The 57,671-nt window shown below is 40.1% G+C and carries 52 protein-coding genes and 2 tRNA genes (2 of these 54 running past the window's edge); 29 read left to right on the forward strand and 25 right to left on the reverse strand.

Annotated elements, in window-relative coordinates:
* Together HS960_RS21405 and HS960_RS21410 are read right to left on the reverse strand one after the other, a co-directional pair.
* A tRNA-Glu gene (locus HS960_RS21405) sits at positions 1-4 on the reverse strand; it reaches 68 nt to the left of the window's first position.
* A 110-nt stretch (positions 5-114) separates the two neighbouring features.
* Positions 115-756, reverse strand: a complete 642-nt coding sequence (locus HS960_RS21410) for a 4'-phosphopantetheinyl transferase family protein (RefSeq protein ID WP_153844485.1) — start codon at positions 754-756, stop codon at positions 115-117.
* Positions 757-875: 119 nt separating this feature from the next.
* Between HS960_RS21410 and dcd the strand changes: the two genes are divergently transcribed.
* Positions 876-1,412 (forward strand): dCTP deaminase, encoded by a 537-nt coding sequence (gene dcd, locus HS960_RS21415; RefSeq protein WP_046673098.1) that lies wholly within the window; start codon positions 876-878, stop codon positions 1,410-1,412.
* 8 nt (positions 1,413-1,420) lie between these two features.
* On the forward strand, positions 1,421-2,521 hold the full coding sequence (locus HS960_RS21420; RefSeq protein ID WP_153844484.1) for an MBL fold metallo-hydrolase: 1,101 nt from the start codon (positions 1,421-1,423) through the stop codon (positions 2,519-2,521).
* A gap of 4 nt (positions 2,522-2,525) precedes the next feature.
* Here the strand turns inward: HS960_RS21420 and HS960_RS21425 are convergent, their stop codons facing one another.
* Positions 2,526-3,761 carry a glycosyltransferase gene (locus tag HS960_RS21425; protein WP_182330606.1) on the reverse strand — a complete coding sequence of 412 codons (1,236 nt, stop codon included), beginning with the start codon at positions 3,759-3,761 and terminating at the stop codon, positions 2,526-2,528.
* Between the two features lie 125 nt (positions 3,762-3,886).
* Between HS960_RS21425 and HS960_RS21430 the strand changes: the two genes are divergently transcribed.
* From HS960_RS21430 to HS960_RS21455, 6 genes are all read left to right on the forward strand, one after another.
* Positions 3,887-6,481 (forward strand): phosphatidylglycerol lysyltransferase domain-containing protein, encoded by a 2,595-nt coding sequence (locus HS960_RS21430; protein ID WP_153844482.1) that lies wholly within the window; start codon positions 3,887-3,889, stop codon positions 6,479-6,481.
* 21 nt (positions 6,482-6,502) lie between these two features.
* On the forward strand, positions 6,503-7,171 hold the full coding sequence (locus HS960_RS21435) for an AcvB/VirJ family lysyl-phosphatidylglycerol hydrolase (RefSeq protein ID WP_153844481.1): 669 nt from the start codon (positions 6,503-6,505) through the stop codon (positions 7,169-7,171).
* Between the two features lie 174 nt (positions 7,172-7,345).
* Positions 7,346-8,386, forward strand: a complete 1,041-nt coding sequence (locus tag HS960_RS21440; RefSeq protein ID WP_153844480.1) for an Atu2307/SP_0267 family LLM class monooxygenase — start codon at positions 7,346-7,348, stop codon at positions 8,384-8,386.
* 71 nt (positions 8,387-8,457) lie between these two features.
* Positions 8,458-9,039 carry a tRNA-(ms[2]io[6]A)-hydroxylase gene (gene miaE, locus HS960_RS21445; RefSeq protein WP_153844479.1) on the forward strand — a complete coding sequence of 194 codons (582 nt, stop codon included), beginning with the start codon at positions 8,458-8,460 and terminating at the stop codon, positions 9,037-9,039.
* Positions 9,040-9,113: 74 nt separating this feature from the next.
* On the forward strand, positions 9,114-10,214 hold the full coding sequence (gene rlmN / locus HS960_RS21450) for a 23S rRNA (adenine(2503)-C(2))-methyltransferase RlmN (protein WP_220801581.1): 1,101 nt from the start codon (positions 9,114-9,116) through the stop codon (positions 10,212-10,214).
* Between the two features lie 41 nt (positions 10,215-10,255).
* Entirely contained in the window at positions 10,256-10,954 is a 699-nt protein-coding gene (locus tag HS960_RS21455; RefSeq protein WP_153844477.1) for a ComF family protein, read from the forward strand.
* A gap of 190 nt (positions 10,955-11,144) precedes the next feature.
* Here HS960_RS21455 and HS960_RS21460 read toward each other — a convergent pair whose 3' ends face one another.
* Positions 11,145-11,528 (reverse strand): VanZ family protein, encoded by a 384-nt coding sequence (locus HS960_RS21460; protein ID WP_083663417.1) that lies wholly within the window; start codon positions 11,526-11,528, stop codon positions 11,145-11,147.
* A 154-nt stretch (positions 11,529-11,682) separates the two neighbouring features.
* Here HS960_RS21460 and HS960_RS21465 point away from each other — a divergent pair, with 154 nt between their 5' ends.
* From HS960_RS21465 to HS960_RS21475, 3 genes are all read left to right on the forward strand, one after another.
* The gene (locus tag HS960_RS21465) at positions 11,683-12,054 is read left to right on the forward strand and encodes a PadR family transcriptional regulator (protein WP_046673104.1); all 372 of its coding nucleotides are present in this window, start codon (positions 11,683-11,685) and stop codon (positions 12,052-12,054) included.
* The gene (locus HS960_RS21470) at positions 12,047-13,717 is read left to right on the forward strand and encodes a PspC domain-containing protein (RefSeq protein ID WP_153844476.1); all 1,671 of its coding nucleotides are present in this window, start codon (positions 12,047-12,049) and stop codon (positions 13,715-13,717) included. The genes HS960_RS21465 and HS960_RS21470 overlap by 8 nt, the downstream gene beginning before the upstream one ends.
* 138 nt (positions 13,718-13,855) lie before the next feature.
* A complete protein-coding gene (locus tag HS960_RS21475) occupies positions 13,856-16,264 on the forward strand; it encodes a TonB-dependent receptor domain-containing protein (RefSeq protein ID WP_182330607.1) in 2,409 nt (802 codons plus the stop codon).
* 60 nt (positions 16,265-16,324) lie between these two features.
* On the opposite strand, the gene HS960_RS21480 is transcribed toward HS960_RS21475, so the two are convergent.
* A complete protein-coding gene (locus HS960_RS21480; protein ID WP_153844474.1) occupies positions 16,325-17,335 on the reverse strand; it encodes a LacI family DNA-binding transcriptional regulator in 1,011 nt (336 codons plus the stop codon).
* Positions 17,336-17,823: 488 nt separating this feature from the next.
* Here HS960_RS21480 and HS960_RS21485 point away from each other — a divergent pair, with 488 nt between their 5' ends.
* Positions 17,824-18,591: a rhamnogalacturonan acetylesterase gene (locus tag HS960_RS21485; RefSeq protein ID WP_153844473.1), complete on the forward strand. Its 768-nt coding sequence runs from the start codon at positions 17,824-17,826 to the stop codon at positions 18,589-18,591.
* Positions 18,592-18,773: 182 nt separating this feature from the next.
* Here HS960_RS21485 and HS960_RS21490 read toward each other — a convergent pair whose 3' ends face one another.
* The 11 genes from HS960_RS21490 to HS960_RS21540 all read right to left on the reverse strand — a co-directional run bounded on the left by HS960_RS21490 (position 18,774) and on the right by HS960_RS21540 (position 31,724).
* A complete protein-coding gene (locus tag HS960_RS21490) occupies positions 18,774-20,393 on the reverse strand; it encodes an NADP-dependent glyceraldehyde-3-phosphate dehydrogenase (protein WP_153844472.1) in 1,620 nt (539 codons plus the stop codon).
* A 71-nt stretch (positions 20,394-20,464) separates the two neighbouring features.
* Positions 20,465-21,907, reverse strand: a complete 1,443-nt coding sequence (locus tag HS960_RS21495) for an MFS transporter (RefSeq protein ID WP_153844471.1) — start codon at positions 21,905-21,907, stop codon at positions 20,465-20,467.
* A gap of 100 nt (positions 21,908-22,007) precedes the next feature.
* Positions 22,008-22,652, reverse strand: a complete 645-nt coding sequence (locus HS960_RS21500) for a bifunctional 4-hydroxy-2-oxoglutarate aldolase/2-dehydro-3-deoxy-phosphogluconate aldolase (protein ID WP_153844470.1) — start codon at positions 22,650-22,652, stop codon at positions 22,008-22,010.
* On the reverse strand, positions 22,649-23,674 hold the full coding sequence (locus HS960_RS21505; RefSeq protein ID WP_227550070.1) for a sugar kinase: 1,026 nt from the start codon (positions 23,672-23,674) through the stop codon (positions 22,649-22,651). Before HS960_RS21505 ends, HS960_RS21500 begins: the two co-directional genes overlap by 4 nt.
* Positions 23,675-23,679: 5 nt before the next feature.
* A complete protein-coding gene (uxaC, locus tag HS960_RS21510; protein ID WP_153844468.1) occupies positions 23,680-25,080 on the reverse strand; it encodes a glucuronate isomerase in 1,401 nt (466 codons plus the stop codon).
* 14 nt (positions 25,081-25,094) lie between these two features.
* Positions 25,095-26,741 (reverse strand): UxaA family hydrolase, encoded by a 1,647-nt coding sequence (locus HS960_RS21515; RefSeq protein ID WP_159727539.1) that lies wholly within the window; start codon positions 26,739-26,741, stop codon positions 25,095-25,097.
* An 8-nt stretch (positions 26,742-26,749) separates the two neighbouring features.
* Positions 26,750-28,270 carry a tagaturonate reductase gene (locus HS960_RS21520; RefSeq protein WP_182330608.1) on the reverse strand — a complete coding sequence of 507 codons (1,521 nt, stop codon included), beginning with the start codon at positions 28,268-28,270 and terminating at the stop codon, positions 26,750-26,752.
* 12 nt (positions 28,271-28,282) lie between these two features.
* Positions 28,283-28,456 (reverse strand): pectate lyase, encoded by a 174-nt coding sequence (locus tag HS960_RS27185; protein ID WP_159727612.1) that lies wholly within the window; start codon positions 28,454-28,456, stop codon positions 28,283-28,285.
* Between the two features lie 133 nt (positions 28,457-28,589).
* Positions 28,590-30,506: a glycoside hydrolase family 88 protein gene (locus tag HS960_RS21530; protein ID WP_182330609.1), complete on the reverse strand. Its 1,917-nt coding sequence runs from the start codon at positions 30,504-30,506 to the stop codon at positions 28,590-28,592.
* Positions 30,507-30,513: 7 nt separating this feature from the next.
* Positions 30,514-30,975: a glycoside hydrolase family protein gene (locus HS960_RS21535; protein WP_182330610.1), complete on the reverse strand. Its 462-nt coding sequence runs from the start codon at positions 30,973-30,975 to the stop codon at positions 30,514-30,516.
* A gap of 101 nt (positions 30,976-31,076) precedes the next feature.
* Positions 31,077-31,724 (reverse strand): pectinesterase family protein, encoded by a 648-nt coding sequence (locus HS960_RS21540; protein ID WP_182330611.1) that lies wholly within the window; start codon positions 31,722-31,724, stop codon positions 31,077-31,079.
* 315 nt (positions 31,725-32,039) lie between these two features.
* Between HS960_RS21540 and HS960_RS21545 the strand changes: the two genes are divergently transcribed.
* The 3 genes from HS960_RS21545 to HS960_RS21555 all read left to right on the forward strand — a co-directional run bounded on the left by HS960_RS21545 (position 32,040) and on the right by HS960_RS21555 (position 36,216).
* Complete coding sequence (locus tag HS960_RS21545) at positions 32,040-33,341, forward strand: UDP-N-acetylmuramoyl-tripeptide--D-alanyl-D-alanine ligase (RefSeq protein WP_153844462.1); 1,302 nt, start codon at positions 32,040-32,042, stop codon at positions 33,339-33,341.
* A 331-nt stretch (positions 33,342-33,672) separates the two neighbouring features.
* Positions 33,673-34,428, forward strand: coding sequence for a tRNA pseudouridine(38-40) synthase TruA (gene truA / locus HS960_RS21550; protein ID WP_182330612.1), 756 nt, complete (start codon positions 33,673-33,675; stop codon positions 34,426-34,428).
* 24 nt (positions 34,429-34,452) lie between these two features.
* On the forward strand, positions 34,453-36,216 hold the full coding sequence (locus tag HS960_RS21555; protein ID WP_202883709.1) for an ABC transporter ATP-binding protein: 1,764 nt from the start codon (positions 34,453-34,455) through the stop codon (positions 36,214-36,216).
* Here HS960_RS21555 and HS960_RS21560 read toward each other — a convergent pair whose 3' ends face one another.
* Positions 36,217-36,738 (reverse strand): PglD-related sugar-binding protein, encoded by a 522-nt coding sequence (locus tag HS960_RS21560; RefSeq protein ID WP_182330613.1) that lies wholly within the window; start codon positions 36,736-36,738, stop codon positions 36,217-36,219.
* Between the two features lie 193 nt (positions 36,739-36,931).
* Here HS960_RS21560 and HS960_RS21565 point away from each other — a divergent pair, with 193 nt between their 5' ends.
* Both HS960_RS21565 and HS960_RS21570 read left to right on the forward strand, forming a co-directional pair.
* On the forward strand, positions 36,932-37,414 hold the full coding sequence (locus tag HS960_RS21565) for a DUF4293 domain-containing protein (RefSeq protein ID WP_075990265.1): 483 nt from the start codon (positions 36,932-36,934) through the stop codon (positions 37,412-37,414).
* A 65-nt stretch (positions 37,415-37,479) separates the two neighbouring features.
* Positions 37,480-37,944 carry a hypothetical protein gene (locus HS960_RS21570; RefSeq protein ID WP_153844459.1) on the forward strand — a complete coding sequence of 155 codons (465 nt, stop codon included), beginning with the start codon at positions 37,480-37,482 and terminating at the stop codon, positions 37,942-37,944.
* Positions 37,945-38,011: 67 nt separating this feature from the next.
* Here HS960_RS21570 and HS960_RS21575 read toward each other — a convergent pair whose 3' ends face one another.
* A complete protein-coding gene (locus HS960_RS21575; RefSeq protein ID WP_075990263.1) occupies positions 38,012-38,551 on the reverse strand; it encodes a tetratricopeptide repeat protein in 540 nt (179 codons plus the stop codon).
* A gap of 221 nt (positions 38,552-38,772) precedes the next feature.
* Between HS960_RS21575 and ung the strand changes: the two genes are divergently transcribed.
* On the forward strand, positions 38,773-39,447 hold the full coding sequence (gene ung, locus HS960_RS21580; RefSeq protein ID WP_153844458.1) for a uracil-DNA glycosylase: 675 nt from the start codon (positions 38,773-38,775) through the stop codon (positions 39,445-39,447).
* A 126-nt stretch (positions 39,448-39,573) separates the two neighbouring features.
* On the opposite strand, the gene HS960_RS21585 is transcribed toward ung, so the two are convergent.
* Positions 39,574-40,044 carry an Lrp/AsnC family transcriptional regulator gene (locus HS960_RS21585; protein ID WP_046673117.1) on the reverse strand — a complete coding sequence of 157 codons (471 nt, stop codon included), beginning with the start codon at positions 40,042-40,044 and terminating at the stop codon, positions 39,574-39,576.
* Positions 40,045-40,376: 332 nt separating this feature from the next.
* On the opposite strand from HS960_RS21585, the gene sufB reads away from it, so the two are divergent.
* The 3 genes from sufB to sufD all read left to right on the forward strand — a co-directional run bounded on the left by sufB (position 40,377) and on the right by sufD (position 44,016).
* Entirely contained in the window at positions 40,377-41,828 is a 1,452-nt protein-coding gene (sufB, locus tag HS960_RS21590) for a Fe-S cluster assembly protein SufB (protein ID WP_153844457.1), read from the forward strand.
* 62 nt (positions 41,829-41,890) lie between these two features.
* The gene (sufC, locus tag HS960_RS21595) at positions 41,891-42,649 is read left to right on the forward strand and encodes a Fe-S cluster assembly ATPase SufC (protein WP_046673119.1); all 759 of its coding nucleotides are present in this window, start codon (positions 41,891-41,893) and stop codon (positions 42,647-42,649) included.
* 59 nt (positions 42,650-42,708) lie between these two features.
* Positions 42,709-44,016 carry a Fe-S cluster assembly protein SufD gene (gene sufD, locus HS960_RS21600; protein WP_182330614.1) on the forward strand — a complete coding sequence of 436 codons (1,308 nt, stop codon included), beginning with the start codon at positions 42,709-42,711 and terminating at the stop codon, positions 44,014-44,016.
* 334 nt (positions 44,017-44,350) lie between these two features.
* Here sufD and HS960_RS21605 read toward each other — a convergent pair.
* Both HS960_RS21605 and HS960_RS21610 read right to left on the reverse strand, forming a co-directional pair.
* Positions 44,351-44,423, reverse strand: a tRNA-Gly gene (locus tag HS960_RS21605).
* A gap of 59 nt (positions 44,424-44,482) precedes the next feature.
* Positions 44,483-46,027, reverse strand: a complete 1,545-nt coding sequence (locus tag HS960_RS21610) for an NAD(P)/FAD-dependent oxidoreductase (RefSeq protein WP_153844455.1) — start codon at positions 46,025-46,027, stop codon at positions 44,483-44,485.
* Positions 46,028-46,192: 165 nt separating this feature from the next.
* Here HS960_RS21610 and HS960_RS21615 point away from each other — a divergent pair, with 165 nt between their 5' ends.
* The 5 genes from HS960_RS21615 to HS960_RS21635 all read left to right on the forward strand — a co-directional run bounded on the left by HS960_RS21615 (position 46,193) and on the right by HS960_RS21635 (position 50,281).
* On the forward strand, positions 46,193-46,771 hold the full coding sequence (locus tag HS960_RS21615; RefSeq protein WP_046673163.1) for a LemA family protein: 579 nt from the start codon (positions 46,193-46,195) through the stop codon (positions 46,769-46,771).
* A 16-nt stretch (positions 46,772-46,787) separates the two neighbouring features.
* Positions 46,788-47,354 (forward strand): TPM domain-containing protein, encoded by a 567-nt coding sequence (locus HS960_RS21620; RefSeq protein WP_317163029.1) that lies wholly within the window; start codon positions 46,788-46,790, stop codon positions 47,352-47,354.
* A gap of 202 nt (positions 47,355-47,556) precedes the next feature.
* Entirely contained in the window at positions 47,557-48,318 is a 762-nt protein-coding gene (locus HS960_RS21625; RefSeq protein ID WP_182333289.1) for a TPM domain-containing protein, read from the forward strand.
* Between the two features lie 74 nt (positions 48,319-48,392).
* The gene (locus HS960_RS21630) at positions 48,393-49,532 is read left to right on the forward strand and encodes a TlpA disulfide reductase family protein (protein ID WP_159727525.1); all 1,140 of its coding nucleotides are present in this window, start codon (positions 48,393-48,395) and stop codon (positions 49,530-49,532) included.
* A 302-nt stretch (positions 49,533-49,834) separates the two neighbouring features.
* The gene (locus HS960_RS21635) at positions 49,835-50,281 is read left to right on the forward strand and encodes a hypothetical protein (protein ID WP_182330615.1); all 447 of its coding nucleotides are present in this window, start codon (positions 49,835-49,837) and stop codon (positions 50,279-50,281) included.
* 168 nt (positions 50,282-50,449) lie between these two features.
* Here HS960_RS21635 and pfkA read toward each other — a convergent pair whose 3' ends face one another.
* The 4 genes from pfkA to HS960_RS21655 all read right to left on the reverse strand — a co-directional run bounded on the left by pfkA (position 50,450) and on the right by HS960_RS21655 (position 54,789).
* Entirely contained in the window at positions 50,450-51,424 is a 975-nt protein-coding gene (gene pfkA, locus HS960_RS21640; RefSeq protein ID WP_075990255.1) for a 6-phosphofructokinase, read from the reverse strand.
* Positions 51,425-51,620: 196 nt separating this feature from the next.
* Complete coding sequence (locus HS960_RS21645) at positions 51,621-53,327, reverse strand: protein-disulfide reductase DsbD family protein (RefSeq protein WP_182330616.1); 1,707 nt, start codon at positions 53,325-53,327, stop codon at positions 51,621-51,623.
* 86 nt (positions 53,328-53,413) lie between these two features.
* Positions 53,414-53,863 (reverse strand): protein-disulfide reductase DsbD domain-containing protein, encoded by a 450-nt coding sequence (locus tag HS960_RS21650; protein ID WP_182330617.1) that lies wholly within the window; start codon positions 53,861-53,863, stop codon positions 53,414-53,416.
* Between the two features lie 155 nt (positions 53,864-54,018).
* Positions 54,019-54,789, reverse strand: coding sequence for a biotin--[acetyl-CoA-carboxylase] ligase (locus HS960_RS21655; protein WP_220801580.1), 771 nt, complete (start codon positions 54,787-54,789; stop codon positions 54,019-54,021).
* Positions 54,790-54,836: 47 nt separating this feature from the next.
* Between HS960_RS21655 and rsfS the strand changes: the two genes are divergently transcribed.
* The 3 genes in view from rsfS to HS960_RS21670 are tightly spaced (at most 55 nt apart) and all read left to right on the forward strand, a layout consistent with a single transcriptional unit that may run on beyond the window.
* Positions 54,837-55,211 (forward strand): ribosome silencing factor, encoded by a 375-nt coding sequence (gene rsfS, locus HS960_RS21660; RefSeq protein WP_046673130.1) that lies wholly within the window; start codon positions 54,837-54,839, stop codon positions 55,209-55,211.
* 46 nt (positions 55,212-55,257) lie between these two features.
* Entirely contained in the window at positions 55,258-57,339 is a 2,082-nt protein-coding gene (gene ftsH, locus HS960_RS21665) for an ATP-dependent zinc metalloprotease FtsH (RefSeq protein WP_159727519.1), read from the forward strand.
* Positions 57,340-57,394: 55 nt separating this feature from the next.
* Positions 57,395-57,671, forward strand: the 5' end (the start) of a protein-coding gene (locus HS960_RS21670; protein WP_120335174.1) for a LutC/YkgG family protein. Its footprint extends 371 nt past the window's final position; 277 of the gene's 648 nt are visible here — the first part of the coding sequence; it begins with the start codon at positions 57,395-57,397; its stop codon lies off the right edge, out of view.

Below are 57,671 nucleotides of genomic sequence, written 5' to 3' on the forward strand. Positions count from 1 at the left end.
GGCCATATCGTTTTCGATGATGCAAATATAGAAGCTTTTTCAAAAAGCGCAAAAAAAAAGTGCTGTTTGGATGCTAATTCATTGAAATTGAGAAAAATTATTTTTTTAAAGGACCTATTCTACAGCGTAGGCGAGCATATATTCATTAAACTTCTCGTAATATACATCATAAATATGTTTATTTTGATCGCTGTCGAGTTCAAGTTTTAATATGCCTTGTGTTTGGTATTCGAATGGTTGTATGGTCATGTTGTTCAAGAAGGAGACCCCCGCATTGCCTTGAAGTTTATAAATCGCTTCTTTGGCGCACCAGCAAGCATAAAGCTGCTCATATCGGCTCTCATCTTGGGCGATGAATGCAAGCTCCGCAGGTTTTAGGAACTTATGTTGGATGCGCTCTACTTTTGTTTTGATGATTTCCATGTCGATACCAACTTCACCTTTTGTACTGATCATAGCTGCTGCATAATCAAATGAGTGTGAAAGTGATATTTTTTGGGGAAAATTAGCGAGATAAGGCTTGCCATTTGCATCCGAAGGACATTCGATATAACGGGATGTGTTCAATAGGGTTCGCAGGAGAACACGTGTGGCAAGCCAATGTAACCGTCTTTTCCCTTTATTGAAGGACCCTAATTTTGCTTTTTCACGTTCATCCAATTGAAGTTTCGACAGTAAATCGTCGTCCGATTCCTCAATTCGCCAAATTGCAAATTTGGTTTGATTATCAATTTCACGTAGATACACTAGACTCATACCCAAATTTAAAAAACAAATCCCAGATTTTTGTTTGGAAAAATGAAGTAAAATTAGTGGGAGAACTGTATTTTTGAATTTGTATAGCATTGCCTGACGCTTTTGCTATTTTGATACACATGATTTTATCTGATAAAAGAATTCTCGAAGAGATTGAAAATGGCAGTATTGTCATTCAACCATTTGATCGTAAATGTTTGGGAACAAATTCCTACGATGTGCATTTGGGGAAATATTTGGCAACGTATGCAGACCGTGTCCTTGATGCCAAGAAACACAATGAAATTCAGCATTTTGAAATCCCGGAAGAAGGGTTTGTATTGGAACCCAATACCCTTTATTTAGGCGTTACGCAAGAGTATACCGAAACGCATAAGCATGTTCCTTTTTTAGAAGGCAAATCGAGTACTGGTCGCTTAGGGATAGATATCCATGCAACTGCAGGAAAGGGTGATGTCGGTTTCTGTAATACCTGGACCTTGGAAATTTCGGTTGCCCAACCTGTTCGGGTTTACGCGGGAATGCCTATTGGACAATTGATCTATTTTGCTGTAGAAGGCGATATCGAAACATTTTATAATACCAAAGGTAACGCAAAATACAATGGCAAGACCATCCGCCCGGTGGAATCCATGATGTGGAAGAATAATTTCTGATGCGGAATATGGGATGGATTATTTTAGGGGCTCTATTGATTGTTCTCATCAGTGGAGTACTCTATTATTTTGTTCATCCAATGTTTGGTGGAAGTTTCAAAGGAGCTCGGCTTGAACGTATGAAACAGTCACCAAATTTTAAAAATGGTGTTTTTCATAATCTCGAAGTAACGCCATCGTTGAAAGGCGATGTGAATATGGTCTCTTTGCTGTGGGATTTCCTTTTCAACAAAAATCCCCACTTGAAACCGATCAACGTATTGCCTGCTATGGAATGCGATTTAGCACATCTTCCCGCAGATGACGTTCTGATTTGGTTTGGTCACTCCTCCTACCTGTTGAAGTTAGATGGAAAATTAATATTGGTTGATCCGGTGTTCAGCCCCAATGCTTCTCCTATCCCAGGGAGCAATAAAGCATTTAAGATGTCTGTCGACTATGCGACGATGGTTTTTCCGAAAATTGATTATTTGTTTATCTCTCATGATCATTACGATCATCTGGACTATGAGACTGTTGTGAAATTGAGGGATAAAGTCGGTCGGGTGATTTGTGGTCTTGGCGTGGGGGCGCATTTTGAATCTTGGGGATATAAGTCCGATCAGATCATCGAGGGTGACTGGTACGACCAGATAAAACTGGCGCCCGATTTTCAGGTAACCTTCACACCCGCAAGGCACTTTTCGGGACGAAGATTTACACGGAATAATACCTTGTGGACATCCTTTGTGTTAAAAACTTCCCAGTACACTATTTTCTTGGGTGGAGACAGCGGATATGGTAAGCACTTCAAAAAGATAGGTGACCAGTTCGGTCCATTTGATTTAGCAATCTTGGAAAATGGCCAGTATAACGATGCCTGGCATTATATCCATTCCTTACCTGACGAATGGGCTGCTGAAACGAAGGATCTGAAAGCTCAAGCTATTTTGCCCGTTCATTCTTCTAAGTTCGCGTTGGCTATGCACGACTGGAAAGAGCCAATGGAGAAATTTTACGAGACAGCGAACAAAGAACAGATCACTCTCCTTACGCCAAAAATAGGGGAAATGATCCATTTTAATAGATTAGATACAGTATACGCGCCTTGGTGGCGTGAAGTCAACTAAAGATCTATTTATTTTTTTCCTCAATCCATAAAGACATATATTTTGTGCTCTGCATCGTGTGGTGCAACAATATCTGACTAATAAAGTTTTGTTGGCGGTGCCTGTCAATCTGCACTTTTAACAAAGATAGATTCGTCATAAAGTCGGCCTGATATTTTCGTTTTTCATAACGCTCGTTGATAATACGGATACCATGTTCTTGGGCCGTTTTCCAAAGATCTTCGTTTTCGTAGAGCTCGACAGTCTTTCTGCAGAAAGTTTCGGGATCGTCTTCGATAAAACCATTCCAATCCAAATTACCCTTCATGGCTTCTGCTCCAACTGTCGTGGTGACAGATGGCGTGCCTGTCTGCATAGCGTCGATAAACTTTCCTTTCACACCGGCACCAAATTGAATTGGAGCTACCAGTACACGGTAGTTTTCCATGGTAAGACGAGCAGATTCCGCTCGGCCCTTGATCAGGAAATTCTCCTTAGAGTTGTTTAACTGGAGTACTTTTTGGGTTGCATAGGCTCCATAAATGTGCAATTCTACTTTGGGAAGCATCTTCCGTAATTGGGGCCAGATTTGTGTTTTTAGATATTGAACCGTATGCCAGTTCGGCTCATGGATAAAATTTCCGATAAATAGTAAGTTCTTACGCTCTTCAAAGGGCTTCCATTGATTAATTTCAGTAGAACTGATCTCATGTTCAAGGAAAGGGAGGTAATAGAGGATGTCGGGTGAAATTCGAAATTCTTCAATAAGAATCTTCATTTCGGATTCGGAGATAATCAAGGAGAGGTCACTTCGCAGAATTGAGGCAATTTCCCGTTTAGCGGTATCTGTAAATAACTCTTGAAAGGAGAAATCACCTTTATTTTTGACGGACGCCTGCCTCGCCTGGCGTAAAAAATGCAAGTCTTCCGTGTCGAGTACGCGAAGTGCGTTAGGGCATTGCTGGGCAACGCGCCAACCATATTGCTCCTCCACCATAAAGCGATCAAATACAACAATGTCGGGTTGAAGTTGAATGATAAATTTATCAAAGCTATCGCTATTTAGCACGATTGCTTGCTCATGCACACCCAGTGATTGTAAAGGTGCGCTATAAGGTGATTTAGCCGCCGCTGAGGCAAAAGTAATCTGATAAGAGCCATTCAAGAATGTGTCAATTAATTGCATCATGCGAAAGCCCGCTGCTGAAGATGTTGGCTCTGGCCACACAAGTCCGATGAACAAAACCTTTTTCTCTTTCATGCAGGAAAATTACTGATTAATGTGAAAAGAATTTACGAAAAATTAACAATTAGTCATTTTCAAACGATTAGCTTTATTTTAGTGTTTATAATATATTTAAAGGTTATTCATCATTAAACGATCATATGGCCAAAACTATTGCTCAACGGATTCGACATTTTTCACCAAAGACCTATTGGAAGGAACTAATAGCTGTTTTGGTTATCTTATTGGCCTTCGTATTTTTTAGAAATGAGCGGAAAGAGCTTGCGGCAATTATTCCGCAGTTGCGCGCGGCTAACCTAACCTGGGTTTCAGTTGGAGTTGGAATTACCATCGTTTATATTGTGCTTCAGGGATTGATGTATGTGCAGAGTTTTAAAGCGATCGGCCTTTCTATTAATCTGAGAATCGCCATTGATCTTTTCCTGAAGAGAAATTTACTCAGTGTGTTTCTCCCAGCGGGTGGGATTAGTTCTTTGGCATATACAACAACGGAGTTGCGGAAAAGAAATTTAAATACGACGCAAATTCACCAAGCAGGGGCGCTGTATGGCTATGTCGGACTACTGACGGTCTTTATGATTGGTGTACCTGTTATATTGTATACGATCTGGCATAATAAAAATTTTGGTGATGCCTGGATCTCATTGGTGGTTTTGGGACTGCTCCTGGCTGTCGTATTTTGGTTCGTTTGGTCTTTTCGAACACACAAAGGCATCTATCGCTGGGTCGAATTAAAGTTTCCTGCTGTCGCCTCTAATATCGATGAAATATTTTCAGGGGAAGTCAAGCTAAAATATTTGTTGGGTACCATGTTAGCGTCCATGGTCGTCGAATGCTGCGGTATTGCCCATGCCTTTGTAAGTATGTATGCTCTTGGTTTGGACCACTCCTTCGAGGCTGCGGCTATTGCCTATACTGTTTCGGTCGTATTGATGATTGTTTCTCCTTTTCTACGGGGCCTTGGGGCTGTAGAGCTGACCATGCTGTATATTTTTAAAGCATACGGTTATTCGCAGGCCGAGGGCTTAGGAATCACGATTCTCTATCGGGCATTCGAATTTTGGCTTCCATTACTCTTGGGGATCCTTGCCTTTGCATGGCGTGGTAAGCAATTGCTGGCACGTATTGGACCAGCGCTGCTTATTTTCTTCTTAGGCGTGGTAAATCTTGTTTCTGTATTGACGCCTCCTTTGGCGGACCGAATGAAACTGGATCGTTTTTATTTACCGCTAGAAGCAATTCATGCTTCTAAATTTATGGTATTGGTTTTGGGCTTAGGACTATTGGTTACTTCAGCCTACTTGATTAAAGGTTTCCGTATTGCGTTCTGGATCGCCGTGGTGTTTAGTGCTTTGTCGCTGTTTGGCCATGTATTTAAAGCGTTAGATTATGAAGAAGCTTCGGTTGCTTTATTGACCTTGATTTTATTGGCAATGAGCTATAAACAATATCGCATCAAGAGTAATATTCGTTGGGTAAGAATTGGGTTTATCACATTTTTTGTCGCTCTGATAGCGATATGCCTGTTTGATGTGTTGAGTTTTTACTTCATTGATAAGCAACATTTCGGGCTAGACTTTACATGGGGACAATCAATATATCATACGGCACGGAGTTTTCTGTTGTTTGCAGATGATGAATTGATGCCACAAACAGCTTTTGGTCAAGAATTTTTGCGCATCACCCAAGTTTTGGGGCTATTTTGTTGGTTCTTATTGATCTACGCACTTGCACGTCCTCGGCTGATTGATGACGAAGATTCGAGTAGCTCCGAAATGGAGCATGCAGAACAATTACTAATTGAGTTTGGACAGTCTCCGATGGACTTCTTTAAATTGGGAAAAGATAAGAGTTTGTTCTTCTCAGAAGTCTCGGAGGGATTTACCGCTTATCGCCTGGCGAATGAATTTGCTATTGTATTGGATGAACCTGTCTGTGAACAGGGAGATAAGGAAGAGCTGGTTCATGAATTTGATCAATACTGTTACGCGAATGGTTTAAAGGCGATTTATTACCGTGTTGATGAAAATAGCTTGGTTCATTTCTCATCCCTTCGTAAACAGAAGATCACCATTGGACAGGAGGCTGTATTAGAATTGGAAACATTCAAGCTAGAAGGAAAAGACCGTAAGTCATTACGTAATGGACTTAATGCGATTCAAAAAAAGGGTTTTACAACAGAAGTGTTGAAAGCACCGCAGGAAAAAGCAATCATAGACCAGTTAAGCTTGATTTCCAATGAATGGTTGAAAGAATTTGACAAAAAGGAAATGGTTTTTTCGCAAGGGATGTTTGATGAAAATGAGCTTATTATGCAAGATATTATTGTATTGAAAAATGAGCAAAATAATATTGTCGCCTTTCTGAATATTATTCCCGATTATGCTAAAGATGAGTGTACTTATGATATGATCCGAAAGTCGCTTGACGCGCCAGGTGGGAGTATGGATGCATTGATTGTTGAGCTTATTACATATGCTAAAGCTAAAAAGTATGTCTATCTAAATTTGGGAATGGTGCCAATGACGGGCTTGGGAGCGACAGATAGTCCCGCTGAAAAGATTATGAAGTTTGCCTCAACACGATTGGGAAACTTTAAACATTACCATAGTCTGCGTGATTTCAAAGAGAAGTATGCGACATTTTGGGAAAATAAATACCTTATATTTGATAACGATTTTGATCTCTTACAACTTCCTGTTGCACTGGTCAAAGTGATGAAACCGAATGAATAGCTTCATGTAGATCTCATACAGATGAAAAAATTAGCCACTTTATTTATAATTGGTAGCATAGCATTTCATGCTTTTGCTCAACAACGTTTGATTGACATGAAATATTGGAATAATAAAGCTGTACTACCTCTGGTTCTCTATCTGAGTGGAGATGGTGGATTTAATTCATTCTCTAACAAGCTTTGTGAGCTGATTGCTGGAGCAGGATATACTGTCGCAGCTCTTGATTCAAAAAATTATTTCTGGAAGAAGAAAAGCCCGAATGAGATAGCAGGAGATATTTCTAATACCTTGAAGACTTTGCTATCCTCACGGCAGAATATGCGTCTTTTCATCGTTGGGTATTCATTTGGAGCAGATGCGGTCCCTTTTATTATTAACCGCTTGGATCCAGTTGTTAAAAAAAATGTAAAGAGTGTTGTTCTATTGGAACCATCCGTGTCTACAGATCTGGAGATCCATATAGCTGATATTTTAGGCCGTAGTAATACAAAGCGAAGTCTTGATGTCGTCTCTGAAATCAATCGCATGGATGGAGTCAAAACGGGCGTCATTCTTGGTGATGACGAAGCCGATTTTCCTATACAAAAAATTACACTTAAGAATTTTACAAAAAAATACCTCTCCGGGGGCCATCATTTTAGTGGGAATGCAGACCAGGTAGCGAAGAATACGATCGCTCTCTTCTAATTGGGCGGGGTTATTGTCTGCTAGCTTTCCTTTATGGTGGTTATACAGTAGCGATAGGCCTTTTACCTTGTCAAAATCGGTGAAAGCTCTGAAGCTAATCAGATTTCTTGTCCTACATCAATTTAATTAAATGAAGAAGGTCTTAATTTTGATTTAGAATTTAAATAGACAATTATGGAATTAGGAATAGGAATGTTTGGTGACTCGAGGATAGATCCTGTTACAGGTCAGATCCAGGCAGCACAAGATAGAATGAAAGAAATTATTGAAGAGATCAAGCTTATGGATCAAGTAGGATTGGATTTCTTTGGAATCGGGGAGCATCACCGGGCAGATTATGCGGTTGCAGCACCTGAAATTATCTTGGCTGCGGCTTCTACAGTTACCAAAAATATTAAATTGGGTAGTGCAGTTTCGGTATTGAGTTCTGCGGATCCTGTTAAATTATTTCAGGATTTCGCGGCAGTCGATCTTTTATCTGATGGACGTGCTGAGCTGATGGCTGGAAGAGGATCCTTCATTGAATCTTTCCCTTTATTTGGTTATGATCTGAAAGATTATTCCGAATTATTTGAAGAGAAACTTGAGCTTTTGCTACGATTGAACAAGCAAAATCCAATTACTTGGCGTGGAAATTTTAGAGCTCCGCTAATCAATCAAGAAGTCTTCCCACGGCCTAAAAATGGATCACTGCCAATTTGGGTTGCCGTAGGAGGTACAACATCTTCTGTTATCCGTGCAGGAAAACTAGGTTTACCAGTGATGTTTGCTATCATCGGTGGCATGTACGAAAGCTTCGACCACTTATTTGATATGTACCGCCAAGCTTATGAAGACAATGGGCATGATATGGCTAATTTTCAAGTTGGAGTGCACATGCATGCCTTCTTTGGTGACAATAGTACCCAAATAGCAGATTATTATTATCCTGTTTACTCTTCTCAAATGGATCGCATAGGGGCGAGTCGCGGATGGCCTCCATACCAACGTACACAATATGACTTTGGGCGTTCTTCAAGGGGACACCTCATTGTTGGAGATGCTGCCTATGCCGTAGATAAAATTTTGCAAATACAGGAGAAATTCGGATTGACACGTTTCTCTGCACACATGGATGTGGGCGCCCCTGGACATAAAGAGATGCTCCGTTCTATTGAGATTTTTGGCGAAAAAATAGCACCTGAAATTCGAAAGGCTCTTCATAAAGATGCCTAAAGAGCGATTATCATTTTTTTAACGCTGAGATATTCGCTACCTTTGTGGCGTAAATCATTTTAGAGAGTAAGATGCTTGGATTAAAGTTGTTGACAGATCCGCGATGGGCAAACATCGCAGAAGGAAATTTAGAAGAAATTTTGACTGATCATGCCTGGTGTGAGCAAAAGGCTGCTTCAAATGCAATATCATTAATCACAAACAACTCAGAATACGAAGATTTAGTGCATGAACTGACAGCAATTGCTATCGAAGAGATGGAACATTTTAAGATGGTTATTGATATCATCAAAGAACGTGGCTATACCTTGGGTCGTGAAAGAAAAGATGATTATGTTGGCCAATTGATGAAATTCTCTAAAAAAGATGGCAGTAGAAATATGGCTTTTATTGACCGTTTATTATTCGCGGCGATGATCGAAGCCCGAAGCTGCGAACGTTTTAGAGTGCTCTCGCAAAATATTCAAGATAAAGATCTTGCGAAGTTTTACCATGATTTAATGGTATCTGAGGCAAATCATTATACAACATTTTTAAATTTTGCACGCAAATATACCGTAGACGTCGACGTAGAAAAGCGTTGGAAGGAGTGGTTGGATTTTGAAGGGAAGTTAATTCAGTCGTACGGAAGTAAAGAAGCCATTCATGGCTAATTGGATCTCGCTCCTACCTATTTTAAAACACATACATAACAGTTGTCCCGTTCTATTTCTTAGAACGGGATTTTTTGTCACTTATTTATTCTTATCTTTGTACCGTGATTGAAAAAAGTAAAATAATAGATATCAGGAGTTTGTCTTTGGATCAGATCAAAGATCAACTTACAGCGTTGGGGGAGCAGGGCTTTCGTGCGAAGCAGATTTATGAATGGATCTGGGTAAAGTCCTGTGTAGATTTTGATGAGATGAGCAATTTAAGTAAGCCCCTTCGTGAGAAGCTGAAAGCGAATTTTACGATCAATGCAGTTACAGTTAAAGAATCTCAGATCAGCTCAGATAAAACAATTAAGAGTAGTTTTTGGCTGTATGACAATAATATCATTGAGGGGGTATTGATCCCTGCTCCGGAGCGAATGACAGCCTGTGTAAGCTCACAGGTGGGTTGTAGCTTAACCTGTAAGTTCTGTGCAACAGGCTATATGGACCGTAAAAGGAACCTCAATGCCGATGAGATCTATGATCAAGTCGTTCTGATCAGCAAGCAAGCCGAAGAGAATTATGGGCAGCCACTGACAAATATCGTTTATATGGGGATGGGTGAGCCTTTGCTGAACTATGCCAATATGATGAAGTCGGTTGAGCGCATTACGGCTCCCGATGGATTAAATATGGCTGCCAAGCGGATCACTGTTTCCACTGCTGGCATCGCAAAAATGATTAAGAAATTGGGTGATGATCAGGTGCGTTTTAATCTTGCACTTTCTTTGCACGCTGCAAATGATAAAAAGCGGAATGAAATTATGCCTATCAATGAGCAGAACTCACTAAAAGCTCTGGCAGAAGCCCTCAAGTATTTTTATGCAAAGACAAAAAGTCCAATTACATTTGAATATATTGTCTTTAACAATTTCAATGACGAATTGGAGGATGCTAAAGAACTTGCTAAGTTCTGTAAACACGTTCCTTGTAAGGTCAACCTGATTGAATATAATCCTATCGCACTGGCCGATTTCTTGAATGCTGAAGCAGATAAAATCGAGGTATTTGCAAATTATCTAAAAAGTCAAGGTATAATCACGAATGTGAGACGTAGCCGTGGTAAAGATATCGATGCAGCCTGCGGACAATTAGCAATCAAGGATGAGAAAAAGGAGGAATCCGAGGCATAATCTGAAGGATAGTTCCTATCTTTAATAGGGGAATTAACCAGATGAAATCCGAATTAAATAAACTTTTTAGCGATTTTGTATCCATCTTTTTTCCAAGAGAATGTGGCTGTTGTAGCTGTGTGCTAAAATATCAGGAAAAGTTTATTTGTATAGCATGCGATTTCCACTTGCCTTATACTAACTTTCACGAATATTCAGATAACGATACCGCAAGACAGCTTTGGGGGAAAGCTCCAGTGGAAGAGGCCTGTTCTTTTTTGTTAATGCAAAAGGATAGCCGTGTAGAGCACCTCATTTATCAGATTAAATACAATAATCAACCCTTTCTTGCGGAATATTTTGGTTATCTATACGGCTTAAAATTAATAGAAGTAAAGGCCTATCAGGATATCGATTGTATTGTTCCTGTGCCATTACATAAGAGCAAACTCCGAAAAAGAGGTTATAATCAATCCACTTACTTTGGGAGAGGTTTGTCCAGAGCGATGGAAATCCCGTTGCGTGAAGATATTTTGGTAAGAAAGAAAGCGACAATTAGCCAAACAGGTAAGGGGCGACTCGACCGTTACGAAAATGTAAGTGATATTTTCGATTGTCAGGCCACTGGGGTGCCGGCCAATGTACACATTCTATTGGTGGACGATGTGTTAACAACAGGCGCTACGATTGTTTCCGCGGCATTAACACTCTTAGATGCTGTTGACTGTCGGGTATCTATTGCTACTTTAGCAAGGGCCTAAGTCCTATCTGGTCCATAGCGTATGGGTATTTAAAAATAATAAGGAATAAAATTCACAGCCCGGAAGAACGCGTTCAGATAATTTAAAGCGAATTCTTATAATTTAAGTAGCTAATTATATAGACCCAATATATAGATCTGGTAAAGCACTCAATGATAACGAAATCGTCAAAACTAAATCAACCCGGTATTTACGACCTTCGGTTGACATAGTTTAGTAGATAGGCAAAGCCGGCCATCCCTATTCCGATGCTGTCGGCAAATAAATCCCACCAATCACCGCTCCGATAAGTAAAAATATAAAGCTGAAGTAATTCTGTCAGTCCAGCAAATAAAAATCCGAGGATAGATACGATAAAAATCGGAAGCCAGCGGGTTGGTTTACCGCTGAATTGCTGGATAACACCATTGTAAAGCAGCGTACAGAAAACAAAAAACATACCGCAATGAACTAATTTGTCCATACCCGGATAGGCGGGAACTGCGTCAAAATTGTTGCCCGGGAGTGTGCATAAAATAATAACTATTATGGCCCAAATAAAACACCATTTATAGTCTAATAAGATTTTAATCATGGCGTTAAATATCCTAAAATTTCCTGATACAAATAAAAATATTATGAATTTAAAAATTATTCACTTGTAAATCAGTGATTTAATAAAATTGTTTTGTTTTGTATGGTACTATGTATTGCATGGTACCATAAAATACATATATCTTTGTATTGTTATGATAGCTGAAAATACACAAATCCAAATGAGGAAGGGGATACTTGAATATTGTATCCTATCCATAATTTCTCGAGGAGAAATTTATGCCTCCGATATTATCAGCGAACTGAAGAAAGCTCAATTATTGGTTGTGGAAGGAACCTTATATCCGCTTTTAACACGTCTAAAAAACAATGGCCTGTTAAGCTATATATGGAAGGAGTCGACTTCAGGTCCGCCTAGAAAATATTATGAAATTACCCAAGAAGGGTTAGAAGTCCTTTCGCGACTAGATGTTACCTGGAATGAGCTCGTGTTTGCTGTAAACACGTCATTGGTGGGTAGGAACAATGATTCAACTAAACCAGTTAAAGACAATAACGATGAATAAGACAATAATTATCAACATAAATAGTATCGTCTTCCATATTGAAGAGGATGCTTATGAGGTGCTTCGCTCCTACATGATTGATATAAAGAAGCACTTTGGACAATCGGAAGATAGTCGGGAGATTTTAGAGGACATCGAAAATCGTATTTCTGAAATGTTTACCGAAAAGATTCAGGCGGGCAGCAAAGAAGTTCTGAATATGGACGATGTTAATGCTGTTATAGAGCAAATGGGGAGTGTAAGTGATTTTGAATCTGAGGATCAGGATGGTTATGCATCTTTTCAGCGCCAGCCAAATGCAGACGGCTTTAAAGTAGGGAAGAAGCTGATGCGTGACCCTGATGACAAAGTTTTCAGTGGAGTATGTAGTGGACTGGGACATTTTTTTGGCATTGAGGCCAAATGGGTGCGCTTACTCTTTGCTTTATTTGTTGTGATCGGTGGATCGGGTGTATTGGTCTATGTCATCCTGTGGATCGTCATGCCGCTCGCTGTAACTCGTGCAGATAAGATGGAAATGCGTGGGGAAGCACCGAATATTCAAAACTTCAAACGTTCGTTCGATGAAGAAATGAGCGGGGTGAGGGATTCATTTTCGAGGGGAATGGATCGTACAGGCGATAGTGTTGCTAAATTATTGCAGGTCTTTGTGAAAGTCATCGGCGTATTCTTTGTTATTATCGTTGGGTTGACGCTCATCGGGTTGATTATTGGACTTATTTTCTTTGCACTGGCTATTGTGAACGTAATTCCTGACGTCATGGACGATTCTGGTCCTTTTTATCTCATGAATCCGAGTGACGTACCTTTTGCTTTGATAGCGGGTTTCCTGGCCATTTTTATCCCTTTTGCTGGATTGTTCTATTTGCTTCTCCGCGTTCTCTTCGAGAAAAAACCAATGAACAATTATTTGACAACCACCTTATTTTTAGTCTGGTTGGCGTCGATAGGCGCAATTATCTACTACGCTACATCGGTAGCAAAGGAATTCAAAGAGTCTAGTACGATTGTTGAAGAGAAGCCGCTGCAAAAACAAGCTGTTTATTACTTAAATGAAAATGATATTCGGGTAATCCGCTTAAAAAATGGTGTAAAAAGCGGTTTGGGTATAAAAAACGAAAACCTCTCTACTTATCTGAGACGTAATATTCGTATCCGTGTCGAACGTATAGACTCCCTACAGGAACCTTATGTACGTTATGAGTATTCGGCCAAAGGAAATTCCTATAAAGTTGCAACAGACAGAGCAGGTAAAATTAATTATGCGTTGAGACAAGATAGTACGTCATTAACATTTGACAATGCGTTCCAGTTGAATGAAGGTGAACTCTATCGGGATCAAGAAGTCAATATTACCTTGTTTCTCCCAGTAGGCACCAAGTTGATCATTAATGATAATTTGGAAGATAAATTAAGGGATATTTCATTTTACGAATGTCGTGACCGTTATAGTGAAGACCTAAGGGATGTAAAAGACGTCGAGTTTGTGGTCACGTCACTCGGGTTGAAATGTGCCTTACCGGCCAAAAAGTCAGGTGACAGTGACGAAACAGATGCTGAAGGCAATGAAGTAATCGCAGCTGATACGTCTGTTGTCATCCGCAGGGATACCATTATTAATGTCAAAAAAGATGGAGTTACCATAGAGACAAAAAAGAAATAACATAAACCAAGTCTTCCGCCTTTAGGCGGAAGACAAATTATTGAAGCTGTAACCAATCGAAAATCACTACTGAACCTCGTGTGATAAGCCTATTTAGTGCCATCAAAAGTGAAAGCTATTACACCTATTTATAAACGAATGAAAAGATATTTTTACCTCTTACTCTTAAATTTTTTAATTGCTTCCTTTGCCTATGCGCAAGTGAAAGTTACAGGCAATGTACGGGTGGAAAATAATGTGCCTTTGGCTTCTGCAACTGCTTATCTGATGAAGGCAAAGACAACTGTTATTTTGAAAGCAGTTGTTACAGATGAAAATGGAGAATACCAGTTTTCGGATATCCAAACTGGAAGTTATTATGTCGACGTCAAAATGGTTGGGTATACGGCCAATAAGAGCAGCGTTTTTGATATCAGTAAATCAGATTACAAGCTCCCAACGATCCTGCTGAACGCGGACACACGAAAATTGCAGGAGGTCGCCGTAGAGGGTAAGCGGCCGATGGTTGAAAGCAAGCCTGGTAAACTGGTTTTAAATGTCGAAAACTCTCCCTTGGCCGCAGGGAATAATGCCTTAGATATTGTACAGCGGGCCCCTGGAGTGAGTTTAGATAACAATAATAATCTACAGTTGATGGGTCAATCTGGTGTATCAGTGACCATCGATGGTCGGCAGACCTATATGTCGGGTGAACAGTTGGTGAATTTTTTGAAAAGTACGGATGGTAACCAGATTAAGTCCGTTGAAGTTATCACCACCCGGGCAGCAAAAGATGACGCAGAGGGGGCTGTGGGGACTATAAATATTGTCCTCAAGAAAAATCGGCTGGAAGGATTTAACGGAACCTTTAACATGACGGCAGGGCGGGGAGAAAAATTCAGAGGGAATAGCTCCTTATCCTTAAATTATAAAAAGAATAATACGACAGTATTTGGATCCTATGCATATTCGAATGAGAAAAGCCACCGGAAGCTCCTGCTTGATCGTGTTATTCAAAATAAAGGGGAAAAGACCTATTTTAAACAAAGGTCGATATTGGATGAAAAGGAACAGAATCATTCCTATCGCTTCGGTGTTGAGCAAAGGACATCAGCCAGAAATACGTTAACCGTGCAGTTTAATGGTTCGAATAATATCGAATACAATGATAACGATAGTAAGACCAATGTAGGAAAGTCTTTTACAACATTGGATTCGCTTTTGATTTCGACATCGCAATTCAAAGAGTTATTTGATCGGTACTCTGCTAATTTAAACAATGAGTTTAGAATTGATTCTAACGGCAGAAAACTTACCGTTGATCTGGATTGGAGTAAATTCAAAAGCAGCAAACGGGTAGGGTATAATAACCAATATTTTGATGGTCAGATGGATGCGATTACTCCTGAGGAGATCCAACGTAGTAGAATGCCCATCGGAATCGATATCTATGTCGCCAAATTGGATTATGAACAACCGCTGTCTAAGGTTTCCAAGCTTGAGATGGGGGCTAAATATTCTAATGTTACGTCGGATAACGACTTAACCTTTGAAGATTTTTTGAACAATTCCTGGATTAATAATGAAAAACGTACGAATCATTTTGTGTATAAGGAGCAGATTGCCGCTGGATATATAGACTATAATAATACGATAGGAAAATGGGGGCTGAAGGTCGGTGCGAGAGGAGAATATACGTTTTCTGATGGAAACTCATTGACCTTAAATAAGCAGGTGAAGCGGAACTACTTTAAACTTTTTCCGAATGCAAATCTGACATATACCCTCGATGAGAATCATATTCTTTCCTTAGGTTATGCAAGGAAAATCACCCGTCCCAATTACCGACAGTTGAATCCTTTTGATTATTTCATTGATAAACTAACCTTCGAACGTGGCAACCCTTATCTGAATCCGCAATTCTCCAATGAATTCACCCTAAATTATACGTTGATGCAACGTTACAATGTGACATTGGGAATTAACGATGTACGGGATGCGATTGTAGAGAGTATGGGGCAAGATTCAGTACTGAAACAAACTTGGGTTATACGTGAAAATTTAGGTAAAAATTTGACTGCTTATCTGAATCTGAACATCCCTATAACGGTATCCAAGATTTGGAGCATGAATAACAATATTACAGGCATCCATTTTAACTTTGATGGCATGGTGGGTGGTCATCCGCTGAAAAGGAAGTCATTTCTTTTGCAGGCTACATCGATGCACAATTTAAAATTGGCGAAAAGTCTGTCGGCTAATGTCAATTTGAGGTATTTCTCTCCTTTCAAATATAATGTATACGATATGAAGGCCCGCTGGGATATGGAGCTTGGAGCGACAAAGACATTTAAAGATCAACGTAGTTCTTTGAAACTGGCGGTGAGCGATTTGTTTAATACAGGGAATCAGAATCTGAAAACCAATTTCGGCGATTTCGACTCCAGTATCAGGCAATACCAAGATCGTCGTGTGGTTCGATTGACCTATTCGTATAAATTCGGAAATTTAAAAAATAACTATCGTAAGAAAGATACAAGTAACGAGGAGAAGGAAAGAGCGCAATAGCTACGCACCATTATGTCGTTTCAAAAAGTCGTAGGAAAATTTTTTCTTACGGCTTTTTATTTAGTCATTGAAGACTAACTCAGTAGGTAATACACGCGTTTCAAATTCTGTAATCGGATATTTGGCTTCTATTAATTTGATAAGAAGTTCCGTAGCGATTTTCCCCATTTCGAAAGCAGGTTGTCTTATGGCAGTTACTTTAGATGAGAATAGTTCGACAACATTAGAGTTTGTAAATCCAGCGATAGCAATATCGTTACAGGCTTCAAAATTTCTTTTTTTCATGACATGGAGATATCCTGTCGTTAACTTATCGCCAGAAATAAAAATAGCATCAAAACCAATGCGGATAAGCTCTTCAATTGCATTTTCGATTTCTTCCAAATGTAGCCCCCCATATTGGCAGTATTTAACCAGATCTGGATCGAAATCAATATGATTAGCCATCAGTGCCTTTTTGTACCCCATTAGTCGGTCCTTTGTTATGGACAATGATTTAGAATTTGTAAGGTGTGCAATTTTCTTCTTTCCTAGTTTTATGAGGTGCTGGGTTGCATCGTAGGCTCCCTGTTGGTTGTTTACGACAACTTTATAGGTATTAAACTGTTGTGGTATTCTATCAAAAAATACAATTGGAAATCCACGTTCTTTTAATTGGTAGAGATAAGAAATGTCCTCGGTTTCAGAGGATAACGCTATCAATAACCCATCTATGCCTCTGGATGTTAGATACTCAACATTCAGCCTTTCCCTTTCTGAAGACTCATGTGTCTGTGAAATAATGATATGAAAGTTCTTGTCATAGGCAATAGATTCGACACCGTTTATGACTTGGGAGAAAAAATTATTGGCTATTTCACTGACAATGATACCAAGAGAGTGGCTTCGACGTTCCTTTAAACTCCTTGCAATGGGATTAGCGCGATAATTGATCTTTTCTGCATACTCCAACACAATCTTTTTTGTTTCAGGACTTATTTCATAGCTATCTCTTAGTGCTCTGGAGATTGTGGACGTTGATAAGTTAAGTGCTTTAGCAATATCTTTGATTGTATAGTTTTCGAATCTCATAATTGGCAAAATAGAACATAATATTAATCAAAAAAAATTACAAAACCTAATAGGCTCCCCTATGCAAACGTTGCCGGCAACGTTTGCGTAACTTTAGTCCTGATACTTGCACCAACAAGTGAAATATACTTTGTAAACTTGGTTATATGATGATTGGTTAAATTCCTCTGCATTTCCAGCAAGGGTGATTTAATCATTCGAATTGAATACCTAAAAATATGAGTAAAGCCTTAGTAGTATCTACTGCTATTTGTGCTTCTTTATCCACATTAAATGTGCATGTTCAAACCCAAAAAGTCCAAGTAACTGTCGTTGATAGCGATCAAAAGGAATTAATGGGGGAGTGTAACTGTGACAGGAGCAGGAGTGATTTTTAATGCCCCCGTTTGTTCTCCTCTATAAGCAGGGTAGGTTTAATAGGATTTTAAGTAAAATGAATACAACTCGCCTTCTGGATGTTGAAGGCAGGTGTTTTTTAGATATACCCAATGAAGAAAATCGGTACACTTATTTCGGGCTTTGTGATGGTAATTTTTCTCCTCGCTTTACAGCAGGAACAAACCCTCACAATTTATATAATTGGCGACTCAACAGCTGCAAATAAAGATAAGCGCACCTTTCCTGAAACTGGTTGGGGAATGGCTTTTGCAAAGATGTTTAATCAACAAGTGAGGATCGATAATCGCGCATTAAATGGCCGCAGTTCTAAATCCTTTAAACAAGATTCGGGCAAGGACGGGAGTACTATTAATCATTGGGAACCTATTTTTGAAAACCTCCGTCGCGGAGATTATGTTTTTATCCAGTTTGGACATAATGACGAAAAAGTCGATAAACCCAATGTGGGAACTTCGTTGGGAGAGTTTGAACAGAATTTGACTTTCTATATCAATCAGACAAAGGAGAAAGGGGGGATTCCAATTCTTTTGACACCGATAGCGCGACGTAAATTTGAAAATGGCGTTCTCATCAAAACCCATGGGCAGTATCCGGCTGTTATCCGCAAGATTGCTCGAAATATGCAAATACCTTGTATTGACATGGAAGATCAGACAACAGTACTTGTCAGGTCTTACGGAGAAGATGGAAGTAAGAAATTGTTTTTACATGTAGACAGTGGCAATATGAATTATCCACAGGGAAAGAAAGATGATACCCATTTGAATACCTTTGGTGCCAATGAAGTGGCAAGGCTGGTTGCCAAAGGGATTTGTGAATTGCAGTTACCTATTCAAGAAAATCTGATGCTGAAGTAACTTTAGGATGCTATAAAATCAGAAAGAAGCATACACCTAACACAATTTGATTGACAGGGGAAGGGCTGTCGTAAAAAGGATGGAGTTGATCTGAAAATGTACTTGGAAAATTTCTGAAAAAATGGATTTAAAAACAAGCGACACCGAAATGATCGATGTCGCTTGTTCATATCAGCCGTATACTAGAAAATGTATTTCGTGCTTAAGAAATTTGATTCATTTTCACTCACGATTTCGTTTAACAATTTCTTGTTTTCCTCGGTGAACTTTGTGGCCACTAGAGAACGTATGGAGAATGAGCGCAAAGCATCAACTACTGACAACGTTCCTTCAGCACTGTCCTTTCTACCTGTGAAAGGGAAAGTATCCGGACCGCGTTGGCATTGACAATTGATGTTTACACGGCTAACTTGATTGACAAGTGGATCAATAAGCGATGAAACAACAGCTGCGTTATTACTAAAAATACTTACTTGTTGTCCGTGTGAAGATCCGATTAAGTACTCGATAGGTTCTTCAAGGTCGTCAAAAGGAACAACAGGGATAACTGGGCCAAATTGTTCCTCTCTATAAAGTTTCATTTGTGAATTGACAGGGTAAACAATTGCCGGATAGAAGAACGATTCTGCAACTTGACCACCATTTTCATTGACTACTTTTGCACCATATGCTTTTGCATCTTCAATGCATTCAGTTAAATAAGCTGGTTTATTGACTTCTGGAAGCGGAGTCAAAGATACCCCCTTTTCCCAAGGCATTCCATATTTCAATTTTGCGACTTCAGCAGAGAGACGTTTTAGGAACTCCTGTGCTAAGCTGCGATGTACATAGATAATTTTTAATGCTGTACAACGCTGGCCATTGAAAGAGAGTGAACCCAGTACGGTTTCAGAAACCGCGAGGTTCAAATCTGCATCTTTTGTAATAATTGCTGCGTTTTTTGCGTCCAAGCCAAGAATAGCGCGAAGGCGATTCACTTTTGGATGCAATTTTTTAAGTTCATCAGCAACACGGCTTGAACCGATTAACGTCAAGACATTGATCTTTCCCGATTGCATTAGGCTAGGGACAATCTTGTTGCCACGGCCATAGATTGTATTGACAACACCTTTTGGGAAACTCGTTCTGAAAGCTTCTAATAAAGGATAATGTAATAACGTACCATGTTTAGGTGGTTTGAATAACATGGTATTTCCCATGATCAATGCTGGAATCAAAGTCGTGAATGTCTCATTCAATGGATAATTGAATGGGCCCATACAAAGGACGACGCCTAATGGAGATCTTCTGATTTGGGCAACGATACCTTGTTCGATTTGAAAACGCGAAGAATCGCGGTCTATATCTTTCAATGCATCGATCGTTGCATAGATGTATTCCACTGTGCGATCAAACTCTTTTACTGAGTCTGCATAGGATTTGCCAATTTCCCACATAATAAGCTTGACAACAATGTCCTTTTTGGCAATCATCTTTTGCGTGAAATTTTCAACACAAGTAATACGATCGGCAACGCTCATTGTCGGCCATTCTCCACGGCCATTGTCGTATGCTTTTACAGCAGCGTCTAAGGCTTCCATGGACTCTTTTTCAGTACAAACAGGGAAACTACCGATGCGCTTACGTTTCAAGCCATCCTTAGTCTTCACACAAATAGGTGAAAAAACTTCGTTTACTTGACCCGTCCAAGAAATCATTTCTCCATTGGAAAGGAACTCTCTTTGATCGACCTGTTCGTCGAGCGTAAATTCTGCGGGAATGTCTTTCTCCTCGTAGAAGATACCTTCTAAGTTTAAGCTCATTGTTTTAAAAAATGGTTTAGATTGATATTTATAAAGATATTGCTAATGTAATATAAATTTCGCAATATATGTTAATTTTTTATTAAAATAAGTTTAGGAACTAGGGTTTTCATTGTCACCCATGCAATTAAATATGCGATCGCACAGAAAGAGAAGATAATAAAATATCCAGCTTCTTCGCCTTTGAATCCCATAAAAGTCATTTGTGTTTCTTTTGCATAATCAAATAACCATCCTGACGTCTTGTTGATAATAAAGGCTCCAATACCTCCTGCAAGCCCTCCAATCCCTGTAACAGTTGCAATGGAGCGTTTTGGGAATGAGTCTCCAATGGTCGAAAAGATATTGGCGGACCAGGACTGATGTGCGGCTCCGGCGAAACCGATCAGAATGACAGGTATCCAATAGGAGAGATGCCCCAAGGGCTGAGCGAAAAGAACAACCAATGGTACAAAAGCAAATAACAGCATGGCTTTCATGCGGCCTTCATAGGCATTCATACCCTTTTTCTCCACAAAGTAGGTCGGTAGCCATCCACCATAAATAGATAACATAGTAATTGCATAGAGCACAAAAATTGCGAGCTGCCCTTCTGTATCCGATGATTTTATGTCGTAGACGGCAGAAAGATAAGCTGGCATCCAGAACAAGAAAAACCACCAGACTCCGTCGGTCATAAATTTTCCAAAGGCGAATGCCCAGGTTTGCTTATATTTTAAGCATTCAGATATGGTTGTTCTTGGAAGTTTCATATCGACCGTATGTGCGGACTGCTGTTCATGGTCATCTTGATTGATATATGCCAATTCTGCCGCATTGACTTTTGGATTTTCATGTGGCTTTTTATAGAGAAAAATCCAGAAACCCATCCAAACGAAGCCTAATGCACCTATGATGATGAAAGACATTTCCCAACCCCAATGTGCGGCGATTACAGGAATGGTCAAGGGTGCAGCCAGGGCACCAATAGTTGCGCCCGAGTTGAAGATACTTGTTGAGAGCGCCCGGTCTTTTTTTGGAAAATATTCGGCTGTGGCTTTGATCGCGGCAGGAAAATTCCCCGCCTCTCCAACAGCGAGAACAAAGCGGGCAAAGATAAATAGGTTGACACTAACGCTAATGATTAAGCCTGCATTATTCACATGAGAAATTGCCTCTTTTGCGCCTTCGAAACCGACGAACCATTCGCCGGCAACAATTCCTGAGGTCGCTATACCACAGAAAGCATGTAATATGGCACCAATTGACCAGATTCCAATTGCCCATAGAAAACCTTTTTTTGTGTCCATCCAATCCACAAAGCGACCTGCAAATAGCATACTAATGGCGTAAAAGATCGAAAATAGTGCTGTAATATTACCATAGTCTGTATTTGTCCAATGAAACTCAGGACTAATAAAATCTTTCCAGGTCAAGGACAGCACCTGCCGATCCAGGTAATTGATTGTGGTAGCAAAAAATAGTAGAGAGCATATCACCCAACGGTAATTACTCTTTTTCTCCGTGTTAATCATAATGGGTTTAATAGTTTATTTTTTTAGTGTACGTGTCTGTTTCCTGCTGTCAAAAAGTGCCCCTCAGCATGACTTTTTTGAAGTCACTATATGAAGACGTTTATCGTGCTTTTGAGACAAATTCAAGTGCTTTTTTAGTGTTTTCGAATAAATTGCTTGTGTCTTTGGGGTCAATTAACTTGCTGCCCATGCCTACTGCGCAAACCCCGGATTTGAACCAGGCTTTTAAATTCTCCATTTCGATTTCTACGCCCCCCGTCGGCATAAATTTCTGTCCTTTAAAGAGATCTCTTATCGACGACATAAATGCCGGCCCCAGAATATTTGCAGGAAATAATTTTATAAGCGCCGCTTGCTGCTGTTGCGCAGTATAGATTTCTGTCGGTGTCATACATCCTGGAATCCACAGCTTATGCTGCTCATGCACAAGAGAGCCAACTAGGGGGTTTACAATGGGAGAAACAATAAAATCTGCACCAATTTGCAGAAATTGTTGCGCTTCTTCAACCGATTTGATGGTGCCAATACCTAAATAGAGATCTTGCATGTCTAAATTCCTTGCGGCAATCAAACTTTCAAACACTGCCAATGCTTCTGGGCCGCGGTTTGTAAATTCAAAGACACGTATGCCTGCCTGATATAAAGTTCGCAGGATAGTTATGCTTTCGGCCTTATCGTGATGAAAAAACAAAGGAAGTGTCCCCTGCTCTATAATTTTATCTAATACAATTTCTTTCAAATTCATGCTATCATTCTTTTTTTTATGTCTTCCACTGTACTTGTTGTTGCGTCGCTCGCGATGAATAGTTTATCGAATGCTGCGAGCGTTGCAAACGCTAGGGTTTCTTTTGGAGAAAGGTTGGAATACAACCCATAAATCAGGCCTGCCATAAAGCAATCTCCACTACCTACTTTGTCTAAAATTTCTTCGGCAGTATATTCCGTTGATTTAATCAGGCTGTCTTTGTCAAACAGTGTGGTATAATACTTGATTCCCTTGGTTTTATAGTCAAAACGAAAAGTGTTGGCCACATACTGACAAATCGGATTCGCTGATATAATTTCCTTGCTTGTACGATCTGCTTGTGCCAATAGATCTTCTTCCTGATATCCGGAAGAAGAAGTTAAGAATTGTTCCTCTAGCTGGGTTCCGAGCATCTGATGAGCAGCCCATATATTGCCCATAATTAAATTGCAATATTGGGCAATTTCGGGCATAATCTCTTTTGGGGCCTTTCCATATTTCCAGAGTTTAGCACGGTAATTAAGGTCCAAGGATACAAAGATTGATTTCTCTTGTGCTTTTTTTACGGCCTCCAGGCATAGATCTGCAATATCTTGACTAATTGCAGGACAGATGGCTGAAAAATGAAACCACTTAACATCGGCAAAGACCTCTTCCCAGTCAATGCTACCTACTTTGAGGTTTGCAAAGGAGGAGTTCGCACGATCATAAATGACACCTGCATTTTTTAGATCTTTTCCTTTTGGCAGATAGTAAATACCCAACCTCTCGCCAGTCCACTGCATCGCTGATGTGTCTATACTTCTGCGTTGAAGGTAACTATCAATACCTTCACAGATAGCATTTTGAGGAATTGCAGATAAGTAGGATGATGGTACATTCCACAACGCTAAGGCTGTGGCTACATTCAGCTCGGCTCCGCCGACGTAAAAAGGCAACTGATGTTGTTCAATCCAATCTTGTTCGATGTCGGGGCAGATCCGCAACAACAATTCTCCAAAGCTTAAAACTTTACCCTGCATGTTCATTAAAATTCAAAATATTCTTTCGCGTTATTATAGCTGATATCTGTTATGATTTTCCCTACCCATTCGATATCATGTGGTATCTCTCCCTTTTCAATGTCCTGTCCGAAGATGTCGCACAACAATCTTCTAAAATATTCATGCCTTGGAAATGAAAGGAAGCTTCTAGAATCTGTCAACATACCGACGAGACGGCTCAATAAACCCATATTTGACAGCGTGTTGATTTGTTTTGTCATTCCGTCTTTTTGGTCTAGAAACCACCAAGCCGAGCCAAACTGAATTTTTCCCTTAATTGATCCATCATTGAAATTCCCGATCATGGTTGCAATAAGTTCATTATCGGCAGGATTGAGATTATACAAGATGGTCTTGGTTAGCTTATCTTGATTGTCTAATTTATTCAAAAATTTTGACAATGCACGTGCCTGACTAAAATCTCCGATCGAATCCCAACCGGTATCAGGTCCGATCAAACGATGCATACGGGCATTGTTGTTGCGCAATGCTCCTAAGTGATATTGTTGAACCCAGCCTTTTTCATGGTCCCATTCTGCAAAATAAATCAACATCGCAGATTTGAATTTCAGATTTTCGGTTGGGGAGATTTCCTTTTTTGTACGAATCTTCTCAAAGATCGTCACGATTTCCTGTTCGGTATAATCTTCGGCATAGATTTGTTCCAGGCCGTGATCCGATACTTTACATCCGTTGGCAGCAAAGAAATCATGTCTTGTTTTTAACGCGTTTAAGTAATCCCCAAGGCTATTGATTTGAATGTCGCTGACTGCTTCCAGTTTATCGATATATTGATTTAATGCAATAATATCATCGGAGTTCATCGCTTTATCCGGACGAAAGGCGGGAAGCATCTTGAACGATTCTTTTTCCTTTGCAAATTGTTGGTGAAACTCGAGGCTGTCGATAGGATCGTCAGTGGTACAAACCACTTCAACCTTCATCATTTTCAGTAACCCGCGGACGGAATGGCTGTCTTGTTGTAACAAAGCGCCTGTATCGGCATATATCTTGGCAGCCGTCTTTGGTGACAACAAATCTGTGATGCCAAAATAGCGCTGTAACTCGAGGTGTGTCCAGTGATGTAACGGGTTGCGAAGCGTATAAGGTACAGTTTCTGCCCACTTGATAAATTTTTCCTCATCGGAAGCATCGCCAGTAATATAACGTTCATTGACTCCATTGGCCCGCATGGCCCGCCATTTGTAATGATCGCCATGTAACCACACTTGACTAATATTGTCAAATTTTACATTATTAGCGATTTGTTCAGGAATCAAGTGATTATGATAATCAATGATCGGCAAATGCTTTGAATAGCTGTGATATAGCTGTTCTGCTGTTTTTGTGTTTAATAAAAAGTTGTCGTCTAAAAAAGCTTTCATACAATATCCTATTTTTATAAACTCACACCTCTTTTCCAAGGTATAAAGTCGTCTTGATTTAATTGGACAGCCTTAGGTGTTATTTCACCACTAGCTGCTTTGATACAATATTCTAAAATGTCTTCACCCATGGTTTGGATCGATTTCTCACCGTCTATAATAGGACCGGTATTGATATCGATAATGTCGGCCATTTTGGTTGCCAGTATATTATTTGTTGCAACTTTGATGACCGGGCATATTGGATTTCCGGTAGGCGTACCCAGGCCAGTTGTAAACAGAATTAGTGTTGCACCAGCGGCAGCTTTTCCAGTTGTTGCCTCAACATCGTTTCCGGGGGTACAGACCAAATTAAGACCGGGCTTTGTTGCTTCCTCAGTATAATCCAAGACATCTACAACAGGCGAAGTACCACCTTTTTTCGCGGCACCATTACTTTTTATAGCATCCGTGATAAGTCCATCGCGGATATTTCCTGGAGATGGATTCATATAAAAACCCGAACCAACAGCCTCGGCAGCATTGCTATAAGCGGTCATCAGATCGATGAATTTATTGGCAGCCTTTGGATCGATGGTACGGTCTATTAGATTCTGCTCGGCACCACATAATTCTGGAAATTCGGCCAACAGTACCTTTCCGCCAAGAGCAACTAAAAGGTCGGCAGTATAACCGACTGCGGGATTGGCAGAAATACCGCTGAACCCATCGCTACCACCGCATTTTACACCTAAGGTTAATTTGCTCAATGGTACCGGCTGTCTTCCAAGTTTATTAATTTCTGTCAGGCCCATAAAAGTTTGTAGTATCGCCTCTTTCAGTAATTGTTCCTCACTTTTGGATTGCTGCTGTTCAAATAAGTACAGTGGTTTGTCAAAATCCGGATTACGCAACTTGATATCGTTGACTAGATCGTTCAGCTGTAAATTTTGGCAGCCCAAACTTAATACCGTAATACCTGCGACATTCGGATGGTCGGCATAGGCGGCAAGTAACTTACTCAAGATGGCTGCATCTTGTCGAATTCCGCCACAACCACCCTGATGATTCAAAAATTTAATGCCGTCCACGTTTTTGAATATGCGATCCGATTGCTGCGTAATTGTGTTTAGCTGCCCGAGGGAGGTCATATCCAGTGTTTCTCCCTTTTCATAGGCTTTTAACAGCTGATGGGTGAAGTTCTTGTATTTTCCAGAGACTGAATAACCAAGCTCATTGTATAATGCCTCTTTGATAACATCAAGATTTCGGTTTTCGCAGAAAACGGTTGGGATAAATAACCAGTAATTTGCGGTGCCTACACGGCCGTCCGGACGGAGGTAACCATTGAAAGTTCTTCCGTCAAATTTTGAAACGTCAGGCTTTTCCCAGTGATAATGTGAAGACCTGAAATGGTAAGGCTCGGCTGCATGTTTGGTGTTGTCGGTATTCATGATGCTTCCCTGTGGGATATCAAATTGCGCTTTTCCCACGAGAACCCCATACATATAGATTTCGTCACCAAACTGCATATCCTGCATAAAAAATTTATGCTTGGCAGGAATATCTTCCTGTAGAATATAATGTTTGCCCTCAAACGAAATCGCATCACCTTTTTTGAGATCTTGTAAGGCGACCAAAACATTGTCTTTGGGATGTATCTTTAATACGTTGTTTTTCATCTGTAGCGCTATTTATACTTTTTATTGTCAAGAACTGATGAAATTTCGAGTGCCTTTAATGCCCCTTTTTCAATGATCTGTTGCAATTTCTGGTTGACTGTTTCTTCAAAATGAGGAAACTCCGTTAAATTGATCCCCCATAAATCCGTATCTGAAAGCACGGTATGAACGAGTTTATCTGGATTGCTCCAGGCGACATGTAATCTCGGTGCCGATTCGTCCTGAAGTACAACCGTCCGTCCATTAATCAATTGCTCATATTGATCACCGTTCAGCTTGGATTTTAATAGATAGAGATAAGCCGCAAATCCAAGTGCGAAGAGTTGAGGAGCTTTATTGTGCGTTCTATACCACTTTCTTAGCAGCGGAATATTGCGCATTGCCATTTTTGAGCTATAATTTAAAGCGATGGATTCCCATTTGTGTTCCAGATGTGGATTGGCAAAGCGGTCGATGACTTTGGATGAGAAATCGTTGATATCGGCAACAGAAATACTGTCGCTTAAAATGGCGGGACCAATTTCATCTTGCATTAAAAGACGTATAAATTGATTGAATGCTGTATTTTGCATGGCCTCCTTTACTGTTTCGAAGCCCGCAAGAAGGGCAAGTGCACAACTTAAGGAATGCGTTCCATTGAGGAGCCTTAATTTGATTTCCTTGTACTTTTCAATTGAAGGAACCAACATGACATTCGGATCTGCCAATGCAAAAGAAAGGCGTTGTTGCACACGTTCAGAATTAGCTTCTATCGCCCATAAGCGAAAGGGCTCAGCCATAATCATCAATTGATCCTCGTAGCCCAATAAAGCGCAGGTTTTCGTGTATTCTGCTAAAGGCAACGCACCGGGGACGATGCGATCGACCAGCGTGTTACAAAAGTCATTGGCGGTATCAAGCCAGTCCATAAACTTTTCTGAGAGTTCGTTCAGCTTAGCTAAGGCTGTGACGATCGATTTCAGTTTAGTTCCATTGTCGGTAATCAGTTCGGTAGGGACGACGGTTAAGCCCTTGTTTTTATCCGCATTGAAGTAAACAAATCTGCGATAGAGGATCGCTAAAAGTTTTCCTGGAAAAGAAGTGGGGGGTGCGTCATTGATCGTGTCTTCACTCATAACAATGCCGACTTCGGTAGTGTTGGAGAAAACAATTTCCAGATCCGGATTTTCAGCACTTTTTAATATTTCGGACCAATCTTGGTTGGCCGCCAATACACGAGAAATCGAATTGTTGATTTCGTAATGTGAAATCTCTTCACCATCTTCTATTCCTTTAATAGATAATGTGTATAGATTGTCCTGCTGTTCGAAAGCATCAGCACCGGCCGAACTTGTTGACTTTACAACGAGGATTCTACCGCAAAACAGTTTTTTTTGATTTGCTTTATGGACAAAATAATCTGGGAGGCCTCTGAGCAATACACCGGTGCCAAATTGAAGAATCTTTTCCGGATAGAGGAAAGAGGATTCTGTCGGCTTGCTGATGAGATCAGAATTGATTGTATGTATAGTATGTTGTGTCAGTAACATCTGAAAGTTTTATTATTGAATTTTGTATTGTTTTTTCCACTTTGGATAGTCCTTTTGGATCAGCTTTTCCGGCCAGTTGCCAAACCAGGCATAGCCATTTCTACGCTCCTCTGAAACCTCCTCAAAGTTGTATTTGATTGTATTGTCCCGATCTCCAAACTTTTGTCTACCAACTGTTTGGGCCAGGCGCCATTTGACAACTGGTACTGAAGCATCTTTTCGGCCATTGAATCTTTAGTGCGCACAGTCTGTCCTGTACAGTAATTATGAAACACTGATACCGCGATGAAACTTAGCATACTTATTTTTCTCATGGTCTCTAGTTGTTGATCTGTTTGAATAACCAGTGTACTAAATCATTCGCTGCAGTAAAGTTCTCATATTCCTTAGGTAGCTTTCTTCCATCGGTATACTCATTATATAACCAGGGGTCTCCAATTGCAAATACGGTACCTTTTCCATATTTTGCCGTAGCAATGATGGTATCACCATGGTCTTGAATCAATGTTTGGGCTGGAGCGTTTACCTGTAATGTTGAAATTTCCTTGATATATATTTTTGCCGTACTCGGAAATACGGCGTTACCTTTTGGAATAGCAATTGCTCCCGTATGAAAGTCATTTCCTTTCACTCGATTGCGACTATCCTCATTGAATGTGATGCCAAATTTTTGTGCAAGGGTATTGAATCTGCTGATTTCGCAGTTGCCGCTATCATTTAAGAAAAGAACGAGTACACCGCCCTGTTTAACCCATTGCGTAATCTGTTGGGCGTCGGTTTCATTCATAAAATGCGGATGCTCAGTTTCTTTCTCTGTGTCGGGGTCTACGATGATATAGATGTTGGATTTTGAGAGATTCTGTAATGTAGGTGCTGTTCTTAATGTGTTTAATTGACCACCATTTTTTTCAAATACCCTACCCAATAGGGAAAACCCGTTGTTGTCGTCACCATCCCAAAGATAGTGGTAGGGTTTAATTTGCCCCGATGCAGTCTTTTTATATTCGTTGTTGAAATAATTGTCCAATGTGACAGTGCGCCTTTTGTTGCCCTTTTGTTCCTTTGCAAATTCAACTTCGGATGCGGCAAGGATAAAAGCACCGACTCCTTTGGGATCATTGGTAACGACTGGTTCGCTCATATAATACGCAAAGCTGCCATCGCGATAATTTTTTCCTCCCAAACCAGAAACTTGAACAGTCTTTGTGAGATTAACACGGTTTTCTCCAGCAGGGGTGATGAATTGTTGTACAAGCCCTTGGTAGCCCCGATCCAGATTTTTCTGAAATGAAGCTGGAATATAACCTTTGCGTAGTGATTTTGCCAATGCAAATACAAACATACTTGAGGCCGAAGATTCTAGGTAATTTCCTTTTCTTGTCCCCAGATCCACAATGTCATACCAAACGCCGGTTTTGACATCCTGATACTTGACAATTGCGGATAACGTTCTGTTTAAGATTGCAAGGAGTTCTTGTCTTCGTGGATGCTCTTCTGGGAAATAGTCCAATATATCGACAAGCGCCATTACATACCAGCCCATACCCCTAGCCCAGAAGTGTGACGATAAACCTGTTTTGGGGTTTGACCAGCTTTCCTTTCTTGATTCATCCCAGCCATGATACAGCAGACCTGTTTTCTTGTCACGCGCGTTTTTTTCCATGTAGCTAAACTGGTTGGCGATATCGTCAAAAGCAGCAGGAATATCCATTAGGCTTGCATATTCTGCATAAAAAGGTTGTCCCATGTACAAACCATCTAGCCACATTTGGTAAGGATAAATTTTCTTATGCCAAAATCCACCTTCATGTGTGCGAGGGTGCTTTTGAAGCTGTGCATATAATTGGTGGCAGGCCTTTAGATATTTTTCTTTACCGGTTACTTTGTAAAGTGTTAATAGCGCGGTGCCATTTTTGATATTGTCGATATTGAAATCGTATGCATCATAGTTTTTAATCGAATCTGGAATGCTGAGATAAGCATCCATGCGCGATTGCATATAATTAAAATAGGTAGCGTCTGCCGTATTGCGCCACACATCTGTCAGGCCTTCAAAAATAACCCCCATATCGTATGACCATTTTGGAAATTTGTCGGTCCTGTTGAATAATGAATCCGGATAGAGCTGTTCAAGTACAGTTTTAGCCATCTGCTCAGAAAAAGGCTTTTGTTGGCCAAATCCAGAAAATGGAACAAGTGCTGCAAGGTTTAAAAGAATTAAAAATAACTTTCTCATCGCGTTCCTAATTTTTGATCGTTAAGCATTTGTCTGTACTTCCCGCTATAAATTGACTGATCTTCTTGGCAGTCCTTGTGTTGGATTTCGATAAATGGATATTAGATTCAACAAGCTTATATTGATCAAAGTCCTTGGTGAAAAGCAGTACGGCATCTCGTTTGAGGTGCAGGTTTACATTGCTCTGCATTTCAATAGGCCCTGTCAACCAAATTCCGGCAGGGATCAGTACCAGACCGCCGCCATGTTCGCTACACGTATGGATCGTTTGGTTGATTGACGCTGTATTAAGTAATTGACCGTCACCTTTAGTGCCATAATTGCCGATATTTAACGTGTCTTTCTTAAATTCGACCTGTTGTACGATAGGATGGGCAGGCTCTTGGGCTATACACAGCTGTGGTAGCACGAGCAACAATCCAAGAGCGGATTTCAATGTACGTGAATAGTGCTTTTTGAACGAATTCATTTTTTACATTTTGGTTTAAAAATGGTTATTTGTAAAAGCAATTGTACATTCTTTGTCCCTAACTTGGATGAAAAACTTATGCAATCGTTACCGGTCATTACTTATCGATCAAATGTAAGGTTTGGTACCCAATCCTTGAATACACGTTGGAAATTAAGGCTATCGGCCTCTCTATCTGTTAACAGGCAACTCCATTTGACACGATTTTGTGACATTGAGCCCGCGCCTTTGTTTTTATATTCTGCGAAATAAGCTGTTTTCTCATTTGACTCTTTGCCCCAGTTGTGCCAACCTTTGTCTTCAATAAATTTGGGAAGGTTACAATGCATGAAGATTACTTTGGCATAAGGTCGCCAAGGGCGTCCCAGATTTTCGAAAGAAAGGTTTATGGCCGTAAAATCGTCCCCATAGCAATAAAAACTTGCTGAGCCAGAAGTACCCATTTTTTCACCAAAACGATTTTTCTTTTGCGCATAATCGTCATAACTGATAATCGTTTTAAATTTATCTTCACCGACTAATGTAACAAACTGCTTGCTCCCCGGGAGGATGATTTTTTCGCGATATGTCCCGTTTTTGATATATATTTCCGTTTCCTTTTTTCGAAAATCAGGGACAGCATCAATGGCGTCTTGAATTGTTGTGAAATTTCCCGTACCATCTTTTGCCACGACAAAATCATAACTCTTTACTTCCGCAGCAAAAAGAAAAAAAGGAATTAAAAAAAAGGAAAGTATGATCGTTCGCATTCCAAATTGTTTAATTGGTCAATGAAATTACCAATATTAAAGCCTTCCTTAAAGGAAATCCATCAAAATAAATGCGCAAACGTTATCGGTCACGTTTGCGCAAACCGATTGAAAAGACAATTCTAGCATGCTACCATGGCATGAAGCGTGCACTTGTATCTTGAAATATTGCGTGTTTTGGATACCTTTGATTGAGTTCATATAGCCACAAAAGGATGTTTAGAACGATTAAGAGTCCTAAATTGTCTATATGGAGTTCAATTGTATTGCATTTAAAAAGCAATTTCTCTAAGTTTGTTCAACAAATTTCTCAACATGGACATCCAATCGCTCTATCAGATTTATAAGCAGTATCCAAATATTACAACGGATACACGTAAAATTGAAAAGGATAGTATTTTTTTCGCCTTAAAAGGTGCTAATTTCAATGGGAATACTTTCGCCGAGAAAGCACTTGAAATGGGCGCTAAATATGTTGTTATTGATGAAGAGACCTACCGAAAAGGAGAAGCGTATATTCTTGTTGATGATGTTTTAAAAACACTACAGCAGCTTGCAAATTACCACAGACACCAGCTACATATTCCAATTATTGGGGTGACGGGTACGAATGGAAAAACGACTACGAAGGAACTATTGTATGCCGTTGTTTCACAGAAGTATAAAGCATACGCGACAAAAGGAAATTTGAATAATCATATTGGTGTTCCCTTAACACTATTGGCAATAGATGATTCCATTGAGCTGGCAATCATCGAAATGGGGGCAAACCATTTGGAGGAAATAGCTTTGTTATGTGGAATTGCCGAACCGACACATGGTTTGATTTCTAACGTTGGTAAAGCCCATCTAGAAGGTTTTGGGTCTTTTGAAGGAGTGAAGAAAACTAAAGGTGAGCTATACGATTGGCTGCAAGACCATCAAGGTGTATTATTTTTGCAGGCCGATAATCCACACCTTAAAGAAATGGCTTCTGATCGCCAGATAGCTAACATTGTCACTTATGGTTTTTCGGAAGATAATGACGTGATTGGAAAGCTTCTTAAAGCAAATCCCCTTTTGCAAATTGAATGGCAAAAAAAGGGCATGGCCGAATCTTATGTAATTGATACACAGTTAACAGGCTCTTATAATACCGAAAACTTTCTTGCAGCAATTGCAGTAGGTCTGCATTTTGGCGTTTCTTCCGAGGCGATCAATCGTGGTATTGAAGGCTATACACCCACGAATAATCGCTCGCAGATTATGAAGACGGCCCACAATACGCTGATCTGCGATTATTATAATGCCAATGCAACAAGCATGGCCGCTGCGCTGGATAATATCCGGATTATTGAAGCGGATAAGAAAGCTATGGTATTAGGTGATATGTTTGAATTGGGGGCGGAATCATTTGAGGAACATAAAAAAATTGTTGAAAACGTAAGATCTATTCCGGCAGATCGCAAAATTTTTGTCGGCAAAGAATTTTTCGCGCATCGGTATGAAGGTGGTGAGTTTTATGAAACTACTGCCGAAGCAAAACAAGCAATCAGCGAAAAGCCGATAACTGATGCCACAGTTTTATTGAAAGCATCACGCGGCATGGCTTTTGAAAATCTGGTCGATTTACTATAGCCTTTTTAGCCCTGTGTTATGCACAACTAGGGGATAAGTTCGGGGTGCGACCATATTGCCAGCATGGTGCTCCCGCATTGAATGTACTTAAAAAGGTGGACTCAACGTGGACTCACGGTGGACTTACCGTGGTCGCAGGGCGAAGATGGTAGGAGTTTGCTATAGCGTTGGTGCCTTTGGATACCGAATTACTCATCAAGCAGATTCGAGTAAAAAGGAAGTGCAAAACAATTAGTTTTGTCATGTAAGGATTAAATAATGATGAAAATGAGCAAATTCGTTCCGCGAAGAAATGATGCTCATTTGGAAAAACGTACCTTTGTGGCGTATAATGGATAAAAGACGTTTTTTTTTGGAAATAGCCTATTTCGGGCAGGGATATCATGGTTGGCAAATTCAGAATAATGCAATTTCCGTGCAGGAAGTGCTGAATAAAGCGCTTGAAACGCTGCTGCGGGAGCCCATTGAAACAACGGGGGCTGGCCGTACAGATACAGGTGTTCATGCTAAGCAATTGTATGCGCATTTTGATGCAGCTCCTGTGGGTATTCTGCAAAAAGCTGATCGTTTTATTCATTCGCTCAATGCCTTATTGCCTTTTGATGTGGCCGTTAAGCGCTTGATCGAAGTGGAACCCGAAGCACATGCTCGCTTCGATGCGACACAAAGATCATATGAATACCATCTTCATTTTCATAAAGATCCTTTTATCTATCCCTATTCATGTTTTATGCGCGATCGTCCGGATGTTGAAAAGATGAATGAAGCTGCGCAATTCTTATTGGGTAAACAAGATTTCGAATGCTTTAGTAAGTCTCATACGCAGGTGTTTACAAATATTTGCGATATTCGTAGAGCCGAGTGGGTATGGCATACTGAACAACATCTCGTTTTTCACATAACTGCAGATCGTTTTTTGCGCAATATGGTGCGTGCCATTGTAGGGACATCGTTGGAAATAGGGATAAAAGGCAAGTCCGTTTCATTTATGCAAGATGTTATTCAAAGTAAAAACCGCGGAAAAGCGGGTGTTTCTGTACCTGCACATGGTTTGTATTTAACAGAAGTGGCATATCCTTATATATAGAATTTAATAGATATAGAATTTAACGTGAGTCAAGATAAAATAACTGGTAAAACCTACGATATCAATTTAGTGAAACGCATGAGTCGCTATATGCGGCCCTACCATGTTTCATTTTGGATATCGGTCGTTCTAACGATATTGTTGGCCGCCGTGGCGCCCGCTTTGCCTATGCTAATTCAGCATACATTAGATAGCTATATTTTAAACTTCGATACAAGCGGCTTGTCCCTCATGCTGATAGCGATGTTGGCATTGGTTATTCTGCAAACCTTGATTCGTTATTACCATACCCTAATGACAAATACCCTGGGGCAGTCGGTCATCCGCGATATCCGGATTCAGGTATTTAACCACATTGTTCAACTCAGGCTAAAATATTTTGATCGTACGGCGTTGGGAAAACTGATTACACGTACCATTTCTGATCTGGAGACTCTTTCCAATATTTTTTCTGAGGGCTTGATCCAGATTATCGGTGATTTATTGCAGCTGGTTGTTATTCTGGTTGTGATGTTTTACTCCGATTGGAAGCTGACATTGATTGTTTTAATACCCATGCCCTTGATGGTAGCGGCAACTTACGTTTTTAAAGAGGCGATGAAATCTGCTTTTATTGATGTGAGGAAATGGGTTTCCAATTTAAATACCTTTTTGCAGGAACACATTACGGGAGTCGGTATTATCCAATATTTTGCGCGTGAAAAGCAGGAAATGGATAAGTTTAAAGAAATTAATGCACAACATCGAAATGCACATATTCGAACCAATTGGTACTTCTCTATCTTTTTTCCTGTTTTGGAAATTATCATGGCCATTGCTTTGGGATTATTGGTGTGGTTTGGTTCCAAACAAATTATGGGTGATGTGATCTCTCCGGGTGTAGTTGTGGCCTTTATCATGTATATCAATATGATCTTTAGGCCCATTCGGGAACTTATTGACAAATTCAATACACTTCAAATGGGTATGGTGAGCGCTGAACGTATTTTTGAAGTTTTGGACACCGATGAAAAGACACCAAATTTGGGGACGTTGGAACCTGCACACATCAAAGGGGAGATTGTGTTTCGCGATGTTTGGTTCGCCTATAATGAGGAGAACTGGGTTCTAAAGGATGTTAACTTTAAAGTTAATCCGGGCGAGACTCTAGCTTTAGTTGGGGCTACTGGTGCCGGAAAATCTTCTACAATTAATATTCTGAGCCGTTTTTATGAAATCAATAAAGGTGAAATTCTATTGGATGGCCGTAATATCCGGGATTATGATCTCGATTATCTGAGAAATACCATTTCGACGGTATTGCAGGATGTATTCCTCTTCTCGGATAGCGTCATCAATAATATCACATTGGGTGATCCTGGGATATCTAGAGAACAGGTAATCGAGGCAGCAAAAGAAGTGGGCGCGCATGATTTTATTATGCGACTGCCTGGGGGCTATGATTATGATGTGAAAGAGCGGGGAGCAACCTTATCTGCGGGGCAGGCACAATTGATTTCTTTTATACGGGCTTTGGTACACGATCCTCGGATTCTTATTTTGGACGAAGCGACTTCTTCGGTAGATACCGAAACGGAAGAAATGATCCAACATGCAATTGATAACCTCATGAAAGGAAGAACATCGATTGTTATTGCCCACCGCTTGTCCACCATTCAGAAGGCGGACAAGATTATTGTGTTGGATAAAGGCGAAATCAAGGAAATCGGAACGCATCAGGAATTGCTATCTTTTGATGGTTATTATAAAAAACTATACGATTTGCAGTTTCATTCCGCGGGGATTTAATTAAGCGATTATACTTTCTTTTGGGATAGTTTCTTCGTCTTCGATACGTGTATTTGCTTTAATTTCTGAACCGCGGCCTACTAGAACGTTTGCTCCGATCGAGACATTTGGTCCGATGTTGACAAAATCTTCAATTATGGTATTACTTTCGATAACGGCGGAACTGGCAATAACGCAGTGGTTGCCTATTTGTACATCTGGAGCGATCGAAGCGCCAGGGAGAATAATGGTGCCTTCACCAATTTCGGCTCTTTTTGATACGTAGGCTTTAGGATGGATGAGGGTCTGGAAGTTCCAGTTTGTGTTTTCTGACACAATCCTTTGGCGAAGACCAGGATTCTTGACTGCGACAAAGAAATTTTCTTCCGTGCCTTTTGATTCATGATGAAGTTGAACCTCGTAATCAAATACATCTTCAATTAGTAGCGATTTGTCAATAAGACCGCCAATTTCAATCGCTAAATCTTCTGCTACATCTACCGCAGTTTTAGCATGAGCGGTTGCTCCGTATATGTATAACATGGTATTTTTTTTTCGCAAAGATAAAGCTTTCTAAAAAGAAGCCATTTGGTATGATGTAAAAAAATACAACAAAATGTAAGGTTTGATTGTTTTTGTGTTTAATGAGTTGTAAGGTTGATTGTTTTTTCGGTCGCAATTATATTGCATATAAAAATCAATTTATCTAAGTTTGTTGATATACAAAAATTAAACTATGATTCAACGTATCCAAACTGTTTATTTGCTGATAGCAGGATTAGTCATATTCGGCTTGTTTCTATTTCCCTATGTTAATTATAGCGATTTAGTGGGTTTAGGAAAAAATGTGAAGGTGACTGGTGTGTATAGTGTTGCTGCTGGCCAGTCGGTACATGAGGGGGGATTTGGTTATATTCTCCAGACTGTGGTGACCGTGTTATTGGGAGGGCTTCCGCTATTTACGATATTTAAATTTAAAAAGCGTAAAGTTCAACTTTTGCTTATATGGGTAGAGATTGTGGCGATCATCTTATTTGCAATCTGGTTATACTCTTCTGCAAGTACTCATCTTGCTACCGTGAGCCAGTTTTTAGGTGCCGGGAATATCGGGGTAGGTTTCTTTTTGTTGCCAATTTCGATTATTTTCTGTGCGTTAGCTATGGGTGGAGTACGTAAAGATGAAAAGTTAATCCGATCTGCCGATCGGTTGCGGGCGTAATTTTGAAACGATAACACAATAATAGTCAAAGCCACGGTCTTCGTGGCTTTTTTAAGTAATATGATATGAATGTTTTTTTTAGATATGTTGTTGTCTTGATGCTCTTTCTTGGAGGTGGGCTTGTAAAGGCTCAGTCAGCAGATTCATTGCTGGTTGTTGACGATATTCAATTCGATGTAAAGGAATTTCACTTCGATGAGGGTAAGAATGAATTGGTGATCAATTTGTTTGCGACATCTTATAGTACCGATCCGCGGGAATATAAAATGAACACCTTTTCCACCCAAGTGTTGGATCAGAAGAAACAGCCCCATTTCTTTTCAATGATTCAGATGGGAAATGTTTTGGTTAAATTTGAAGATAAGCAGAATTATCTGCACTATTTGCTGGAAGAAGATAAGCCTGTGGATATACAGGTGATTGTAAAGGATTGGAAGAAAACGGATAAGCCGGTTATGATTAAACTGGTATTTGAGAGCAGTACAGAGGAGGGTGAATTTTTGGAAGTTCCTATTTCATTAAAGAAATAATAGATTTTGGCTCTTGACAAAAAAAGCTTCGAAGTTATACTTCGAAGCTTTTTTTGATTATTCAATATTATCGATTGTATCTGATCTGCTGTTTGTCCATCATGCCCATCTGGTCTTTCATCATTTTGATCTGATCAGCTAATAATTTATTTTTATCTGCTTTTTTAGCTTCTTGAAGAAGTTTTTCGGCTTCACGCTTATTGCGCTTAGCCATGGCTACACCGGCTAGGCTCAATTTTGCTAAGGCGATATTATGGTCCATATGTAGACCCAATGCCAATGCTTTCTTAAAATATTTTTCGGATTGCATAGGTGCACGTTGTGATTCGATCAATCCGATCAGCATATTGTAGTAACCGTGCTGTTGTGGGATCAATTGCTTTTCGTAGTTGGTGATTTTACGTAGCCATTTTTCAGCTGCGGCCATATTTTGTTTACGCATATACCATTGCGCAATCAGCATATATTCGTGGAAAAATACAGTAACAAAACCTAAGATCGTGATCAAGATACCTAAGATTCCCCATCCCCAATTTCCGGTCCAGAATAAGGCAACTGTTCCGATAAGCAATGCACTGCAAATAATGATTCTAACGAGATTTGACATAAATCTTTGTTTAAAATATTTGTATTCAATTTAATTCTGCAAATATCCGTTAATTTCACCGTTTAAGCAACTCGTTCAGGTGGTTATTTTGTAAAAATGTGTTTTTCCCCTGAAGAGGATATGGATAAACGAGATGTGCTCGTGTTTTTTGCTGTAGTCCCTTAAGAAGAGCTTATGTGGATAAATTTGCCTTTATATGCAACTTTATCTATGTTTGGGGTATGGAAAAGCAATACGATGATTCTTGGGCTCCTGTGCTAAAGCCTTTGTTTGGTCAGCCTTATATGAAACAGCTGTCTACTTTTGTGCAAGAAGAGCGGCAGAAAACGAAAGTGTTTCCACCGGCAGATCTAGTGATGAATGCTTTTAAGCTGACGCCATTGGATCAGGTAAAAGTAGTTATATTGGGGCAGGATCCTTACCATAATGATGGGCAGGCGCACGGCTTGTCTTTCTCTGTGCCAGAAGGGATTGCTTTGCCGCCATCCTTAAAAAATATCTTTAAGGAATTACAAGACGATATACCCGGTTTTGTTGAGCCGCATGCTGGCGATTTGACGTATTGGGCCAAGCAGGGGGTGTTGTTGTTGAATGCGACATTGACAGTACAGGCGCATTTAGCTGGTTCACATCAGAAGAAAGGTTGGGAGATTTTTACAGATAGTATTATTCATGCCATTTCGGAGCGTTGTGAACATGTGGTATTTCTGTTGTGGGGAAGTTATGCCCAAAAGAAAAGTGTGCTTATTGATGCTAAGAAGCATCTTATACTAATGGCGGTTCATCCCTCACCGTTGTCTGTCTATCGTGGTTTTTTTGGTAGTAAGCATTTTTCACGCGCAAACCAATATTTGATGGAACATGGTAAAGACCCAATTGATTGGCGCCTGGTTTAAGTTTTGTCTTGAGTTAAATAAACATCATTGCCGGTGATCGTCGCATGGAGCAAATACGTCCAAAAGCGAGATTCCGGTAATGATATTTTTGATTGGGCTTATTCCTTCGCTTAATATTCTATTCGCTTAATATTCTAAAGGAATAATTGGTTCTTTTTTGCTGGTTGACATAATCATCATGGTTTGGAATGTCTTTACAAAAGGTATTTTGGAGATTTTTTCCATGATGACGCCTTCATAAGCTTTGATATCTTTTACGTAAACCTTGAGGATGAAATCACAATTGCCTGTGACGTGGTGGCATTCGGTCACCTCGGGTATCATTTTGACAGCAGCAACAAACTCAGGGATAGCGTTATGTGTATGGAAATCGAGTGAGATCTGGATAAACGATTTTATTCCGAGTCCCAGTTTCTCCTCGTCTACAAAAGCATGGTAACTTTTGATGAAGCCAGAGTTTTCCAGTTTTCGCACACGCTCTAAAGTTGGTGCGGGAGATAGTCCGATGCTAGATGCTAGTTGCAAATTAGTTATACGACCATTCTCTTGTAATAGTTTAAGAATTTTTAAATCTGTTTTATCCGGTGCAAAGGGCATATCTTAAGTCTTAATAATCAATAGTATTTGTAAATATACAAAATTATATTTGGAAATTTAAAAATATACAAAATTATTGATGATTAATAGATTTTAGCTATATTATGATTGTTTAGTTATAATTTTAATCGATGTAAAATCATTTGACTGTCATAATCGATTGAAATGTGCTCATTTTAATGAAATGGAGTGATAAATGTCATTTTTTTATTAAAAAGGCCTTCGTATCGTGCTATTAAATGCTGTTTTATTGGCTTTGAAATTGTAACTTTGCAGTTCGATAGGTGCGGAGGTGAAGCCCTCCCAAATTAGTTAAACCGTGAGAGCGCAATATGAGTACTAAAGACGACGATTTGTTAAAAGAGCTGGAGCTCGAAGAATATAAATACGGGTTCACGACAGATATCGAGATGGAAATTGCAGCCAAAGGCCTTACTGAGGATACGGTTCGTTTTATTTCGGCAAAAAAGAATGAACCTGAATGGCTATTGGAATGGAGATTAAAAGCTTTCCGTCATTTCTTGACGTTAAGAATGCCTACTTGGCAGAATTTCAAAGCTCCTGAAATTGATTTTCAAGAGATTTCCTACTATGCAGCCCCGAAAGCAAAACCACAGCTTAATTCGATTGATGAAGTTGACCCTGAGTTGATTGCTACCTTTGAAAAATTGGGGATTCCTTTGGATGAGCAAAAAATATTGGCAGGAGTTGTGGCGGTAGATGCTGTCTTTGACTCGGTATCTGTCAAAACAACGTTTCGTGAGAAATTAAAAGAACAAGGTGTTATTTTCTGTTCATTTGGTGAGGCTGTGCAAGAGCATCCTGACCTGGTGAAAAAATATTTGGGTACAGTAGTTCCACAGACAGATAACATTTATGCAGCGTTGAATTCTGCAGTGTTTTCGGATGGATCCTTTGTTTACGTTCCAAAAGGCGTTAGATGTCCAATGGAATTATCTACCTATTTCCGTATCAATGCACAGAATACCGGACAATTTGAACGCACGTTGATCATTGCAGATGAGGGCGCTTATGTTTCTTATTTGGAGGGATGTACTGCACCTATGCGTGATGAAAACCAGCTGCATGCTGCAGTGGTTGAATTGATTGCCGAACGCGATGCTGATATTAAATATTCTACCGTGCAAAACTGGTACCCTGGTGATAAAGATGGAAAAGGTGGTATTTATAACTTTGTAACCAAGCGTGGAATCTGTAAGGGTGATAACAGTAAAATCTCCTGGACACAGGTAGAAACTGGTTCTGCAATTACATGGAAATACCCCGGAGTGATTTTAAAGGGTGATAACTCTATTGGCGAGTTTTACTCTGTAGCCATGACACGTAATTATCAGGTAGCTGATACAGGAACGAAGATGGTTCATTTGGGTAAAAACACGAAATCTAAAATTATTTCTAAAGGTATCTCTGCCGGTAAGAGCCACAACAGTTATAGAGGTTTAGTGAAAATCGGTCCAAATGCAGACAACTCACGTAACTTTACACAATGTGACTCCTTATTGATCGGCGATAAATGTGGGGCACATACATTCCCTTATATCGAAAATAGAAATAAGACAGCCAAATTAGAGCATGAGGCGACTACTTCCAAAATCGGTGAGGACCAAGTATTCTATTTGAATCAACGTGGGATCGATTCTGAGAAAGCTGTTGGTTTAATTGTCAACGGGTATGCAAAGGAAGTATTAAATCAATTGCCGATGGAGTTTGCTGTAGAGGCTCAAAAATTATTGGCAATTTCATTAGAAGGTTCAGTAGGATAGATAAAAAATCATTGGGAATGTAGTTTATGACGCTACATTACACCATACTCAATACGAATAAAATGTTAAGCATTAAAAATTTACATGCGTCTGTAGAAGACAAACAAATATTAAAAGGGTTAAACCTAGAAGTAAAAGCTGGAGAAGTTCATGCGATTATGGGACCAAATGGTGCTGGTAAAAGTACATTAGGTAATGTATTGGCAGGACGTGAATCATATGAAGTAAGTGAAGGTTCTGCACTATTGGACGGTGTAGATTTATTGGATCTTTCACCTGAGGACCGCGCACGTGAAGGGCTGTTTTTGGCTTTTCAATATCCTGTTGAGATTCCGGGCGTATCGAATATCAATTTCTTGAAAACAGCTGTAAATGATATTCGTGAGTATAAAGGCCTTCCTCCAATGGAAGCGAAGGAATTTTTGCAAATGGTAAAAGACAAGCAAAAATTGGTTGAGTTTTCGGCTAATTTGGCTAACCGTTCTTTAAATGAAGGATTCTCCGGTGGTGAGAAAAAGCGTAACGAAATTTTTCAATTAGCGATGTTGAATCCGAAATTATCTATTTTGGATGAGACAGATTCTGGTTTGGATATCGATGCACTTCGTATCGTTGCAAATGGCGTGAATCAATTGCGCTCTAAAGACAATGCTTTTATTGTTATTACACACTACCAACGTTTGTTGGATTATATCGTTCCAGATTTTGTTCACGTATTGTACAATGGCCGTATCGTGAAATCGGGACCTAAAGAATTGGCTTTGGAGCTCGAAGAAAAAGGATACGATTGGTTAAAAGAATATGATACACAAAACGCCTAATCTTTTACCTGAGTAAATAGGATTGGAAGAGAATTTTGGCGATTTGATTAAAAAATAACATGAGTACATTAGTTTCAGAATCATTACTTCAACAAGTGTTGGGAGCTTTCAAAGAGCAGGGCGTTTCAGACGAACCTTCGTTTTTCGTGGAGGCCCGCCAACTTGCATTCGAGCGTTTCGAAGCAGCAGGCTTTCCCACCGTTAAGAATGAAGAATGGAAATATACAAACATCCACAGTATTATCAATAAGCCTTATGCGCTTGATGTCGATGTGGATATCGAAGGCTTAGACTTTAGTGCAGGGGAGATTCCTCAATTGGATGCCTACCGTATTATCTTGGTGAATGGTCAGTATGTGTTAGCGGTAAGTGAATTAGAAAATGTGAAGGGACTGACGGTTATTCCAATGGATGAAGCCACTTCAGAGCCTGCATTCGAGAGCCATTTTGCTAAATATGCGGATAAGTCAGACAATATTATGGTCGCATTGAATACGGCTGCTTTTACAAATGGTGTTTTTATACATTTGAAAAAGGGAGTTGTACTTGATAAACCAATACAGATTATTCATGTCGCTACAGGGAAAGAGGATTTCTTTGCACAAACACGCAATTTGATCGTTGTCGAGCCAAATGCTGAGTTTGAATTGATCGAAAGCTTTATCACTGCAGAAGGTACTGCAAATAATGTACACAATAAGGTCTCTGAGATTATCGTCAAAGAGAACGCTAAAGTACAACATTATTATTTACAGCTCGCAGAATCTGTAAGCCGTTACTTTAATCATACAGAGGTATACCAAGAAAAAGATAGCCTTTATAATAATTACAACTGTAATTTTCCTGGCGCTTCTTTTATCCGTAACAATATCAATGTTCGCTTGGATGCAGCACATGTGGAGAGCCATTTATATGGAATCAACTTAACTGCAGGTGATCAATTGGTCGATAATCATACCATTGTAGACCACCTTAAGCCACATTGTGAGTCTTACGAATGGTATAAAAATATTACACAGGACAAGTCCATTGCGGTTTTCAATGGAAAAATCTTTGTGCGTGAGGATGCTCAAAAAACAAATGCTTTTCAACAGAACAATAATATGTTGATGTCGGACAATTCGGCGGTTTACACCAAGCCACAATTGGAGATCTTTGCAGATGACGTAAAATGTTCACACGGATGTACCATCGGTCAGTTTGATAATGAAGCCTTATTTTATTTGAGAGCAAGAGGAATTGGTGAAGAGTCTGCACGTATCCTATTGGTACATGCATTTGCATTTGACGTAACGACACGTTTCTCTAATGAAGTTGTTCGCAAATATGTTGAAGAGCTTGTAGAAGAAAGCCTAAGAACAAATTAAATCCATTTAGGATCATATACTTTTAAATATGGCGTTTACCGATACGGTGAACGCCATTTTTTATAGAAACAATTGGATCTACGGTACCTGTTTGTAGTTTTGTGCGACCATGTACATGTCTTTATATACAACTTACGCTTACAAACCTTGGGTTTTATAGCGTGTTCGCTTTTTCTCTTGTTAAGATCTCTATCGAAAAATAGATAGGAGGGCCTCTTTATATTAGGATATTGGGATATTATCTTTTTTCAATGCTCCAATTAGGAGGCTGGCAAGAAAGAAAGTATAATGCTATAAAACAGAAAAAGCTTCCAAATTTTGGAAGCTTTTTTAGAGCGAAAGACGAGATTCGAACTCGCGACCCCAACCTTGGCAAGGTTGTGCTCTACCAACTGAGCTACTTTCGCGTTGATGCTACAAAAGTAAGGCATTTATTCGTATTCTGCAAGAGAAAAAACAAAAAATGTTAACTTAAATTGATCGCATCAACACAATTAATACCGTCTATAGCCGCTGAAATGATACCTCCGGCATAACCTGCACCCTCACCACAAGGGTAAAGTCCTTTGACCTGAGGGTGTTGTAAATCTTCTTTATTTCTAGGAATCCGAATCGGTGAAGATGTCCGTGATTCTACACCAACTAAAATGGCTTCATTGGTATAATACCCCTTCATCTTTTTGCCAAAGATTGGCAATGCACCGCGTAATGCTTCGTGAACAAAAGCAGGTAGCACTTCGGTGAGATCTGCAGATGCTGTTCCGGGTTTGTAAGAGTTTTCTGGCAGATCCATAGACACACGTCCTTCGACAAAGTCGACCATACGTTGTGCCGGAGCAACGAGTTTACCACCACCTACGGCAAAAGCCTTTCGCTCGATCTCTTTCTGAAAATTAAGTAATGCAAAAGGATCCTTATGTGCATTGGCAACGTCCTCAAGGTTAATCTGAATAACGGTGCCTGAATTGGCGTGCGGATTGTTTCGTTTGGATGGGGACCATCCGTTGACAACAATTTCATCTAAATCTGTTGCACAGGGAGCGATAACGCCACCTGGGCACATGCAGAATGAAAATACCCCACGGTCATTAACCTGTTCAACCAAACTATAATATGCAGGGGGTAAATGCTCGCTTCTAACCTGACAATGGTATTGCGCCTGATCAATGATTGACTGCGGATGTTCGATGCGCACCCCCAATGCAAAGGCTTTGGCTTCGATCAGCCAGTTATTACGGTGAAAAAGCTCAAAGATGTCCCGTGCAGAGTGTCCTGTTGCTACGATGACGTGATCGGCCTTAATTTCTTCGCCACTGGCTAACTTGACCCCGCGCACATGACCGAAAGATTCTAAAATGTCGTCGACACGTTGGTCAAAATGAAATTCGCCCCCAAATTCAAGAACACTCTCGCGCATTGCTTCAATAATATGCGGCAGTTTATTTGTACCAATATGTGGCCGTGCATTGACTAGAATATCTGTCGTAGCACCATGGGAGACAAAAAGATTGAGCACTTTGTCTACATCACCTCTTTTATTGGAACGTGTATATAGTTTCCCGTCGGAGTAAGTTCCGGCTCCACCTTCACCAAAACAGTAGTTTGATTCGGGATTTACGATGCCTTCTCGGTTCAGCTTTGCTAGATCGCGTCTACGGTCCTGTACTTTCTTACCGCGTTCGATTACAATTGGTTTGAGCCCACGCTCAATGCAGCGGATAGCCGCAAATATGCCGGCAGGGCCTGCTCCAATAATAATAACGGATTTTCCGTCTTTGACAGACTTGAAATTATTTTCGTAGATTTCAGGAACAGGCAGTTCATCGATATAGTAGATAACCCTTGCCCGGTAGACCACCTGCTTGCTTCGGGCATCAATTGAACGTTTCCGGATTTTATAACCTTTGATTTGCTGGGGTTGAACGCGTAAAGCTTTTATGCCCTGCTGTATAATGTACTGTTCGTCCTCGATCCTTTCTGGAAGTATCGCAATTTCGATTTCTTTTTGCATAGTATGAGGGCTGGGTTTTTATCCCAAAACCGAGACAAAGTTAATGAATATTGGCTATTTGGAGATTTGGAAATAAAAATATTCTTATCTTAGTAAGAGCTTGGTATATGCTTTGATAGTGTAACCGTATAATTTGAATAGTATTTAATTCTTTGAACAATGAAAATTAAAAGATTTTTGGTCGCCCTATGTGGTTTATTTGCATTAGTATCATTAAACTCCTGTGGCTACAATACGATGGTCTCACAAGATGAGAATGTTAAAGGAAAATGGGCACAAGTTGAAAATGCGTATCAACGTCGTGCGGATCTAGTTCCAAATTTGGTTAATACGGTAAAAGGAGCGGCAAAGCACGAAGAAAGTACATTGACAGCCGTTGTAGAGGCGAGAGCTAAAGCAACTTCGGTGACGATTAATGCCGATGATTTGTCTGAGGAGAATATTGCCAAGTTTCAAAAAGTTCAGGATGAATTCAGCGGTTCGTTGAGTCGACTTTTAGCGTCGGTTGAAGCTTATCCTGATTTGAAGGCAAATCAGAACTTTTTGGAATTACAAGCACAGTTGGAAGGTACTGAAAACCGTATTTCAACAGAACGTAGATCTTACAATGAAGCGGTACAGCAATACAATACCACCGTACGTAGCTTCCCGAATAATTTAATGGCGGGTATGTTCGGATTTAAGGCAAAAGGTACATTTACTGCGGCCCCTGGTTCGGATAAAGCGCCAACGGTATCATTCTAATAGTAAATTATTAGTAATGAACAGGACGATGGATGATGCGGCTTTCGTAGAAGCACATCATCCATTTTTTTATCGTGTTTTAACTAGTTTTAGATACTTTGAATCAGGAATACCGTTTGGTAATTTGGTTTTGGAGTGCAAACTTATACAGACTATGGCATTAAATTCTGAAGAACAAGAGAAGATCGTTCACGCCATTAATGTGGCTGAAAATGAGACTTCTGGTGAGATTCGTGTAGTGGTAGAAAATCATTGCCCCGACGAGGTACATGATCGTGCAACACATTATTTTTCCAAATTGGGCATGCATAAGACCACGTTGAAAAACGGTGTTCTTATCTATATCGCGCTTGAAGACCATAAATTTTCCATTATCGGCGATAAGGGAATCCATCAACGTGTAGAAAGTGATTTTTGGAATAGTACCAAAGATCTTATGGTGGCGGAGTTTCGGGTGGATCGCATTGTTGAGGGCTTGGTCAAAGGGATCGAGCATGCGGGTAAACAATTGGCGAAATTCTTTCCGCGTGAACACGATGACATCAATGAGCTTCCAAATGATATTGTTTTTGGAGACCGTTAATTGTTAAGTGGCCAGCAAGAACCCCGAGCTGCTATTGCCTGTCTCGCAAATAGATTGATAAAAATTGTGATAAACCCGACTTCGGGATTCACCGAACGCCATTAGGAGCATGAAAGCTGCTTAAGGCAAATAAAAATGAATAAAAGAGAATAATAGGATGAAATTTGTATCGAGATTATTTTCTCGGATTCGAATCCCTGCTATGGCTATGTTGCTTTGTATGCTGTCGATAGCCACAGTATTGGGTCAAGATTTCCCAGAAACATCAAACAGACTTGTCAATGATTATACAAACACATTGACAGCAAGTCAGAAGCAATTATTGGAGCAGAAGCTATTGGCATTTGAGGATTCTGCATCTACGCAGATTGCAGTGGTTATGATGAATTCTACCGGCGGCTATGATATTTCTGATTATGCAGTCCGTTTAGCGAAAAAATGGGGTATTGGGAATAAAAAGTATAATAACGGTATTCTGTTGTTGGTAGCGCTGGGAGATCGTGCGGTGACCATTCAAACAGGTTATGGTATAGAGGGGGCTGTCCCCGATGCCATTGCATATCGTATTATTGAAAATGATATCAAACCGGCTTTTCGTCAAGGAGATTACTACAAAGGAGTCGACGATGCAACCAGTTCCCTAATTTCCTACACAAAAGGAGAATACAAAGCTGATCCAAAACAACCGAAAGGAAAGGGATCAGGTTCGGTGATGTTTGTCATTATTATTGTGATATTCTTGATTGTTATTTTCTCCAATCGCGGTGGCCGCGGTGGAGGTGGTGGTGGTGGTCGTGTGATGAATGGACGTGGCGCTTCTGATATCTTTTGGTGGACATTGCTGAATGGTCTTGGCGGCCGAGGTGGTGGTGGTGGCGGTGGCTTCGGCGGCGGCTCAGGTGGCGGTTTTGGCGGTTTCGGTGGCGGTGATTTTGGCGGTGGCGGTGCTTCAGGACGTTGGTAACAACTTTGCTAAATAATGTTAAATAGGAGGACAGTGAAACGGAAATGTTTTACATTTATGGGAAGTATATAATTATGAAAAAGGGAATATTAATGGGTTTAAGCTTTTTACCAGCCTTGTTAATGGCACAAGAAAGCTACACGGTTACAGGAAAGGTAAACACGACGTCGGACAAAGCGAAAGTGTTTATGCAATATGCTGCCAATGGAACTCGCCAAACAGATTCAGCAACGGTTGTAAAAGGTGAGTTTAAGTTCAATGGACAGGTGGCTTCGCCAACGAAGGGTATGATGATCTATTCACCGGAGGGCTTATCTTTCGCTGAACTTAGAAATAGTCAAAAGCAGCCTGAAACAGCACAGCTGTATCTTTCTAAAGGAGTTATCAAAGTCGATGCAACCAAAGGATTCAAAAATGCAACCGTCTCGGGTACAGCGCTCAATGATGATCTGACGCAATACAAGGCTTTTGTGAAACCTCATGCAGATGCGTTCGAGGCGTTGAACCAACAATATTATGCTGCTTCGGAGACTCAAAAACAGGATCCTAAATTCATCGAAGGTCTGCAAAAACAGGCTGGTGAGATTTCCGAAAAAATGGAAAAAGCAGATGCTGAATTTATTAACAAAAACCCAAAAAGCTGGTATACGTTGGATTTGTTGTCTGAGAATGTCAGCGGTGAGAACGTCAATGAATATGTGACTTCTTTTGAGAAATTGTCTCCTGAATTGAAAAATTCTGAAAAAGGGAAGGAATTGGCTGAGCGTATCCAGAAATTGAAAGCAGTGGCTGTTGGTTCGGTAGCGCCTGACTTTACATTGCCAGACACAACAGGAAAAAATATCTCCTTATCTTCTTTAAGAGGTAAATATGTTTTATTGGATTTTTGGGCAAGCTGGTGTGGCCCTTGTCGCCATGAGAACCCGAACGTCGTTGCGGCTTTCAATAAATTCAAAGATAAAGGATTTACCGTGTTTGGTGTTTCTTTAGACAATCCGGGTAAAAAAGATGCCTGGGTGAAAGCTATCCATGATGATAATTTACAACAATGGCCACACGTTTCGGACCTACAGGGTTGGAAATCGGCTCCGGTTAAGTTGTACGAAGTACGTGGTATTCCGCAAAACTTCCTCATTGATCCTTCCGGTAAAATTGTCGCATCAAATTTAAGAGGTGAAGCTTTGGAGGCTAAGTTAGCTGAATTGCTAAAATAAATCGGTATATAACCGCCATTAGGCATTTGAATAACCCCTAATTGTTATACTCAGGTGAACTGAGCCTACAATTAGGGGTTTCTTATTAATCATGTTGTCCTAATTGCGCTTTCAACGTTACTGCGCTAGCGGCTGTGATAACATAGAAGGAATTCACTAACTTCGCCTGTTGCTATAGCGAATGATTACATGGAACTACTATATCCTCATGTACAGCCCAACTAAGGGGTGATGAATCCTGGGTTTTAAACAAGTTGAGCAATTGGATTTCTAATGCTATTGTGGTAATAAAAATTATAAAGATGAATAAAACAGTAATTCTAAGCATATTTCTAGGGAGTGTGATTGCTTCCTGCAGTGGCGATCAGGATAAGGGGATTCCCGTTGTCAACCTAGAGGCATTGCACGCTATTCCTTTGGATCACGCTATTGATCAATTGGCTAAAGACACGACTTTTATCGATGTTACGCTGCCGCCTAATGCCAGAATAGATCAATTGTCGCAACAGGAGCTGGGCCAACTAAAAGCTGCTGCATATCGTTTTTATCAGCATGTTACACTGGAAAATAATCAATACCGTGTTGATCTTAAAGATCCTAAGGTATTGCATTTATCGGAACAGGTTGTTAAGGCCTATGAACAGGCAATCAGCAACACGAATCACTTTGCTGACTCGATGGCGAAAGCAGGCCAAGCCATTCAGTTGCCTCCGGTATCTGAAGAGTACCTCAATAATTTGCTTAAATAACAACTGTGCAGGATATGGTACTATTGGGGCTTTATGTCACATGACAGTTTGGGTGTCAGACCTTAACCAAAGAATTTGGACAATCTAGTAACGGAAGTCAATAAAAAAAGAGTATACATCACAATGTATACTCTTTTTTTATTGTTAGTTAAGAATAACTTATATCACTTACAAAGAAAGGATTTCAATGATACGAAGCAGATCTTCATTCATTTTTACGTTATGCTTGATGGCGCTCTTAAAAGGAGTGAATCTTACTTCACTGCAAATCAGTCCGGCCATTTCACCCCTGCGACCTTGTAGTAAAGCCTCTACGGATGCAACTCCAAGCCTGCTGGCTAACACGCGATCCATACATGTTGGGCTTCCGCCGCGTTGAATATGTCCTAAAATTGATAATCTAACATCGTAATGCGGGAAATTTTCCTTGATTTTTTCCGAAACAACCATGCCGCCTTCTTTGTCACCTTCAGCAACAATAATAATGCGGGATGATTTATTTTTACGGGATTTGTCAAGTCTTTTCATGATCGCATCATAGTCTACCTCGAACTCAGGAACCAGAACTGCTTCGGCACCGGTACTGATACCAGAACGAACGGCGATAAGCCCAGAGTCGCGACCCATCACTTCGATCACAAAAAGTCTATCATGAGACTCGGCGGTGTCGCGAATTTTGTCTACGGCTTGGATAACGGTATTAATGGCTGTATCATAACCAATCGTAAAGTCTGTGCCGGCCAAATCGTTATCAATTGTGCCCGGAAGACCGATGATCGGAAAATCGAATTCTTCTATAAATTTGGATGCGCCAGTAAATGTACCGTCGCCACCGATGACAACCATGGCATCAATACCGTGGCTGCGTAAATTTTCATAAGCCTGTTTACGTCCTTCAATAGTTTTGAAGGCCTCGCTACGGGCTGTTTTTAGGATAGTACCACCACGTTGTATGATATTGGCTACAGATTTAGCATCCATAGGGATGATCTCACCATTAACTAGACCATCATAACCTCTGCGTACGCCAAATACTTCCAGATTATTGTAGATACCCGCTCTAACAACAGCACGGATACCAGCATTCATTCCTGGAGCATCTCCTCCAGATGTCAAAACAGCAATTTTTTTAATGTTACTCATACGTACTCAAACTTAGCTATTTTTAAGCGTATATACAATTATATTTCCGTTATTGGAAGTCGCCGATAACGCTATTAAGAACAAGCAAGAGCTTTTTTAAGTGCAATTCACCTAAGCGTGAGCTAAAGATAATGCAAATTTAATAATTGCTTTTTCTCATGTATCATTCAATACGGATATCTCCAGCGTATACAGACTATTTTTTTGCCTTAAAGGCGTCAATTCCGCTCTGTAAAAACGCAGTATACTCTGCTACATTATAGTTTGCACCGGTTTTTGGAACCAATACTGTTCCTGATGCATCGACGATGACATAGAGTGGTTGCGAATTGCTGTCGAAAGCTGAGGCTTGGAAATCACTGTTTTTATTACCTATGGTTTTGATTTTTTTACCACTATATTTTGAAACGAATTGTTCGTTTGCAGGTAATTCTGTTTTATCATCAACAAATAATTCAGCCATAATAAATTCCTCTTTCAAGAGCTTGGCAACCGCAGGATCAGTCCATACATTTGCTTCCATTTTTCGGCAATTGACACAATTCCAGCCTGTAAAATCTATCAATACCGGTTTATTCAGTTCTTTTGCTGTTTCCAAGGCTTGATCATAATCGTAGTATGGATCAAATCCTTTTGGTGTACCACGTTCGTGAAAAATCTCCGCGTATTTTTTAACCTTACCATCATTGTGTGAAGGAGCGGCTGCTATTCCTGCCGACAGGTCAAAGTCCTGTGTTGCCGAAGGTGGCAAGAAGGCTGAAATCGATTTTAGGGGAGCTCCCCACAGTCCCGGTACCATATAGATAACAAAGGAAAATACAATGATAGCGAGAATAGTTCTCGGTACAGAGAGGAATTTTAATTCGCTGTCATGTGAAAACTTGATCTTTCCAATAAGATATAAGCCCATCATACTAAAAATGGCAATCCATAGCGATAAGAACACTTCTCGATCCAGCCAATTCCAATGGTAAGCCAAATCTACATTTGATAAGAATTTCAGCGCTAGTGCGAGCTCTAAGAAGCCAAGTACAACCTTCACCGAATTTAGCCAGCCGCCAGATTTTGGGAGGGATTTTAACATCGAAGGGAACATCGCAAATAAACCAAATGGAATTGCAAGTGCTATAGAAAAACCGAGCATACCGATTGCGGGACCTAAGCGTTCTCCTTTTGAGGCCGCTTCGACCAGTAAGGTGCCAATAATGGGGCCAGTACAGGAGAAAGATACCAGTGAAAGGCTGAATGCCATAAAGAAAAGTCCTACAAGACCGCCTTTGTCGGATTTGGCATCCATTTTATTGACGAAAGAACTTGGCAACGTAATTTCAAAAGCGCCAAAAAAGGACGCGGCAAAAACAACCAATAACAGAAAGAATAGGAAATTAAATACCCCATTTGTCGATAAAGCATTCAACGCATCCGAACCGAAGGCAATCGTAATAATCATTCCTAGAGCGACGTAGATCACAATAATGAAGAGACCATATAAGAGTGCCTTGCTGATACCGCTTGCGCGGCTTCCGGCCTGTTTTGTAAAATAGCTTACGGTAAGTGGGAGCATTGGAAATATACAAGGCATGAGCAATGCTGCGAAGCCGCCAACTAATCCAGCAATAAAGATACTCCAAAGTGATTTTTTTCCTGATTCTTGATTTCCGGAGGAAGCGTTTGCCTTAGCTGGAACTATTTTACTGCTATCTTGACTAACCATCGTGTCAGGTGAAGCTGTAAAATTTAGATCCTCAGGTACTGCTTCAACAGCAGTAGCTGTATCCGGTGATGATTCAAATTGAAGCCCTTCTGTATTTGTTAAGCTATCTTGTGCAGAGGCAAAAGTTGCTGTAGTTAAAGAAAGGCTGAAAAAAGCAATTAAAAGTAGAATGAATGTGTTTTTTAACATGCGTATGAATTTCTGATGTTATGGTCAAAAATAAAAAAAGGCGATGAGAATCGCCTTATTAATTTATCCGTGTAGAATCATTTTTACTATTTGATTGTCACAGCAAAAGCATATTCGTCTGGAGGAAGACATTGTGATGCATCACATGCTTGCCATTCGACAGTACCTTTAACTGTGGCAGTTCCTTTGTTTAAAGTTACTTTTTGTTGGAAAATTACCTCGTTTGTAAAATAACCAACATCCATCTTAAATACATCCTCATGTTTTACTTTTGGTTTTGGCTCTGCAGTTTTACCTACTAGTGCATAATCAGCAGCTTTAGCGAAGGTGAAAGAAGTTGGAATTGGCCCGCCATCTTTCACATTTTGTGAATAAATGTGCCATCCACTTTGGATTGTAGCTTTTACATAAACTACAGCTTCCTTGTTATTTAACTTTTTGCTGGCCACAGTCCATTTTACAGGCTTGTGAATCTGAGCGAATGCTCCCGTAACTGCAAAAATTACTGCAGTCATTAACAGTATTAACTTTTTCATCCGAATTTAATTTGTTCTTTCCTTTTCCGCTACAATGATTGCAGTGTGTTATTGTTCTTTGATGCTTCGTGTGAATAAAGGTTTAATCACGCTGTTGACAAATTTAGAACAAAGGTTTGACAATTCTAAAATGGGCTATCGTTTTTTTGTAAAGATTAGGTAATAAGATGTGTAATTTCTTTGATATCAAATTCGCGAAGGGCGTCTTCCAAAAGAACGCATAGTTTCCCATCGCTAGATACCTGTTGAATGATTCCAGTTTTCTTGATGCCATTGATGAGAAATGGTCTTTCTTCACCTTTCCAAAACAATAACGCGTTGTAGCGGCTTAACTGATATTGGGCACCCTCTTTATAAAGGGTCAGGTACTCCTGTTGGATCACTTGGAACAACTCATGAGCGAGTACCTTGATGTTGTAATCCTGTCGATCGGTCAGGTAGGCGAGCGAGGTTATTGTTGTTGCTGTGTCAAAATTAATTTGATTAATATTTACACCGATGCCGATAATAGCGCTGTCGATTTTACTGCCTTTTAATTTATTTTCTATTAAAATGCCTGTGATTTTTTTTGAATTGACGTAAATATCATTGGGCCATTTCACGGCAACAGGCTGCTCCGTTTTGCTTTGCAGCCAATTGACGGTTGCAATGGCGATTGTAGCTGAAAGCGCAAATTGTTGTGCTATTGGTAGGAATTGAGGCTTTAAGAGGATAGATGTCGTTAGGTTTTTCCCTGGTTCACTGACCCAGGAGCTTCCGCGCTGCCCCTTACCCTGAAATTGTTCTTCTGCTAAAATGGCAGTCCCCTCAGCTAGTGGCTTGAAATTTGACAATAATTCTCTGAGATAATCGTTTGTAGAGGCGACTTTGTCAAGATATATTGTATTTTGACCGATGATAAGTCCCGAAATATTGTTATTTTGCAAACTGAAAGTATTAAATAAATATTAAGTCAAAACTATCACATTTTTTAATGAGTAAAAATAAAAGTTCAGAATTGTCCCAACGTCTATCAGAAATTATCGTTTATGGTATGCAAGAAAAGAAAGCAAACGAGATCGTTCGCTTGGATTTAAGAGATCTTCACAGTTCTGTTTCCGATTATTTTGTGATTTGTCATGCAGATTCTAACATTCAGGTGAATGCGATAGCAAAGAGTGTCGAAGAAGAAGTCTATAAGGCATTTGGTCAAGAACCCCAATATAAAGAAGGACAATCAAATGGAGAATGGTTGATTTTGGATTTTGTGGATGTGGTTGTACATATCTTTAAGACCGAAAAAAGAGCGCATTATGGTATCGAGGATTTATGGGGAGATGCAGAAGTACAGCATTTCCAAAGCGCTTAATTGTCCTCAACGAAAAAATTTATAAAGAAAATATAATTACGATATAATGAAAAAAATCCCGAGTAGTAAGGTAAGCCCGAAACCGCCAAAATTCAATTTTGTGTGGCTTATGATTGCCATGTTTTTAGGTTTTTTTGCCTTACAGTACGTTTTTGGAGAAAACCCAGCTAAGGAAATTAGCTATAGTGATTTTGAGACACGCATGTTGAATACAGGCTCTGTAGAGCGCCTTGTCGCCTATAAGAAGAATGATCTTGTCGAGGTGGAGGTCTATCTAAAAAAGGGCTGGAAAGATAATCCAAGTTTTAAAGACGCTATAAAAACTGCTGATCCGCTTCCAAGTCTATCTGGGCAGGAGGATAAGGGACCACAATATATTTTTAAGGATGCTTCTCCCGATGTTTTAGAAAAGAAATTAGCTGCATCGCAAGCGGAATTAACTCCAGGTACACCAAAGGTCCAATTGACTTATGATGATCGTTCTAATCCATGGGCAAGTTGGTTTATCACGTTTATGTTGCCATTGTTGGTGTTGGCCGCAATCTGGATTTTCTTGATGCGTCGTATGGGCGGTGGTGCTGGCGGCGGCGGCGGTGCAATCTTTAATATTGGTAAATCAAAGGCTCAGCTATTTGATAAAGAGTCGCAGATCAATATCACATTTAATGATGTTGCTGGTCTTGAGGAGGCAAAACAGGAAGTTATGGAGATTGTGGATTTCTTAAAAAATCCACGTAAGTATACGAATCTAGGGGGTAAAATTCCGAAGGGAGCTTTGCTTGTAGGGCCTCCGGGAACGGGTAAGACTTTATTGGCTAAAGCTGTAGCCGGAGAGGCTCAAGTGCCATTTTTCTCACTTTCGGGATCTGACTTTGTCGAAATGTTTGTGGGTGTAGGTGCATCGCGTGTTCGTGACTTGTTTAAGCAAGCGAAAGAGAAAGCTCCATGTATCATTTTTATCGATGAGATTGACGCTATTGGTCGTGCTCGTGGTAAGAACTCGATGATGGGAGGTAATGACGAGCGTGAAAATACATTGAACCAATTATTGGTGGAGATGGATGGTTTTGGTACTGATTCGGGCGTTATTATTTTAGCCGCTACTAACCGTATTGATGTACTGGATACAGCGTTATTGCGTCCTGGACGTTTTGACCGTCAAATTTCTATTGATAAACCGGATTTAATTGGCCGGGAGCAAATTTTTAAAGTGCATCTAAAGCCGTTGAAGTTATCGGCTGAGGTCGATGCAAAGAAATTATCGGCGCAGACACCTGGCTTTGCGGGAGCTGAGATTGCCAATGTGTGTAACGAAGCGGCCCTTATCGCTGCACGTAAAAATAAACCAGAGATTGATATGCAGGATTTTCAAGATGCGGTTGATCGTGTGATCGGCGGTCTTGAGAAGAAGAATAAAATCATCTCTCCGGAAGAAAAACGTATTGTTGCTTATCATGAGGCTGGGCATGCTATTGCAGGCTGGTTTTTAGAACACGCCGATCCTTTGGTAAAAGTATCTATTGTACCACGTGGTGTTGCCGCTTTGGGTTATGCACAGTATCTTCCCCGCGAGCAGTTCTTGTATACGACAGAGCAGCTTATAGACAGCTTATGTATGACTATGGGTGGTCGTGTCGCTGAAGATATTACTTTTGGAAGAATTTCAACAGGTGCTCAAAATGACTTAGAGCGTATCACGCAACTTTCTTATGCGATGATTGCAATCTACGGTATGAATGATAAAGTTGGAAATGTTTCCTTCCGAGACAGTTCTGAGGCATCTTTCCAAAAACCATATTCTGACAAAACGGCAGAGTTGATTGATGCGGAGGTTCGCAACTTAATTAGTGATGTCTATGCACGTACGAAACAGTTATTGCTGGACAAACGTGAAGGTTTGATTAAAATAGCTGAAAAGCTACTGGAAAAAGAAATTCTTTTTCAATCGGACTTGGAAGAGATATTAGGTAAACGCCCATTTGAAACTAAGACTACTTACGAGGAGTTTGTGAATGGTGCTGATGGTGGCGGAGTTCCGCAGACAGATCTACCGTTGGATGTTCACCCGGACGAAGCGCGATCTCGCGAAGAGCAGAGCTCAGAAACACCGTCAAATAATTTGAATTAATTTGAATGCTGCAGCGCTAGAGTCATCTAGCGCTGCATTTATATATACATGCGCCATGAACGTGAAGAACGCAACAGCGAAGGAGGTAATGTTAAAACGGGTACGTCAGGCATTACTACAGAAAAACGATAATCCACATCCCAATTTCAAAGAAACACCGCTTTATAAAGAAGAGGATGAGTTGGTGGATATTGTTTTTGTTCGCGAATTGACTGCTGCGGGAGGCAAGTTTCTGTATTGTGATGGCGAGATCGGTCTGATTGAAAATTTGATTTCATTGACTGAGGAGAATAATATTAAAAATATATACGCTTGGGAACAAGGTGTTCAAA

The organism is Sphingobacterium paramultivorum, from assembly GCF_014109745.1.
GTDB classification, from domain to species: domain Bacteria; phylum Bacteroidota; class Bacteroidia; order Sphingobacteriales; family Sphingobacteriaceae; genus Sphingobacterium; species Sphingobacterium paramultivorum.

Coding starts and splice junctions, on each gene's coding strand:
- HS960_RS21410 (WP_153844485.1), bottom strand. CDS start 756: ATGAGTCTAGTGTATCTACGTGAAATTGATAATCAAACCAAATTTGCA.
- dcd (WP_046673098.1), top strand. CDS start 876: ATGATTTTATCTGATAAAAGAATTCTCGAAGAGATTGAAAATGGCAGT.
- HS960_RS21420 (WP_153844484.1), top strand. CDS start 1,421: ATGGGATGGATTATTTTAGGGGCTCTATTGATTGTTCTCATCAGTGGA.
- HS960_RS21425 (WP_182330606.1), bottom strand. CDS start 3,761: ATGAAAGAGAAAAAGGTTTTGTTCATCGGACTTGTGTGGCCAGAGCCA.
- HS960_RS21430 (WP_153844482.1), top strand. CDS start 3,887: ATGGCCAAAACTATTGCTCAACGGATTCGACATTTTTCACCAAAGACC.
- HS960_RS21435 (WP_153844481.1), top strand. CDS start 6,503: ATGAAAAAATTAGCCACTTTATTTATAATTGGTAGCATAGCATTTCAT.
- HS960_RS21440 (WP_153844480.1), top strand. CDS start 7,346: ATGGAATTAGGAATAGGAATGTTTGGTGACTCGAGGATAGATCCTGTT.
- miaE (WP_153844479.1), top strand. CDS start 8,458: ATGCTTGGATTAAAGTTGTTGACAGATCCGCGATGGGCAAACATCGCA.
- HS960_RS21455 (WP_153844477.1), top strand. CDS start 10,256: ATGAAATCCGAATTAAATAAACTTTTTAGCGATTTTGTATCCATCTTT.
- HS960_RS21460 (WP_083663417.1), bottom strand. CDS start 11,528: ATGATTAAAATCTTATTAGACTATAAATGGTGTTTTATTTGGGCCATA.
- HS960_RS21465 (WP_046673104.1), top strand. CDS start 11,683: ATGATAGCTGAAAATACACAAATCCAAATGAGGAAGGGGATACTTGAA.
- HS960_RS21470 (WP_153844476.1), top strand. CDS start 12,047: ATGAATAAGACAATAATTATCAACATAAATAGTATCGTCTTCCATATT.
- HS960_RS21475 (WP_182330607.1), top strand. CDS start 13,856: ATGAAAAGATATTTTTACCTCTTACTCTTAAATTTTTTAATTGCTTCC.
- HS960_RS21480 (WP_153844474.1), bottom strand. CDS start 17,335: ATGAGATTCGAAAACTATACAATCAAAGATATTGCTAAAGCACTTAAC.
- HS960_RS21485 (WP_153844473.1), top strand. CDS start 17,824: ATGAAGAAAATCGGTACACTTATTTCGGGCTTTGTGATGGTAATTTTT.
- HS960_RS21490 (WP_153844472.1), bottom strand. CDS start 20,393: ATGAGCTTAAACTTAGAAGGTATCTTCTACGAGGAGAAAGACATTCCC.
- HS960_RS21495 (WP_153844471.1), bottom strand. CDS start 21,907: ATGATTAACACGGAGAAAAAGAGTAATTACCGTTGGGTGATATGCTCT.
- HS960_RS21500 (WP_153844470.1), bottom strand. CDS start 22,652: ATGAATTTGAAAGAAATTGTATTAGATAAAATTATAGAGCAGGGGACA.
- HS960_RS21505 (WP_227550070.1), bottom strand. CDS start 23,674: ATGCAGGGTAAAGTTTTAAGCTTTGGAGAATTGTTGTTGCGGATCTGC.
- uxaC (WP_153844468.1), bottom strand. CDS start 25,080: ATGAAAGCTTTTTTAGACGACAACTTTTTATTAAACACAAAAACAGCA.
- HS960_RS21515 (WP_159727539.1), bottom strand. CDS start 26,741: ATGAAAAACAACGTATTAAAGATACATCCCAAAGACAATGTTTTGGTC.
- HS960_RS21520 (WP_182330608.1), bottom strand. CDS start 28,270: ATGTTACTGACACAACATACTATACATACAATCAATTCTGATCTCATC.
- HS960_RS21530 (WP_182330609.1), bottom strand. CDS start 30,506: ATGAGAAAGTTATTTTTAATTCTTTTAAACCTTGCAGCACTTGTTCCA.
- HS960_RS21535 (WP_182330610.1), bottom strand. CDS start 30,975: ATGAATTCGTTCAAAAAGCACTATTCACGTACATTGAAATCCGCTCTT.
- HS960_RS21540 (WP_182330611.1), bottom strand. CDS start 31,724: ATGCGAACGATCATACTTTCCTTTTTTTTAATTCCTTTTTTTCTTTTT.
- HS960_RS21545 (WP_153844462.1), top strand. CDS start 32,040: ATGGACATCCAATCGCTCTATCAGATTTATAAGCAGTATCCAAATATT.
- truA (WP_182330612.1), top strand. CDS start 33,673: ATGGATAAAAGACGTTTTTTTTTGGAAATAGCCTATTTCGGGCAGGGA.
- HS960_RS21560 (WP_182330613.1), bottom strand. CDS start 36,738: ATGTTATACATATACGGAGCAACCGCTCATGCTAAAACTGCGGTAGAT.
- HS960_RS21565 (WP_075990265.1), top strand. CDS start 36,932: ATGATTCAACGTATCCAAACTGTTTATTTGCTGATAGCAGGATTAGTC.
- HS960_RS21570 (WP_153844459.1), top strand. CDS start 37,480: ATGAATGTTTTTTTTAGATATGTTGTTGTCTTGATGCTCTTTCTTGGA.
- HS960_RS21575 (WP_075990263.1), bottom strand. CDS start 38,551: ATGTCAAATCTCGTTAGAATCATTATTTGCAGTGCATTGCTTATCGGA.
- ung (WP_153844458.1), top strand. CDS start 38,773: ATGGAAAAGCAATACGATGATTCTTGGGCTCCTGTGCTAAAGCCTTTG.
- HS960_RS21585 (WP_046673117.1), bottom strand. CDS start 40,044: ATGCCCTTTGCACCGGATAAAACAGATTTAAAAATTCTTAAACTATTA.
- sufB (WP_153844457.1), top strand. CDS start 40,377: ATGAGTACTAAAGACGACGATTTGTTAAAAGAGCTGGAGCTCGAAGAA.
- sufC (WP_046673119.1), top strand. CDS start 41,891: ATGTTAAGCATTAAAAATTTACATGCGTCTGTAGAAGACAAACAAATA.
- sufD (WP_182330614.1), top strand. CDS start 42,709: ATGAGTACATTAGTTTCAGAATCATTACTTCAACAAGTGTTGGGAGCT.
- HS960_RS21610 (WP_153844455.1), bottom strand. CDS start 46,027: ATGCAAAAAGAAATCGAAATTGCGATACTTCCAGAAAGGATCGAGGAC.
- HS960_RS21620 (WP_317163029.1), top strand. CDS start 46,788: ATGAACAGGACGATGGATGATGCGGCTTTCGTAGAAGCACATCATCCA.
- HS960_RS21625 (WP_182333289.1), top strand. CDS start 47,557: ATGGCTATGTTGCTTTGTATGCTGTCGATAGCCACAGTATTGGGTCAA.
- HS960_RS21630 (WP_159727525.1), top strand. CDS start 48,393: ATGAAAAAGGGAATATTAATGGGTTTAAGCTTTTTACCAGCCTTGTTA.
- HS960_RS21635 (WP_182330615.1), top strand. CDS start 49,835: ATGAATAAAACAGTAATTCTAAGCATATTTCTAGGGAGTGTGATTGCT.
- pfkA (WP_075990255.1), bottom strand. CDS start 51,424: ATGAGTAACATTAAAAAAATTGCTGTTTTGACATCTGGAGGAGATGCT.
- HS960_RS21645 (WP_182330616.1), bottom strand. CDS start 53,327: ATGTTAAAAAACACATTCATTCTACTTTTAATTGCTTTTTTCAGCCTT.
- HS960_RS21650 (WP_182330617.1), bottom strand. CDS start 53,863: ATGAAAAAGTTAATACTGTTAATGACTGCAGTAATTTTTGCAGTTACG.
- rsfS (WP_046673130.1), top strand. CDS start 54,837: ATGAGTAAAAATAAAAGTTCAGAATTGTCCCAACGTCTATCAGAAATT.
- ftsH (WP_159727519.1), top strand. CDS start 55,258: ATGAAAAAAATCCCGAGTAGTAAGGTAAGCCCGAAACCGCCAAAATTC.